Source organism: Armatimonadota bacterium (assembly GCA_031460175.1).
GTDB lineage: Bacteria > Sysuimicrobiota > Sysuimicrobiia > Sysuimicrobiales > Sysuimicrobiaceae > Sysuimicrobium > Sysuimicrobium tengchongense.
Map to the genome: position 1 here is coordinate 1 of JAVKGW010000002.1, position 57375 is coordinate 57375.

The window sequence follows — 57375 nt, forward strand, 5'->3', positions numbered from 1 at the left end:
ACCTTCCTCCGCCCACCGGCGGATCCGGTCGGTCACCTCCGGGCTCACCACGACCACCTCTGCACCGACCTCCAGAAGCTGAACCACCTTCCCCTCAGCAAGGGCACCCCCACCCACCACCACGCACCGCCTCCCCCGCACATCCAGCATCACCGGGTAGTACACCGCCTTCATCCCTCCGCCTCGCGCAGGACCGGTTCGGGAACCGGCGGGGAGACCTCGCCGGGGGTCCGCCCATGCGTGGCATACAGGGCCAGTCCCGTGAAGAGCATCCCGCCCACCACGTTCCCCAAGGTGACCGGGATCTGGTTCCATCCCCACCACTCCCCCACCGAAACCGGCGCTCCGGTGAGGATCCCCGCGGGGATCACGAACATGTTCACCACGGAGTGCTCGAAGCCCTGACCGAAAAAGGTCATTATGGGCAGCCACATAGCCGCGATCTTGCCTCCCGTGCTCTGAGAGGTGAACGAGAGGACCACTCCCAGGGTCACCATCCAGTTGCAGAGGACGGCCTTTGTGAAGGCCATCCGCAGGCCCACAAAACCCAGCCGCGCGTATCCCAGAGTCTTCGCTTCCGCCACCGTCGCGAGCATCCTGGCCATCTCGGATCCCGGCGCCACGGTGGCCACGAACAGCGCCGCGTAGGCCATCCCGCCCAGGAGGTTCCCCAGGAACACCCAGCCCCAATTCCGCAGGAGATCTGGGAACCCCGCGCGCCTCTCCAGGACCGCGAGCGGCACGAGCGCGAAGTTTCCCGTCACGAGCTCCAACCCCAGGAGGACGATCATGACGAACCCCACGGGAAAGACAAGGGCTCCCGCCAAGGGGATCCGTGTCTGGAGCTGCGCGGTGAGGGCGAGGGTGGTGGCGAAGCCCAGAAGCGCCCCGGAGAGGAATCCCCGGATCAGCAGGTCCCAGACCCGCAACCGGGCCTTCGTCGCCCCCGCCTGCACCATATTCTGGACGACGCGATCGGGCATCACGTAGGTCATCTCACCCCTCCTCTCCTTCCACCACGACGGGAACCCTCAGTCGTGCCCGGATCTCCTCGAAGCTCCCATAGCGCATGAGGGCCTCCAGGACCGGCTCCAGGGCATCGCACGGGACGTCCTCCAGGAGCTTCAGGGCGGGCGTGGGCCGAGGGCCGCTGCTTCCCCCCACGTATACGTCCACGGCTTCCACCACCTCCTCCCCGATTCGAACCTTCTTGCCCACGAGCCCGATGTCCGCGACCTCGTGGTTCCCGCAGCCCGCGGGGCACCCGGACCAGTGCACGGTCACCGGCCGGCTCACGCGCTCCTGTAGCGAGCGGGCAAGGGCGAGGGCCCGGCGCTTGGTGTCCACGAGGGCGAGGTTGCAGTAGTCCGTGCCCGTGCAGCTCACGAGACCCCGGAGAACAGGGGGAGGGTCTGGAGGGAGTTCCCGCAGGAGGGGTTCCTCGAGGAGGGCGCCAAGCCGGGATTCTGGCACGTGCGGGAGGATGACGTTCTGGCTTGGCGTGAACCGCACCTCTCCTGCTCCGTACCTCTCACTCAACCGCGCAAGCTCCAGCAGCTGCTCGGCCCGCAACCGCCCCACGGGCACGCAGAGCCCCACCGCGTACAGACCGTCCTGTTTTTGCGGGATGATCCCCAGGTGATCGCGGTGGTCGAGCCGGCGGGCATCCCGCCCTGCACGCGGAAGGCGGTACCCCAGGTACTCCTCCACCGCGGCCCGGAAACGTCCCACGCCCCAGGCGTCCAGCAAAAAACTCAGGCGGGCCTTGCCACGGGATTCCCGTGGCCCGTGGTCCCGGAAGACGGCCACGACGGCCGCACACACCTCGGGGGCCTGCTCCCGTGTGACGAACGCGTCCAGCGGCGAAGCGATCCGGTACCCACCGGACCCCATCTTCCCGCCCACCAGCACGTTGAATCCGAGCTGCACGAGTTCACCCTTCTCCCGGACAGCGGGAACCAGGGCCAGATCCTGGGTCTCCGCGTGGGTACAGTTCTCCACACACCCCGTGATGGTCACATTGAACTTCCTCGGCAGGTTCGTGTAGGCGCGGTTCCCCACCACGCGCTCCGTAAACGCGCGCACCACGGGGGAAGCGTCGAAGAGCTCCGTGCGCACCACGCCGGCGAGAGGACACCCCACCACGTTGCGCACGTTGTCCATGCCCGTCTGCAGGGTCGTAAGCCCCACCCGCCGCAGCCGTTCCAGGATCTCGGGCACATCCTCGATCCGGATCCACCGCAGCTGCACCTGTTGGCGGGTGGTGATGTCCGCGATCCCACGTCCCAACTTCTGGCTGATGGTGCCGAGTTCCTGTACCTGCGCGGCGGTGGCCATCCCGTTGGGGATGCGGATGCGCATCATGAAGTACCCGGGTTCACCTTCACTCTGCCGGCGCAGAAAAATGCCGTACCACTTCAGCCGCTCCACGTCGTCCTTGGGGATCCGTTCCCAGCCGAGCGCGGCGAACCGGGGAATGTCCGGGCCCACCTCCAGGCCGTCCTTTTCCGCCTTCAGGCGCTCGATGGCGTTCGTCGGCCGCGTGCGCAGCTCCATAAGGCCTCCCTCCTCGGCAAAAATAGAAGGCCCCAAGCGGAATTCCGCTTGGGGCCTCACGGCCGGCTTTTCAGGCTACAGGGCCTGCGCCCGCAACCGGGCGGGCAAGCCTTTACCCGTGCTTATAGGGCAAACGCCAGGGGGTTGTCAATCCCCTCTGTCGTTTTCATATCGCCGTCCATCCTCCGTCCACCACGAGAACCGCTCCGTTCACGTAGCTGGCCTCCTCGCTCGCCAGGAACAGGGCGACCCGGGCGACCTCCTCCGGCTGGCCCGGACGTGGCAGGTAGGACATCAACCCCATGACCCGCTGCATGGCTTCCGCGTGTGGCTCACCGCCCAACGGAATCCCTGTCTGGATGGCGCCGGGGCAGATGACGTTGCACCGGATGTTCCGAGCCCCGTAGTGCTGGGCGATGTGACGGGTGAGGCCGATGAGGGCGTGCTTGGAGACCGTGTAGGCCACGCCTGCCCGGCCTCCCAGGAACCCCGCCACGGAGGAGATGTTCACGATCACCCCGCCCCCCTGATCCAGCATGTGTCCGAGGGCCCGCCGGCAAAGGAAGAACGGCCCTTCCAGGTTCACGCCCATCACCCGCCTCCACAGGTCCGTGGGCGTCTCCGCCGCCGGCAGGAACCGGTCCATGATCCCCGCGTTGTTGACCAGAACGTCCAGACGGCCGAATTCCCGGATGGCGCTTTCCACCATCCGATCCGCATCCGCCTCCGAAGAGACGTCCCCCACCACCCCCGCTGCCTTCCGCCCCTGCTCCCGGAGGGCTCCCACCGTGGTCTCCACCCGCTCGGCCACGAGGTCCGAGACCACCACCGCGGCTCCTTCTTCGGCGAACAGGACGGCGATGGCCCTTCCGATCCCTGCCCCCGCCCCCGTGATGAGCGCTACCTTTCCCGCAAGCTTCATGGGGCATCCTCCCCACACCGGTTTCCACCTCCAGTGTACCGAAGCCTCCGACGTAGGACACCTTCTTGCCCCACGCTCCCGTTCCGTCTCACCATCAAGGCGTGGATGCATGTTTGGAACCAGATCCCATCCGGAGGCCGGGGCCGTGTCGGATTTCGATTACCAGACCGATGTGCTGATCGTGGGCAGCGGTGCGGCGGGGCTCGTCGGAGCCCTCGTCGTTAAGGAGCACGGCTTCGAACCCCTCATCGTGGAGAAAACCGCGTTCGTGGGGGGAACCACCGCGTGGTCCGGAGGCGGGCTGTGGATTCCCAACAACCCCGTAAGCCGTGCCGCGGGGGTCCAGGATTCTCTAGAAGCTGCTCTCACCTACCTCGACCACGTGGTAGGTGAGGTGGGCCCGGCCTCCTCGCCGGAGCGTCGCAGGGCCTTTCTCGAGTACGGGCCGCGGATGGTGGAATTCCTGCAGCGGCTGGGGTTCCGATGGCGCGCGGCGCGGGGATACCCCGATTATTACCCGGACCGGCCCGGAGCCTCCATCGCGGGTCGCGCCATTGAGGGGGCCATCTTCGATGGTCGGCTGCTGGGGCCCTGGCTCCCCCGTCTCCACCGTCATCCCAGCCTGCCTGCCCTTCCCCTGCACACCAACGAGGCCGCCGCCTTCGCCTTGATGCGGCGGACGCCCCGCGGGATGCTCGCGGCCCTGCGGGTCCTAGGGCGGTGGGCCGCCCATCGCCTCCGCGGTCGCATCCCACTCACCATGGGGCTGTCGCTCGTGGGACAGCTCCTGTGGCTCGTGCTGCAGCGCGGCGTCCCCATCTGGGTGGAGAGCCCTCTCCTGGAGCTCGTGGTGGAGGACGGGCGCGTAGTGGGGGCCGAGGTGCGGCACCACCACCGGTCCGTACGGATCCGGGCCCGTGGGGGTGTGCTCCTCGCGGCCGGCGGCTTCGCGCACAACCAGGAGATGCGGGAACGGTACCACCCGCACCCCATCTCCACCGCATGGACCTCCGCGGCCCCGGCGGATACGGGGGACGCCATCCGGGCGGCCCAGGCCATCGGCGCTGCGGTGGCCCTCATGGACGATGCCTGGTGGGGACCCACCGCCCTCACCCCGCAGGGCCGGCCTCTCTTTCTGTTGTGGGAGCGCTCGCTTCCCTTCTCCCTCATCGTGGACGCAAGCGGACAGCGGTTCATGAACGAGTCCGCTTCCTATGTGGACTGCGGCCACCGGCAGTACGAGCGCCACCGGGAGGTTCCCGCCATCCCCGCCTGGCTCATCATCGATGCGAAGCACCGTCGCTTCTATCCGTTCGGCCTGCTCCCCCCTGGCTTCACCCCTGCCTCCGCCACCGGCCCAGGGTTCCTCGTGCGAGCCTCCGGTCTACACGAGCTGGCACGCCGGTGTGGGATTGATCCCGAGGGTCTCGTGCGCACCGTGGAACGTTTCAACCGAATGGCCCGGACGGGGCGGGACGAGGATTTCCATCGAGGGGAGAGCGCCTACGACAACTACTACGGGGATCCCCGGGTCCGTCCCAATCCCAACCTGGGCCCTCTGGATCGACCCCCGTTCTACGCCACCGCGGTGTATCCCGGGGATCTCGGGACCAAGGGAGGGCTGCTCACGGACGCCTGGGGCCGCGTGCTGCGGGAGGACGGGACTCCCATCGCGGGGCTCTACGCAGCGGGGAACACCAGCGCCTCCGTGATGGGTCGTACCTATCCAGGGCCAGGAGCCACCCTGGGCCCAGCCTGTGTCTTCGCCTACATCTCCATGCTCCACGCCGTCCAGCGTTTGCGATCGAGCGCAGGTCATCTGGATGCCGTTCCGTCTGAGACGATCCCCGGGATGGAATCCTTACCATGAGCGGGCTTTAGGTGGTGGGCGGAGCAGGACTCGAACCTGCGACCCCGTCCTTGTAAGGGACGTGCTCTCCCACTGAGCTATCCGCCCTGGTGCCGGGGGCGGGAGTCGAACCCACACGGCCGTTGGAGGCCAGCGGAGTTTGAGTCCGCCGCGTCTGCCAGTTCCGCCACCCCGGCTCCGCCCTCCAGTATACCGGAGGGCAGGCTTGGCCCGAAGGTGGTGAAGTATTCTTTCAGGAACCTTCGGCGGAGGGGAGGCCAAGTGAAGGCACGCACCGCGAGCTCCACGGCCCCGGCGGGAAGGTGTAGGACGGCCCAGGTCGCCAGCGTCAGAAAGCCCACCCTCCTTCGCTGGGCGGCCACATAGGCTCGATACCGGTCGCGAGCCCACTCCACGGTGCACCGTCCCTCCAGGATCCGCTGGAAGAGCCGCCCGACCAGCCACCCCGCATGCACCGCGGACCGGATCCCCTCGCCCGTGAGGGGGAGACACTGCCCGGCCGCGTCCCCCACACCGAACACGGATCCCACCACGGGATCGCGCACCCCGAACCCGAGGTAGCCGCCGTGACAGCCCTGGGGCTTGAGGCCGAACCGGTGGACGAACCGCTCCAGGTCCTCCCGCACCCGGGTCCGCCCAAGATAGGAGAGCACGCCCAGGCGGACGCGCTCCCCGCAGGGGAACGCCCAGGCGTACCCGTCCGGGAGGATTTCCGGCAAGAAGAAGTGCAGACCCTCCGGGAAAGTGCCCGGGACCTCCGTCTCCAGCCCGAACCCCAGCCAGCGCCGTCGTTGAAAGCCGCCGCCCACAGCTCGGAGAAGGGCGGCCCGCCACCCCGTGCAATCCGCCAACAGCCGCGCCCGGAAGGAGCCGGCCGAGGTGTGCACGGTCGTTCCCTCCACGCCCTGCACGGAAGCCTGCACGAACTCCGCCTCTGTACGGCGCAGGGCCAGCTGGCAGAAGAGGCGGTAATCGAAGGTACAGAAGGGCTCTCCGTGGAGCGGCCAGACGCAGGTGTTCCGGGGCGTGTGCACCACGATCCGGCGGTGAACCTGCAGGATGGCCTCCTCCGCCCCCAGGGCCCGGAGGAGGGAGACAGGGGCGCCGCACGCGGAGGTTTGATGCGCGCCCACGGGGGATCGATCCACCAACAGCACGCGCCCCCGGACCTGTTGCGCCACCGCGAGCCCCGCGAAGGAAGCGCCCGCCACGAGCACGTCGTAGGTCACTTCCCGGGCCTCGCGTACCGGAACTCGAAGGCGCCTCTGTACGGAGGGAGCTCCAGGTGCTCTCGCCGTTCGATCCGGATCTCCAGGCCCAGCCCCCGCAGCCCTTCCACGAGTCCCCCTCGGATGGTCAGGGCGCCCTCCAGGGTGGCCGGATCTCCGATGGCCGCGATCTCATAGGGCGGGGTCAGACGCTGTAGGTTCACCAGGATGGTCCCTCCCACCTGGGAGAAACCGCTGGTGGCGGTGATCCGCTGGCCGTTCACCGCCATGGCCTCCGCCCCCGCGGCCCACAGCTCATTGGCGATCGCCACCAGGTCCTGATACTGGACGAGAACGGGGCCCTGCGGGGGGAGGTTCTTCGGCGCGGAGACCCGCACCACCACACCGGGCCCCGTCACCCGCACGAGTCCCAGTGCCAGACGGAGCTGCTCCACCTGGGCCCGCAGGGAGGCGGCGATGCTCTGACCTTCCGCCTGTGCCCGCTCGTACTGCTCCAATTGGGTCCGGAGCTGCGCCACTTCCGCCTCCAGCCGCCCCCGGACCTCCCGCTCCCGCCGCAGCATGGTGGCCAGGGCGTAGAGGTTTCGGGTGCGGACCTCCGGCGCTTCGGAGACCTTCCGGCCCGCCCGCAGCTGGGCCACCGCGAGGAACCCCATGAGCAGCAGGCTCAGGAAGGCCATGCCCTGGGCCACCTGCGCACGCCCACGTTCTCCCGCTTCCCCACGCACGCTGGCTCCTCCGGGAGGGGTCGGTCTTGCGTTTCGGACGTCTCCCTCACGTGCTCTTAGTGTACCGGGAACCGGGCGCGGAAAGGGAAAGGGCTACAGCTCATCCTCCGTGGACGCGGTGACCACCGTGTGCCTTCCGGACTCATACTCCCGCACGCCCTGCAGCAGGGCCATCCAGGCCAGGGTGGCGCACTTCACCCGCACGGGAAACCTCCGAACCCCCTGCAACGCCACGAGATCCCCCAGACGGCCTTCCTCCGCGGGCCGGCCCTGCATCATCCCCTTGAACTCCTCGATGAGGGCCTTCACCTCCTGCAGGGACTTGCCCCGGACCTGCTCCGTCATCATGGAGGCGGAGGCCTGGCTGATGGAACACCCCCGGCCCTCAAACCGGATGTCCTGGATCACCCCGTCCTCCACCCGGGCGTAGACGCTGATCTCATCCCCGCAGGAGGGGTTGGCTCCCTCGACGACGATGTCTGCGGGCTCCAGCCGCCCCCGATTCCGGGGATGGGTGTAGTGCTCGAGGATGATCTCCCGGTAAAGCTCGTCCAGCATGGGCTACGTCCGCCGCAGGCCGAAGAAGGCCTTGACTTTCTCCAGCCCCCGCACCAGGGCGTCCACGTCCTCCGGCGTGTTGTACAGGTAGACGCTGGCCCGGGTGGTGCTCTGAACGCCCAGCTTCCGGTGCAGGGGCTGGGCACAGTGATGCCCTGCCCGCACACAGATGGCCTCGCTGTCGAGCACCTGGGCCACGTCGTGGGGGTGTACCCCCTCCAGGGTGAAGGCCACCGCTCCCCCTCGGACCTCCGGATCCCGGGGGCCGTAGACGCGTACGCCCTCCACCTCCCCCAGCTGGGCGAGGGCATACCGCACCAGCTGCTTCTCGTGGGCCCGGATGGCCTCCATGCCGATCCCCCGGAGGTAGTCCACGGCCACCCCCAGGGCGATGGCGTCCGCGATGTTCGGAGTCCCCGCCTCGAAACGGTGCGGGGGAGGCTTGTAGGTGGACCGCTCCAGCTCCACCCGCTCGATCATCTCCCCCCCGCCGTGGAAGGGGGGCATGGCCTCCAGGAGCTCCAGGCGGCCCCACAGCACGCCGATCCCCGTGGGACCGCACATCTTGTGCCCGCTGAAGGCCAGGAAGTCGCAGCCGAGTTCCCGCACGTCGACGGGCATGTGCGGCACACTCTGGGCTCCGTCCACCACCACCACGGCGCCCGCCGCGTGGGCCCGATCCGCGATGGCGCGGATGGGATTGATGGTGCCGAGCACGTTGGACTGGTGGGTGACGGCCACGATCCGAGTGCGCTCCGTGAGCAGGCGATCCAGCTGCTCTAGATCCAGGGTCCCATCCTCCCGGAGGGGGAGGATCCTCAGACGCGCGCCCCGTTCCTGGGCCAGCATCTGCCAGGGGACGAGGTTGCTGTGGTGCTCCATCTCCGTCGTCAGGATCTCGTCTCCCTCCCGCACGTGGGCCCGACCGTAGGCATACGCCACCAGGTTGATCCCCTCCGTGGTCCCCCGTACGAAGATGACCTCTTCAGGACGCGCGCCCACGAAGGCCGCCACCTTGGCGCGGGCTTCCTCGTATGCGCAAGTGGCCTGCTCCGCGATGCGGTACAGGCCCCGGTGCACGTTGGCGTTGTAGGTCCGGTAATACTCCGCCAGGGCCTCCAGGACAACCCTGGGTTTCTGCGAGGTGGCGGCGCTGTCCAGGTAAACTAGGGGCTTCCCATCCAGCTCCCGCTGGAGCAAGGGGAAATCCTTTCGGACGTCTGTGGGCAGGGGCATGCCCCCTCCTATTCGTGGATCCGACCGGCGCGCACCCGTGGGGTGGGGTTCACGTACACCTCTTCCCCCTCCACCCGGACCTCATAGGTGGCCACATTGCGGACCGCGGGCAGGGACTTCACCTGCCCCGTGGGGATGTGGAAGCGGGAGCCGTGGCGGGGACACACCGCCATCTCTCCCATCACGGGTCCCTCCGAGAGCCATGCTTCTTCGTGCGTGCACCGGTCGTCAATGGCATAGAACCGGCCCCCGAGATTATAGACCGCAATCCGCCTTCCCGCCACCTCGAAGGCCCGACCCCGACCCGGGGGGATCTCGCTCGTCTTCGCCACCCGCACGAAGGCCTCCCGCTCCCGGCTCATCGTCGGGTCGCCTCCTCCAGCAACGCCCGCAGGGCCGTCACCCGGCCAAGGGGTGCTTCCGCCCCCATCTTCCGCGCCACAAGCTGCTCCAGATGCAGCCGGAGGTCCTCCAGGGGCAGGCGGTCCAGTACCTCGCTGAAGAACCCTTCCACCATCATGTGCACCGCCTGCTGCCGGGTGAGGCCCCGGGTCTGCAGGTAGAACACGTGCTGCTCGTCCAGACGGCTCACCGCGGAGCCGTGCGTGCACCGGAGGTCGTTGGCCATGATCTCCAGCTCCGGCTTGCTGTCCGCCCGGGCCTCCGGGGAGAGAAGGAGGTTGCGGTTTGACTGAAAGGCGTTGGTACGCTGGGCCCCCGGGTGCACCCGGATGAGCCCCGCGAAGATGGACCGGGCCGCGTCCAGCACCGCGTTCTTGTACAGGAGGTCGCTGGTGGTGTGCGGGGCGAAGTGCTCCTGCAGGGTGTGGTAGTCGTAGTGCTGGCGATCCGCGGCAAAGAAGGCGCCCAACATCTCGCTGGACCCACCCGGTCCCCGGAGGTGCACCTGCACGAAGTCCTTCACCACGTTCCCCCCGAAGGCACCCACAAGACTGGCCAGGCTCGCATCCCGGCCCACCTCCGTCCGGATCACCCCGAACTCCCGGACCTCGGGGCCCCACTCCTGGACGCTGGCGTGCCGCAGTCGGCTCGCGTTGCCCAGCACCACCTCCGCGGCGAGGTTGACGATCCCCCCGGCGTCGGAACGGGATCGCCAGAACTGTACGAGGGTGGCCTGCGCACCCTCTTCCAGGATCACCAGCACGTGGGGGAACAGCGCGATCCCCGCTCCTTCCAGCCACTCCACGCACACGAAAGGCTTGGACACCTCCACGTTCCGCGGCACGTACAACACCATCCCGCCGCTCAAGTAGGCCGCGTGCTGGGCGGTGAACTTGCTCTCCTCCGGGGGGACCACGGAGCCCAGGAACCGCTCGAGGAGCTCCGGGTGCTCCCGGACCGCGGTGCGCAGGTCCGCGAAGATCACGCCCTTCCTCCGCAGGTCAGGATCCAACGCCACGAGGAGGGGGGCACCGTTCCGGTTGACCACGGTCCCGGACCGATCCCCCACCACCGCCAGGGTGTCGGCGACCTCCGGCGGAAGGGGTGCGTGGGTGGCCTCCTCCACCGCGGGCCGGAGCTCCTCCCGGAACAGCCATTCCGGGGGCGTGCGTCGCCACGCCTCCTCCGTGGGACCGGGGAGGGACAAGGTTTCGAATGCGCGCAGGGCCCGGGCGCGAAGCCTCCACAACCACCCGGGATCTGCCCAGACCTCGGAGAGCGCCTGAACCACCGTCTCGCTCATCCCACGGAGCCCTCCATCTCCAGGGCGATGAGCCGGTTCAGCTCCACCGCGTACTCCAGGGGCAGCTCCTTGGCGATGGGCTCGATGAAGCCCCGCACGATCATGTTCATCGCCTCGTCCTCCCGGATCCCGCGGCTCATGAGGTAGAACAGCTGCTCGTCGCTCACCTTGGACACCGTGGCCTCGTGGGTGATCTGGACGTCCTCCTCGTCGATCTCCATGGTGGGGTAGGTGTCCGAGCGGGAGCGGTCGTCCAGGATGAGGGCGTCGCACCGGACCGCGCACTTGCTGCCCTTGGCGCCCTTGTACACTTTCACCAGGCCCCGGTAGCCGGCGCGCCCACCGTCCTTGCTGATGGACTTGCTCACGATGGACGACTGGGTGTAGGGGGCTGCATGGATGACCTTGCCGCCCGGATCCTGGTGCTGGCCCGCACCCGCGAAGGCCACGGACAGGATCTCCCCCTTCGCCCCCGGCTCCACCAGGTACACGGAGGGGTACTTCATGGTGATCTTGCTGTTGTGCACCACGAAGCCGTTGGCCACGAAGTTGTGGGTGCCGTCGATCTCGAGGTCCCAGGTGTCCTCCACGCCCGCGGGTTCGATCTCCGCCACCGGCGAGAAGTGCACGGGGTGGGTGAAGGGCTGGTCGCCGAAGTAAAGGAAGTAGTGCACGTACTCGCGGGCATCCCTGCCCAGAGGCTTGCGCTCCACCCGACTCCACCGGGAGATCTTCCGGGCGTCCAGCCCGCAGGAGATCGCCAGCGCCTTCACGTCTTCCAGGAGGGCACGGCTCACACTGGTGACGGACAGGTTCTTGTGTCCCTTCCGCCGGTAGCCGTCACCTGCGAGGTAGCCCTCCAGGAAGGCCAGCCGCTGGGCCTTGGGGAGGCGGTAGACCCACTGGGGGACCCGCTTCTCCGCGGCGCGTCCCGCCAGCCCGCGGGCCCGGAACCACTCCACCAGGTCCACGGAGTTCACCCGGACCGCGTTGCCGTGGGGCCGCGCCTCGACGCCGAACAGGGACCGCAACAGCTCCACGAGCCGCCCGTACGCCCGATCGCCCTCGGGCACCGCGAAGCACACCCGGGAGCCGTCCAGGTACCCGTCTGCCAGGTACAGGCCCAGAACCCACAGGAGATCCTCGGTGCTCTCGGTCGGCAGCCGGACTTCCTTCATGCCCCGACGTGCCAAGGGCTCAAACACCGCCGGCCGCCCGCTGTCCGGCACGTCACCGGCGATGGCCACCCAGTCCCCGGGCTGGAGCTGGTCCAGCCGGGCCCAGGTCAGGAAGGCGTGGCGGCCCTCTCGACGCAGGGTCAGGAACGGGTGGTTTGCGGTGGCCCGGATCTCCCGGTGGTTCGCCGTGCGCAGCCGGAACACCGGCTGCCGACCGCTGTACCGCTTGGCGAGCACCTTCCGCCGCACCAGGTTCAGCTCCGCGTCCACGGTGTACACCGTGTCTCCTGGCTCCACCTGCGCGATGGGCTTCACGTCGTTGTTCAGGAGCACCCGGGCGTCGGAGGTCAGGCAGCCCAGATTCCCGTCGACCCACTCCATGGTGGCGTCCCGGTAGGCCACGGCGCGCTTGGTGACCAGGTTGTAGACGTTCTTGGACCAGTTCTGGATGGTGGTGTACCGGCAGCGGGCTCCCTCCTTCACGATGATCTCCACCACCGCGCTGTGCAGGGAGTCGGTGGTGTAGATGGGGGCCGTACAGCCCTCCACGTAGTGGACGTAGGCCCCCCGCTCCACGATGATGAGGGTCCGCTCGAACTGTCCCACGTTCTCCGCGTTGATCCGGAAGTAGGCCTGCAGGGGGATGTCCACCTTCACCCCTTCCGGCACGTAGATGAAGGATCCTCCAGACCACACCGCGGAGTTCAGGGCCGCGAACTTGTTGTCCTCCGGAGGTACCACGGTGCCGAAGTACTCCCGCACGAGGTCCGGGTACTTCTTCACCGCGGTGTCCGTGTCCACGAAGATGACCCCGAGCTTCTCCCATTCCTCCTTCAGGCGGTGGTAGACCACCTCGGACTCGTACTGGGCGCCTACCCCCGCCAGGAACTTCCGCTCCGCCTCCGGGATGCCCAACCGCTCGTAGGTGTCCTTGATCTCCGGCGGGAGGTCGTCCCAGCTGCGGGCCTGCCGGTCTGTGGGCTTGATGTAGTAGTAGATGTTGTCGAAGTCGATGCCCGAGAGGTCCGGGCCCCAGGTGGGCATGGGCTTCTTGAGGAAGACCTCCAGGCTGTGCAGCCGGAAGGCCCGCATCCAGTCCGGCTCGCCCTTGAGGTAGGAGATCTCCTCCACCACCTCCCGGCTCAAGCCCTTGCGGGACTTGAACACGTAGTTCTCGGGCATCCGGAAGCCCCACTTGTACTGGTCCAGGTCGATGCCGAGCGGGTTCGCAGCCGCCATGGTCCACCTCCTCTCAGTGCGCCACCCAGAACACCTTACCTGCGCGGCGGACCGGCTGGTCGCCGGGGGTCGCCGCGGCCACCTCCGCGAACTGCGCCTGCAGCCCCTCGTAGCCCGTCTGCTCCAGCTCGTCCGCCAGCTCCGGACCTCCGGAGATGACGATGCGCCCGTCAAGCATCACGTGCACGTGATGGGGGCGGACGTACTGGAGAATCCGGGAGTAGTGGGTGATGAGCACGATCCCCATGTTGCCCTGGGCCTGCTCGAACAGCCGGTTGATGTTCTCCGCCACCACCCGGACCGCGTCGATGTCGAGTCCAGAGTCCGTCTCGTCCAGGATGGCCATCTCCGGTTCCAGCACGGCCATCTGCAGGATCTCCGCCCGCTTCTTCTCGCCCCCGCTGAAGCCCTCGTTCACGTAGCGGGTGATGATGCTGGGATCCAGCTTCAACAGCTCCAGCTTCTCGCGCAGGATCTTCTGAAACTCCGCCACGGGGATGAGCTCGTTCTCGTAGCCCCGGCGGGCCGACAGGGCGGTGCGCAAGAACGAGGCGAAGTTCACGCCGGGGATGGCCACGGGGTACTGGAAGGCGATGAACAGGCCCTCCCGGGCCCGCTCGTCCGGGGTCATCTCCAGGAGGTCCCGGCCCTTGTACAGGACTTCCCCTCCCGTGATTACGTAGAAGGGGTTCCCCATGAGCACGTTGGCCAGGGTGGACTTCCCCGACCCGTTGGGCCCCATGATGGCATGGATCTCGCCCTTGCGGACCTCCAGGTTGACCCCCCGAAGGATCTCCCGGTCCAGGTCCTCCACCTTCGCCCTCAGGTTACGAATCACGAGATCCGGCGCCCGATCCGACATCTCCATCCTCTCCGGGACTCCAAGATTCTTGAGTGTTTTACTCAAGAACACCCCGTTCCATTCTAGGGGTGCCGATCGGAGGGGTCAAGGAAAACCGTCTAGGGCAACAACCGGGCATCCAGGGTGAGGGCCTGGAGTCCAGGCTTGAGCAGGGCGGAAACGGGACAACCCTCCTTCGCCTCCTCCGCCGCCTGCCGGAAGGTGGCCTCGTCCGCGCCCGGGACCCTTGCCTCGGTCTCGAGGTGGATCCTGGTGATCCTGGGGCCTCCTTCCCCGGTCTGGAGGGTGAGGGTGGCTCTCGTACGGATCTCCTGCGGGGGGATGCCCCGCTGGGTGAGCCGGCCGGAGAGGGCCATGCTGAAGCAAGCGGCGTGCGCGGCCGCGATGAGCTCCTCGGGGTTGCTGCCCTCCCCCTGCTCGAACCGGGAGGGGAAGGTAACGAGGACTTCCCGCAGGGCCCCGCTCTGGGTGCTGGCCTTGCCGACGCCGCCGCGCAGGTCCCCCGTCCACGTGGCCGTGGCCGTCCGGATGATTTCCGGCATGTTCGCACCTCCTCGGTGTACTCATGTCCAACATAGCACACCCGTCCTTACCCACCCCCGTCCGTCTCCCGGAAAGCCTCCTGCGCCCACACCCGGAGGGCAGCCCGGCTCACCTTTTCCGGACCGGTACGCGGCAGCTCCGGCAGGAACCCGATGCGCTTGGGAACCTTGTACGGGGCGAGGAGACGCGCGCAGTGGGCCCTCAGCTCCTCCTCCGTGGCGGTGGTACCGGGCACCAGTTCCACCGCCGCCACCACCCGCTGGCCCCACTCCGGATCGGGGATCCCGACCACCCCCGCGTCCCGCACCGCGGGATGCATGCGCAGCACCGCCTCCACCTCCCCGCTCGACACGTTCTCCCCGCCCGTCACGATGAGATCCTCCCGACGGTCCAGGACGTACAGGTAACCCTCCTCGTCCAAACGGCCCAGGTCCCCGGTGTGAAGCCAGCCATCCCGCAGGCCCATCGCGGTCTCCTCCGGACGTTCCCAGTACCCCACCATCACCGTGGGTCCCCGGACCAGGATCTCACCCTCCCCTCCCTCCACCCGCACCTCCACCACTGGCAGGGCCCGGCCGCACGAGCCGGGTTTTCTCCGGACCTCCGAGGGGTGCAGGGTGGTCACCTGACTTGCGGCCTCCGTGAGGCCGTAAGTGGGGGCCACGGGGATTCCCGCCTCCACGCACTGCGTCACCAAGTCCTGGGGGATCGGGCCACCGCCCAGGAGCACGGCCCGTACCCCGGGGAACGGCCGAGGGCCCCACTCCCGCAGCACCCTCCGCAACATGGTGGGGACCAGGGAGAGCAAGGTCACCCGCGCCCGTTCCAGCTCCGCGCACACCGCGCCCGCGTCGAACGCCTCGTGGATCACCACCGTGGCGCCGAAGAGGGCAGCCCTCCAGAGAATGGCAAGCCCCCCGATGTGGCAGAGGGGCATGACCACCAGCCACGTGTCGTGCTCGGCCACGCCCAGCCGCTGCGCCCAGCCCACCGCATTCCAGTAGTGGTTGCCGTAGGTGAGCAGGACACCCTTGGGCCGATGGGAGGTTCCGGAGGTGTACAGGATGCCCTGAACGGCTTCCAGGTGGATCCGGGGGGAGGGCAAAGGCGCATCCGGAGGGACCTCCGGAAGGAGGTCCGGATGTTCGGGATCCAGGAAGGTCACGGGCTCCCAGCCCGCTTCCCCCACCAGACCCGCGAGGGCGGGGTGGGCGAGCAGGAGGCGGGGCCGGAGGTCCTGAAGACGCTCCCGCAGTTCCCGCGCGGTCAGCCGGGGATGGAGGGGGACCAGCACGGCTCTGAGGCGGGCCAAGGCGAAAGCGAGCACGGCGAATGGGATCCCGTTGGGGCTGAGGAGAGCCACCCGGTCCTGTCCACGTACCCCGAGCCCGGAAAGCCGTCGGGCCACCCGGTTCACCCGCTCGTCCAGCTCCCCGAAGGAGAGGACCTCGGAGCCGCAGACGACGGCCATCCGGGTGGGGTGAACCCGGGCCTGTTCGGTAAGCCAGTCCGCGGTGGTCATGCCAGGAGCGCGGCCCCCAACAGCGCCGCGTGCGCGAGATGCAGCCGGGCGGTCCCGCGCAGGGCGTGGTTTAAGGCCACCCCCTCCTGGGTCCACACAAAGTGGACGAGGGACGCGGCCCACGGGAGGGCGAGCCAGGGAAGCCAGTAGAACTCCCCCAGCCAGCCGAAGGCGCGCATCCACGCGGGTGCCGCAAAGGTCCCCAGCAGGCACAGGAGGTACTCCATGCGGGTGCCCGTGCGTCCGAAGCGCACGGCCAGGGTACGCTTCCCCGAGGCCCGGTCCGTCTCCAGATCCCGGAGGTTGTTGACCACGAGGATGGCGGTGCACAGGAGTCCCACGGGCACCGCGGCGGCTGCGGGCCGGGCCCGCAGGATTCCCGTCTGCACGTAGTCCGTCCCCACCACGGCCACGAGCCCGAAGAAGACGAAGACCAGCAGGTCCCCCAGCCCCCGGTATCCGAGAGGGGCGGGGCCCCCGGTGTACAACAGGCCCGCGAGGACGCAGGCAAGACCCACCGGGACCAGGATCCACCCCCGCAGGGTCACGAGGTACAGGCCACCCAGCGCGGCCAGGGTGAACGCCGTGTACGCGCCCAGGAGCACCTGGCGCGGGGTTAAAAGCCCTGCGGCCGTGACCCGGGGAGGCCCCAGGCGGTGAGGTGGGTCGGAGCCGTGGAGGAAGTCGTAGACGTCGTTGGCGAGGTTGGTGCCGATCTGGATCCACAGGGCCACCCACAGGGAGGCCAGGGCCGCGGGAAGGTGAAAGGCACCCAGGTGCGCCGCGGTGGCGCTCCCCACGAGGACCGGGGCGACAGCCGCGGGCAAGGTGGCGGGCCGGGCCGCCAGCACCCAGGGACGGAGGGCGTTCCGCATCTCGAAGGAGGTTTCCAACATGGGCTCACGGGAACCGGGGGAATCTGGAGAAGTCGGGCTTGCGCTTCTGCAAGAAGGCATCCCGACCCTCTTTCGCCTCCTCCGTGAGGTAGTACAGGAGGGTGGCGTCCCCGCCCAGCTGCTGCAACCCCGCAAGCCCGTCCGTGTCCGCGTTGAAGGCAGCTTTCAGCAGTCGGATCGCCAGGGGGCTTTTCTCCAGGATCTCCCGTGCCCACCGTACCCCTTCCTCCTCGAGCAGTTCCAGGGGCACCACCGCGTTCACGAGACCCATCTCCAGAGCCTGCCAGGCGGTGTACTGGCGGCACAGGTACCAGATCTCCCGCGCCTTCTTGTGCCCCACGATCCGGGCCAGGTACGTGGAGCCGTAGCCCGCGTCGAAACTCCCCACCCGGGGCCCCGCCTGGCCCAGGATGGCGTTATCCGCGGCGATGGTGAGGTCGCACACGGTGGCCAGCACGTTGCCGCCGCCGATGGCGTAGCCCGCCACCAGGGCGATCACGGGCTTCGGGATGATGCGGATGAGCCGCTGGAGGTCCAGGACGTTGAGGCGGGGGATGCGGTCCGCGCCCACGTAGCCTCCGTGCCCCCGCACCCGCTGGTCCCCGCCGCTGCAGAAGGCCTCATCCCCTGCTCCCCGCAGCAGGATCACACCGATGGAGCCGTCGTCGCGGGCACGGCTGAAGGCATCGATCATCTCCACCACCGTCTCCGGGCGGAAGGCGTTGCGGACCTCCGGCCGGTTGATGGTGATCTTCGCGATCCCCGTTGCATCCTCTAACCCGTGCTCGTAGAGGACGTCCGTGTACTCCCGGACCATCTTCCATGCGATGCGCATCCCCCTCACCTCACGTGGCGAGAAGTTGGGCGAAACGCGGAACAAGGGCGGAACGCACCTCCGCCCACACCCGCCGATGGAGTTCCGCGTTGCGCGTCCGATCCGTGCGGACTTCCACCACCCGGAGGCCTCCCTGCCGGAGGCCCTCCCGAATCGCGCGGCGGAAGGAGTCCCATCCGTCTGGGCGCACGTACACGCCCCCGTACATCTCCACCACGGGCCGGAAGTCCAGGCCGTGCGGGGTCCCGAAGAGGAGCTCGAACTCGGACCGCTCGAGCGTGGCGTGCGGGAGGAGGGAGAAGATCCCTCCCCCATCGTTGTGCACCAGCACCACGAGGGCGGCAAGCCCGTACCGATACGCGGCGAACAGGCCGTTCAGGTCGTGGTAGAAGGAGAGATCCCCGAGGACAAGCACCACTGGGCCGGGATGGACCGCGGCAGCCCCGAGGGCACTGCTCAAGACCCCGTCGATGCCGCTCGCACCCCGATTCCCGAGGAACCGGATCCGGCGGCGCAGGGCAGGGAAGAACCCGTCGAGGTCCCGCACGGGCATGCTGTTCCCCGTATACAGGAGCGTGCCGTCCGGAAGCAGCTGGGCCAGCTCTTGGAACACCCGGGCCTCGCAGGCCTCCTCCAGGGACCCGAGGGCCCGGTCCAGGGTTTCCCGGCTCAAGCGGTTGATCCCCTGCCAACACCGGAGCCAGCCGTCCGCCCGCCTCCCGGGTGGGAGCACCTGGCGGAGGGCTTCACAGAAGGCCGTGGGGTCGGCCCGCACGAAATCCGACACCACCCGATCCGGATCCAGGGGACCTTCCAGCCCCACGAAGATCTGCCGGGCCTCCGCGTGGTGGGCGAGAAAGCCCAGGAGCGGCTTGGAGGTCGGGGCCGCCCCGAACCGGAGGATCACCTCCGGTCGCAAGGCGTCCCACAGTTCCTCCACCCGGAGGAAGGCGTCATAGGTGTCCACCACGAGCCCCGACGCGTGCTCCCCGCACCGCACCTGAGAGAGGGAATCCGCTAGGAGAGGGAATTGGAGCGCGCACGCCAGCTCCGTCACCGCCTGGGGAAAGCGAGGATGATCCAGGGGGCCGCAAACCACCAGGCCTCGCTCCTGCTCTCCGACCGCGCGCGCCACCTCCGCGACGGCATCCGGGTCGGGGAGAAGACGGGAGGGCAACGGGCGCGTGGAGGGTCCACGGGCCCGTCCGGGAGGAGATCCCTCGCCCCTCCCCTCCGCCGGGGCAGGCACAAGCGGTTCCCGCAGGGGGACGTTCACGTGGACGGGGCCGGGAGGCGGTGCGGTGGCCTGTTCCACGCAGCGGGCCGCCACGGACCGGGCGTACCGGAGGGCGGCAGGCGTCGCCTCCGGGATCGGCAATTCCACGAACCATTTCGCGTGGCGCCCGTACAGGTGCACCTGATCGATGGTCTGATTGGCCCCGCAGTCCCGCAGCTCGTGGGGTCGGTCCGCGGTGAGGACCACGAGGGGCACGTACCCATACCGGGCCTCCACCACCGCGGGGAGGAAGTTGGCAGCCGCGGTCCCGGAGGTGGAGAGCAACGCCACGGGGGAGCGCAGGGCTTTCGCCATGCCCAGGGCGAAGAAGGCGCAGCTGCGCTCGTCCAGGTGAACCCACACCCGCAGCAGGGGATGCCGCGCTGCTTCCAGGGCGAGGGGGGTGGAGCGGGAGCCTGGACACAGGCACAGGTGCCGAACCCCTCCCTGCACCAGCTCGTCGAGGAACGCCCGGACGAAGGCGTAGGTGCCGTCTCCCGCGGCCATCATCCCTGCACCCCTCCCAGGATCGCGCCCGGAGAAACCATCGCCAGGGCTTCCAGCATCGGCCCCATCTTCAGCTCGGACTCCGCGTACTCCGTCGCGGGATCAGAGTCCCCGAGGATCCCGCAGCCCGCGTACACCCATGCCTCAGTCCCGGCCACCAGGGCCGATCGGATGCCCACCACCATCTCCCCCTCCCCTCGCACATCCATCCAGCCAAGAATGCCCGCGTACCACCCGCGATCCACCCCCTCCCGCTCGATCCACCGGAGGGCCCGGTCCAGGGGGAGTCCCGCCACCGCGGGGGTGGGGTGGAGGGCGCCCGCGAGCTCCAGTGCCGGCAGGGGCCCCCGGAGGGTTCCCCGGATGCGGGTGCAGAGGTGCTGGACGGCACCGGTACGCAGCAGGGCCGGGCCCGTTACCCGGAGAGTCTCACAAAACGGCTGGAGCCGCTCCCGGATGTACTCCGCCACGATCCGGTGCTCCTCCCGATCCTTCTGGCTCCCGACGAGCCCCCTCCCCAAGATCCGGTCCTCCTCCTCCGAGCGGCCCCTCGGGGCGGAGCCCGCCAGGGCCATGGCTTCCACGACCCCTTCCTGCACCCGGAGGAGCCGCTCCGGGGTGGCTCCCAGAAACCACCGACCCTCCCTTTTCACGCCGAATACCGTACACTCCGGATAGCGCGTGCAAAGCGTGGACAGGACCCGCAGGACTTGAACCCTCTCTGCCCGGAGACGAAGGGCCCGCGCCAGCACCACCTTTCGCAGCTCCCCCCCGCGAACCGCCTCCGCCGCGGCCCGGACCAGGTCCTTCCACCGTCCGGGCTCCGGAACCGGGCGGGCCTCCACCGCGGGTGGGGAGTCGTCCGAGCTTGAGGGCCCGGCAAGCCACCGCTCCGCATCGCGGAGCAGCCCGTCCGCGTCCTCGGAGCCGTCGAGGGTCAGGAGGAGGGTAGCCTCCGCTCCCGAGCCCACGAGGAGCAGGCGCGGCAGGAAGAGAACCCCGGCAGGGTAAGGGCGCCACGCTTCAGAGCGCGGACCGTCGGGATGGAAGGAGAACCCGCACAGGGCGAGGGGAGAAGAAGGACGTCCCTCACGCCAGACATGGGTGAGCTCGTAGAAGCGGCCTGGCCCCGCACGGAGGGTCTCCCCCACACGTCCCAGGGCCGCGAACACGGGTCCGTCCGGCGACCGCCAGAACCACGCGTCGCACGCCTCCGAGGCGCGCGCCAGAAGATCCAGGGGATCCACGCCCGGAGCCGGGGCGCGGACCGTGAGGCCTCCGCGCGCCCGGACCCCGTGGGCTGCCGCGCGGAGTTGTTCCAAGGCCGCCTCCAACGCCCGATCCAGAGCAGACCCTTGCCCCCTCATGCGTTCGCTTCCGTCCGGAAACCCACGGAGCGCAGCAGGAGTTCGGAGAGGGCCGGTACGAGGTCGACCAACCGCTCGGGGTGGTGGGTGTGGAGCCACCGGACCACGAGGGCGCGGATCGCACCCAGCCAGGCGAAGGCGACGAGGGACGTGTCCTGCGGGGGGATCCTCCCCTCCGCCACCGCCTCATCGAGATGGGCCTGAATCAGGCGGGCGAGGGCTGCCTCCAGGGCGAACCGTTTCTGTTCGAACGCCGGGCTAAGTCCGACCCACTCCACCAGCACAAGACGCGTCAGATCCTCGTTCTCCGCGAAGGCCTCCACGGCCGCGCTCAGGGCCGCGCGCACCTTCGCCTCTCCCCCTCGGGCGACGGCGATGGCGGTGGTGACGCGCTCCGCGAGGTGCGCACTCGCCTCCTCCACGAGACTCAAGAAGAGTTCTTCCTTACCGGGGAAGTGGAAGTACAGGGCTCCTTTGGAGAGCCCGGCCTCCCGGGCCACGTCCTCCATGAGGGTCCCATGATAGCCCTTCCGGGCAAATACCCGCCGCGCGGCCTCGAGGATCCGGGCCCGGGTCCGATCCTTCTGGAGCGCCAACCCAACCCGCCGCAAGGTTAATTTCGACTGACCAGTCGGTCGCTCAACATCCCCAGGATACCATAAATCGGGATGGGAAAGGGCCCGTGCTAGCGGGCCGCGGCCCCGAAGGCTTCGAGGGCTGTCCTCCGGTCGAAGGCCGCCTCCGCGGCGAACCGCATGAGGCGGCGCAGGTCCTCCAGGGTGAACCCCAGCTCCCGGCTCACCTTGCGCAGCTCCAGGGTGAGGGAAGTACCCAGGAGCATGGGATCGTCGGTGTTGATGGTTACCGGTACCCCCGCGTCGTACAGCCGCCGGAGGGGATGGTCCCGGAGGCTTTGCACCACGCCCAGCCGGAGGTTGCTGGTGGGGCACACCTCCAGGGTGATCCGGTGATCCCGGAGGTATGCGACGAGATGGGGGTCCTCCGCGGCCCGGAAGCCATGGCCGATCCGGGTGGCCCCCAGCTGGTAGATGGCGGTCCAGATGGAGGCCGGCCCCGAGAACTCCCCCGCGTGCACCGTGATGCCGAGCCCCGCCTCGCGGGCGATCTCGCAGGTGCGCTTGAAGAGGATAGGCGGGAAGTTCTCCTCATCGCCCGCGATGTCGATCCCCACCACCCCGCAGCTCCGGGCGCACTCCGCCGCCACCTCCGCCACCTCCGCAGCGGCTTCCGGACCCCGCTCCCGCACGATGGTCACCACGGTGCGGGCATGAATGCCGAACTCCCGGTGAGCCCGCCGCTGCCCCTCCGCCACCGCCTCCAGCATCCCTCGCACGCCCAGCAGCACGAATCCGCGGCGGCCGCCGACCCGGATCTCCACGTATCGCACGTTCTGCCGGGCAGACTCCTGCAGGAGCTCGTACGTGATGCTGGCGATGTTCTCCCGGGTGTACAGGTAATCAGGAACCTTCCCCGTCCGGCTCACGTAGCGCAGCCGACGGAGCCGATCGTACCCATGGTGTCGGTTGGGGTCGCTCACCAGGTAGGGCTCGGAGATGGGATCCAGACGGGCGCGCTCCGCAAGGGCTCTGAGACGCAAGGAGGTCTCCAGGTGTACGTGGAGCTCGATCTTCGGGAGATCCGCGATGGCCCGTTCCGGAACGCCCTCCGCCATAGGGCTGCCTCCCACCGGTGCTGGCTGCATTATACTCATGGGGACCCGGACAATCCAGCCGAACCGCACCCAGGGAATGGATGAGGAATCTCCCCGCCGCCTGTCCGTGGGTCCTCCGGGCCACCGCCAGCGTCGCGGTCGCCACCCTGGCCCGCTTCCTCCTCGCCGCGTCCCTCCCCCTCCTGGATGACGAGGCGTACTACTGGGTGTGGTCCAAGCACCTCGCGTGGGGATATCTGGATCACCCGCCCGGCATCGCCGTCGCCATCGCCGCATCCACCGCGCGATTCGGGGATCTCCCGTGGGCCATCCGCCTCCCCGCCCTCCTGTGCGGCCTGGGCACCGCGTTCCTCACGTGGCGGATGACCCTGGAGTCCACCCGGGATCCCCGCAGCGCATACCTCGCCGTCCTGCTCCTCCAGACCGTTCCCCTCTTCTCCCTGGGAGCGGCCCTCGCGGCTCCGGACGGGTTGCTGGCCTTTTTCTGGATGCTCTCCAGCTGGGCGCTCTGGCGGGCCGTTCACGGAGCGCCCGGATACTGGCTGGTGGTGGGGCTCGGAGTCGGGCTGGGAATGCAGAGCAAGTACACCATGGCCCTCTTCCTCCCCGCGGCCCTGGCCGCATTCCTCCGCTCCCCGAACTCCCCGCGCTCCCCTTTCCCCTACGCGGCCGCGGCCCTGGCTCTCCTCCTCATCGGCCCGAACCTCGCATGGAACGTGAAGAACGGGTGGGCCGCGGTCCTGTACGCCTTCGGCCGGGATCCGTGGCTCCCGCCCCGGAACCCCGCGGTGAACCTCACCGTGTACGCGGCGGCCGTGCTCCTCTATCTCTCCCCGGTGCTCGGCGTCCTCCTCCTCTCCGCTCCCCTGCGGCTCCGCGCCGCCGGCGCGGATTTCCTGCGCTGGCTAGCCGTGCCGACGCTCCTCGCCCTCCTCGTGGCCTCCCTCCTGGGAAAGGCAAAGCCGCACTACATCCTCCCCGCGGCCCTGGTGGGTGTCCTTGCCCTGGCGCAGGATCACCGGTTCCACACCGCCCGGACCGCGGGCATCTGGCTCGGCGGGGCCATGGGTGCCGTGGCGGTCGGGATGGCTCTCTTCCGGGCGATCCCGGCTCCCGATCTGTACGGGTGGCCGCAGGTGACGGAGCGGATTCGGGTGCTTGCGCGGGGACGTCCCCTCCTCCTCATCGCCACCACGTACCAGGAAGGCGCGCAGCTCGCGTACGCAACCCATCGCCGGTATCCGGTGGTCGTCCTTCCCGGCAAGCACGCCTTTGCCCAGTGGAGTCCCCTACAGCGGTGGCAAGGGTGGGACGGCCTCTTCGTGCACGACCGCCGCAATCCCCCCGCGGATCCCTACGGGAATTGGTGTCGGGAAACGGAGGTTCTCCCTCCCTCCACCCTCCCGGTGCCGGGCGGCATCCGGGAATTCACCTTCGTGCGGTGCCTGGGGTTTCACCCCCGGACAATGGCCCCCTAGGACGGCGGAGCCGTGGCGTTCGCCCCGGAAGGATTCCCGGTGACGGTGCCCACCTGCTTGGGCACCACCGCGGCCCGGCTGCGCTGGTGCCGGAAGGGCCGCACCGGACAGGCCACCCAGTGTCCCGGTGCCACCTCCTCCAGGCGCGGCTCCTCCACCGAGCACCGCTCCACCGCGTACATGCACCGGGTGTGGAAGCGACACCCGCTCGGCGGGTTCACGGGGCTTGGCACGTCTCCGGGGAGGAGGATGCGCTCCCGCCGGATCTCCGGATCCGGGATGGGGACCGCGGACAGCAGAGCCTCCGTGTACGGGTGCTGGGGGTTCTCAAACAATTCATCCGCGGGGGCCAGCTCCACGATCTTCCCCAGGTACATCACCGCGATGCGATCCGAGATGTGCTTCACCACGGAGAGGTCGTGGGCGATGAAGAGGTAGGTGAGTCGGAACTCCCGCTGCAGCTCCTGCAGGAGGTTGATGATCTGGGCCTGGATGGAGACGTCCAGGGCGGAGACGGGCTCGTCGCAGATGATGAACTTGGGGTTCACCGCGAGCGCCCGGGCAATCCCGATGCGCTGCCGCTGCCCGCCGCTGAACTCGTGGGGGTACCGGTTGATGTGGTAGGGGGACAGCCCCACGATCTCCAGCAGTTCCTGGACCCGGCGGACCTTCTCCCGGCCCCGGGCCAGTCGGTGGATCTCCAGAGGTTCTCCCACGATGTCCCCCACCGTCATCCGGGGGTTCAGGGAGGAGTACGGGTCCTGGAAGATGATCTGCATGTCCCGCCGCAGCCGCCGCAGTTCCTCCCGGTTCAGCTGGAAGACGTTGCGGCCCTGGAAGATGACCTCTCCGCCCGTGGGTTCCAGAAGCCGCAGGATCACCCGACCCAGGGTGGTCTTCCCGCACCCGCTCTCCCCCACGAGCCCCAGGGTCTCTCCCTCCCGGACGGTGAAGGACACCCCGTCCACCGCCCGCACCACCCCCGTCTGCCGTTGGAAGAGGAACCCTTTGGTGACGGGGAAGTGCTTCACGAGGTTTCGGACTTCCAGAATGGTGTTCCCGACCATGGGCCCTCCCTCCTAAACGCCCCGGGTGCTCGCCAACAGCCCCGCCTGGGCCGCCGCCCGGCGGTTCTCCTCCGTGGCATGCTCGCTGTAGAGGTAGCACTTCGCCGTGTGGTCCGGCCCCACCGCGTAATCCGGCGGGTCCACCTGCGTGCAAGTCTCCATCACGAAGGGGCAGCGGGGGGCAAAGGCGCACCCCGGAGGCAGGTCGATGAGGCTCGGGGGCTGTCCCTCGATGGGGACCAGGCGTTCCGTCCGCTCCGAGAGCTTCGGAATGGATTGCAACAGCCCCCACGTGTAGGGGTGCTTGGGCTCCTTGAAGGTCCGGTACACGTCCGTGTGCTCCACCGCCTTGCCCGCGTACATCACCACCACGTCGTCGCACATCTCCGCCACCACCCCCAGGTTGTGGGTGATGAGGATGATGGCCATCCCGAACTCCTTCTGCAGCTCCCGCATGAGGTCCAGGATCTGCGCCTGGATGGTGACGTCCAGGGCGGTGGTGGGCTCGTCCGCGATGAGGATGTCCGGGTTGCACGAGAGGGCCATGGCGATCATCACCCGCTGGCGCATCCCCCCGCTGAACTGGTGAGGATAGTCCCGGACCCGATCCCGGGCGGAGGGGATCTTCACCTTCTCCAGCATCTCGATGGCCCGTTCCCAGGCGGCCCGGCGGTCCAGCTTCTGATGCAGCATCACCGCTTCCGCGATCTGTTCACCCACGGTGAGCACGGGGTTGAGGGAGGTCATGGGCTCCTGGAAGATCATGGCGATGCGGTTGCCGCGGATCTGCCGCATCTGCTCCTCCGGTAGCCGCAGGAGGTCCTGCCCCCGGAAGAGGATCTGGCCGTCCACGATCTTGCCCGGAGGGCTGGGGATCAACCGCATGATGGAGAGGGCGTGCACGCTCTTGCCGCTCCCGCTCTCGCCCACGATCCCCAGGGTCTCCCCCGGGTAGAGGTCGTAGCTGAGGCCGTCCACCGCCTTCACGACCCCCTCATCGGTGTAGAAGTATGTTTTGAGATTTCGCACGGACAGAAGCGGTTCCCCCATCTGCTCACCTCGCCCGGCTCGCTGCACCACGCTCTGCCCCGATTTCGGCACGGGACCCGGAAAGTCCTTCACGGCCGCATCCTCGGGTCCAGGGCATCCCGGAGTCCATCCCCGAAGAAGTTAAAGCACAGGACCGTCACGAAGATCATAAGGCCCGGCCACAGGGCCAGCAGCGGTGTGCGCCAGATGAAGTCCTGGGCGTTCTGCAGCATGTTCCCCCAGGAGGGGGTGGGCGGCTGGATCCCGATCCCCAGGAACGACAGGGCCGCCTCCGTGAGGATGGCCCCCCCCACGCTCAGGGTGGCGGAGACGATTACAGGCCCCAGGGCGTTGGGCACCAGGTGCCGCCACATGATCCGGGCGGAGGAGGCACCCAAGGCCCGGGCGGCCTCCACGAACTCCAGATTCCTGAGTCTCAGGACCTCCCCCCGCACCAGCCGCGCGGTCCCCATCCACCCGAAGGCCACCAGCACCAGGATGATGCCCCAAAGACTCCCCCCGAAGTACCGGGAGAGGACGATGAGGATGGGAAGATCGGGGATGGACAGCAGCACGTCCACCACCCGCATGAGCACCTGATCCACCCATCCCCCGTAGAACCCGCTGACCAGTCCCACCGCCGTCCCCGCCAGGGCGGAGGCGATCGCGGCGCTCAGGCCCACGGTGAGGGAGACCCGGCCCGCGTACAGCAGCCGGGTGAGCACATCGTGCCCCAGCTCGTCCGTCCCCAGAGGATGGCGCCAGCTGGGCGGGCTCAGGCGGTTGGTGAGGTCAATCTCATCGAAGCGGTACGGGGTGAGGTAGGGCGCAAGCGCGGAGGCCACCACGAGCAGGAGGATCACCCCCCCGGACACCTGGGCGAGCCGATGGCGGCGGAGGCGCCGGAAGGCCAGTTGCCCATAGCTCCGGCCGGCCGGAGGGGCCTCCGGTCGGGGCAGGGGCCTTGGAACCGCGGTGACGGGGCGGGACACCCTTCTCCCTCACCCGTAGCGGATGCGGGGATCTAAAAGGGCGTACGCCACATCCGCCAGCAGGTTGGCCAGGAGGACCAGGACGGACAGGAAAAGGAGGGCCGCCTGGGCCACCGCGTAATCCCCCCCGAGCACCGCCTCCACCAGCAACCGCCCCACCCCGGGCCAGCCGAACACCGTCTCCGTAAGCGGAGCACCGGCAAACAGGCCCGGGATCAGGAGGGCGAGCACGGTCACGATGGGGATGAGGGCGTTGCGGAGGGCATGCTTGGTGATGACCACGGGCTCCGCCAGCCCCTTGGCCCGGGCGGTCCGGATGTAGTCCTGCCGGATGACCTCCAGCATGCTGGCCCGGGTGTACCGGGTGAGGGCGGCCATGGAGAGAAAGGAAAGGACCAGGACGGGGAGCACCATGTACCGGAGGCGGTCCACCAGCATCGGCCACCCTTCCGGTACCCCCGGGGTGCTGAAACCGCCGGGAGGCAGCCACCGAAGCTGCACCGCGAAGAGGTAGATGAGCAGGATGCCGAACCAGAAGGCGGGGACGGAGACTCCGAAGAACGCGAAGAAGGTGGCCGCGTAGTCCACCTTGGAGTACTGGTGGAGGGCCGAGTAGATCCCTACGGGCACCGCCACCGCGACGGCCAGCAGGAAGGAGGGGAGGGTGAGCCACAAGGAGTTCACGAGGCGCTCCCCGATCAGGTCCATCACGGGCACCTTGTAGATGCGGGAGTATCCGAAATCCCCCCGCACCGCGGCCCGCAGCCACTTCAGGTACCGGACGTGGAGGGGGTCATCGAGGCCGTAGATCTTACGCAAAAGCCGGATGTCCTCCGCCCGCACCTTGGGGTTGCCCGCGAGCAAGAGATCCGTGGGGTCGCCCGGCGCCATCACGAGCACGAGGAAGAGGATCACGGAGATCCCGAACACCAGGGGGACCATCTGAATCAGCCGCCGTGCGAGATACCGGCTCATGCTCCCACGGCCCCCCCAAGAGCTCCCCGGTGGGGTTCACGGAGCGATCCGTCCCTTCCTCTCCCCGCGGGTCACCGGGCCCATGCCCAGTTCGTCACGTTCCACGTGATGGGCGAATCCGCCCCCGTGGGCCGGAGGTTCCGCAGGAGCGCCTTCCACCCCACGTAGTCCGCCCGGAAGTAGAGGGGGATCACGGGCATCTCCTCCGCGTAGATCTCCTGGAACCGGCGCAGCATCCGGGCCCGCTGCGCCTCATCCAACTCCTCCGGAACCGCATGGCAGAGGCGGGTGGCCTCCTCGTTCTTCCAGCCCGTGTAATTCTGGCCCCGCGGCGGGAGGGTGTCCCCCGTGAAGATCCCCTCGCAGTCCGAGATGGGGTTGAACACCCAGGCGTACATGGCCATGTCGAACTTGCGGCTCGGCAAGGTCTCCCCGAAGTACACCCGGGCGGGCTGGTTCTGGATGCGGATCTCCACTCCGATCTCCCGGAGCTGCTGCTGGACGATCTGCTGCACCGCCTCCCGGGTGCGGTTGCCCGCGGTGGTCATGAAGGTGAGGGAGAGCCGCTGGCCGTCCTTCACCAGGATCCCATCCGGGCCTGGGCGATACCCCGCCTCCGCCAGGAGCTGCCGGGCCCGGGCGGGGTCGTACGGGTACTTCTTGAGGTTCGGGTTGTAGCCGTAGTGCTTGGGTGGGAAGGGACCGTGCGAGACGGGCTGCTTGCCCTCAAAGAGCTGCTGCACCATCAGCTCGCGGTTGATCCCGTACACCAGGGCCTGCCGAACCCGTTTGTCCCGCAGGTGAACGTTGTCCACGTTCAGATCGATGTGCTCCCAGACGAGGCCCGGCTCCGCCCGCAGCGCCCACTCCCGGCCGAGCCGTCCCTCCCGCTGGAGCCGCTTTTCGAGCTCCAGGCCCTGCACGAAGGGGATGGCGGTCTCGTCGAAGACGTCCACGGTGCCCGCGAGCACGTTCGCCACCTGGGTGTTCGTGTCCGGCACGAACCGGAACACGAGGCGCCGGATCTGGGCCCGGGCCCGCCAGGATCCGCCGACCGCCTCGTACGGGAACCGATCCCACCGCTCCAGGGTGATGGAGGAGCCCTTCCGCCACTCCACGATCCGGTAGGGCCCGGTCCCCACCGTCTGCTCGGAGGTCCCCCACACGTTCTGGGGGAGCTTGCTAGGATCCCGCTGGTAGGCGGAGGCGAGGAGGTGGCGCGGGAGGTAGCCTACCCCGTTCACCGTGAGGTTCGCAAACGCGTACTTCTTCTTCCACTGGACCACCAGGGTGTATGGGTCCGGGGCCCGGATGTTCTCCACCCGCTCGGAGACGTCCCGGCCCGCGGAGGGAAAGCGCGGGTGGAGGTTCACCCGCCAGGCGAAGATGAAGTCCTCCGCCGTGAGAGGGCGCCCGTCCTGCCACCGCAGGCCCCGGCGCAGCTTCCAGGTGACCTGCATCTTCCCTCCGGGCAAGAGCTTCCAGTCCCCGTCCTTGAGGCTGGGAAGCTTCTGTACGGCCACGGGTTGCCACTTCCACTCGTCCGTGAGCTCCACCACGGGCACGAAGAGCGGTGTCGCGATCATGGTCCCCACGAACATGGTGCAGCCATCGCAGAAGAGAATCCCGACGTTCGCGGGTTCCTGCTGGGTGCCCACCACCACCGTATCCGGGCCCACCGCGGGCCCCACCGCAGGGGCCGCCAGGGCCAGGCCCGGCAGGACAAGCAGCATGCCCACCGTCAGGATCGCCCTCCGGTTTCGCATGGGGATCCCTCCTCTCAGCTCACGTCCTCCTCGGAGGACTTCACGATGGACCGCAGGAAGGCCGCGTTGTTGGGGGTCCGGCGCATCCGGTCCAGGATGAGCTCCGTCATGGCCACGGTGTCCAGCTGCTCCAGCGACTTCCGCAGCACCCACACCTTCCGCAGCTCCTCCTCCGTGAGCAGGAGCTCCTCCCGCCGGGTGCCGGAGGCCTTGATGTCGATGGCGGGGAAGGTGCGGCGCTCCTGGAGCTTGCGGCTGAGGTGGAGTTCCATGTTGCCGGTTCCCTTGAACTCCTCGTAGATGACGTCGTCCATGCGGCTGCCGGTGTCCACCAGGGCCGTGGCCACGATGGTGAGGCTTCCGCCCTCCTCGATCTTCCGGGCGGCCCCGAAGAACCGCTTGGGTCGGTGCAGGGCCGCGGGATCAAGGCCTCCTGTGAGGGTCCGGCCGGAGGGCGGGATCACCAGGTTGTTGGCCCGGGCGAAACGGGTGAGGCTGTCGAGAAGGATCACCACGTCCCGCTTCCCCTCCACCAGCCGCTTGGCCCGCTCCAGCACCAGGTCCGCCACCTGGATGTGCTCCTCCGGCGGCCGGTCGAAGGTGCTGGCGATCACCTCCGCCTCCACGGACCGCCGCATGTCCGTGACCTCCTCCGGCCGCTCATCCAGGAGGAGGACCATGAGGTAGACCTCGGGGTGGTTCGCGACGATGGCCTGCCCGATCTTCTTGAGGAAGGTGGTCTTCCCGGCCTTGGGCGGGGAGACGATCATGGCCCGCTGCCCCTTCCCGATGGGCGCGAACAGATCCACCACCCGGGTGGTGAGATCGCCCTGGTACTCCAGCTTGAAGCGCTCGTAGGGGAAGACGGGCGTGAGCTGATCGAAGGAGGGCCGGTTGCGGGCCTGCTCGGGATCCATGCCGTTCACGGCCTCGACCCGAAGCAGCGCGTAGTACTTCTCGTTGTCCTTCGGGGGCCGGACCTGCCCCAACACCTCATCCCCTACCCGCAGCCCGAACCGCTTGATCTGGGAGGGGGAGACGTAGATGTCCTCCGGGCTGGGGAGATATCCGTGGGTCCGCAAGAAGCCGTACCCTTCCGCCATCACCTCCAGGATCCCGGACCGGAACATCAGGCCCTGCTGCTCCGTCTGGACTTGGAGGATGCGCATGATGAGCTCCTGCTTCCGGTACCGCCGGTAGTTGGGGATGTTGAGCTCCCGGGCGATCTCCTGAAGCTCGCTCAGATTCTTCTGTCCGAGTTCCGCAAGGGAGAGTGCCAAGTGTGCTCCACCTCCGTTTCGCGGACGCACGTCAGCCACCGCGTCCTGGCCCGACGGGACGTCCTCTACCTTTGGGTTCTCTGGATCCTGAAGGTTCCCCATCGCAGGAACCGCGCTCCCAACCCAAACCGGGTCTGCCTTCGAACTCCCCTCGCCCCGCGAGGCGGTCAGGGCCCTTTCGCTTCGATGTACGTGACGTCGCCCACCTCCCCGAAGAGCAACAGCATCACCTCGTCCCCGGACCTGAGATCCCGCAGCCCGGCGGGACGGTCGTTCCGGTAGACGGCCACGAGGGGGGCGACCCGGAAGCTGCGGATCAGCGAGCCGTCGGCGATCTGCAGGATCATGGGGCTGCCGCCCTGGATCGCGTGCAGCTTCCCCCGGATGAAATTATACCGTCCCAGGAGGTTCATGACAGCGTCCAGGGCCACCGCGGCGTCCAGACGGGTGGCAGGGTCATTGGGCCGCACCCGTCCCTCCACGGGGCGCAGGATCTTCCGCTCCAAGGCCAGGGCCACGTACCCCCGATGCTCCGGCCGGATCTCCCCCGCGTCCTGTGCCTCGATGGGGCTCCCCCGCTTGCTCAATGCCTCCTGGTCCAATCCCGCGGCCCGCGCCACCAGTTCCGCCACTTCCGCCCGGCTGAGGGGGGCCCGGGGCCGGAAGGTGTTGTCCGGGTAGGCGGTGATGAACCCCTTGCTGAAGAAGAGGGTGACGGACATGGGGTTGGTGCGGGTGGTCACGAGCCCGATGAGCTCGTACCGCCCTGGAGGGACCGGCCGGTCGTTCTGGTCCACCTGGTTCCAGCCCGGGGTCTCCCCCAGGGTGATCTGCTGGTTAGGTTCCACCTTCATCCGGAGGCCCTGGGCGGAGAAGGACCGACCGAGGGACCACCGGGCCACCTCCGCCCCGTCCTGGCGGCGCACCACGAAGTCATAGGTCTGAGCGGTGGGAAACTCCAACTCCACCGCGCGGCCGCCCACGTTCCGGACGAGGAGCTTCATGGGAATGGGCTCCCCAGGCCCGTAAGTGCCTTTTGGGGTCTCCAGGATGACCTCCAGGGTCTGGTACCGCCGGACGGCCCGCAACCGATCCACGGTCCCGGAGTTCGCCAGGGCGGCCAGCAGCCCCCGCGCTTCCCGGGGGATCTCTCCGAGATCCCGGTAGTCCGGGAGGAGCCGCTCGTCCACCTCCTTGAGACCCACGGCCCGCGCCAAGGCGAGGGCGAACTCCAGCCGGGTGATGCGGTCCGCGGGCCGGAACTGGCGGTCCTGGGGGACCTCGAAAACCCCCTTCGCTGTCAGCTTCTCGAGCATCCGGAGCTCCGGGCTTCCGGCCATGTCCGTGTACAGCTGGGCCGAAGCCCCGGCGGCGAGCATCCCCACCAGGACAAGGCTCACCCACCAAGACACGCCGCGGTGCACGGGGACCTCCTCATCGTGCGCTCAGGGATCGCTACGGGATCTACCCTTCCCGGGTCTGCGCGGGCTCTCGCTGTGCCCGCAGGGCTTCCAGCTCCTGCTCCAGCCGCCGGATCCGCCCCTCCAGTTCCTCCACCTGCCCGCAGAGGAGTACGAGCTCGGGATCCGCAAGGGTTCCCGCCCGATGCCGCAGGAGGACCTGCCGTCCGATGGCTTTCAATTGATCTCCCAGCTGAGCCCGGAGGGCTCCCAGCTCCAGCTGCATCCGGGCGAGACGAGCCCACCGCTCCGACTCTCGTACCACCGTGGTGGCGCTCTCCCGGGCGGATCGGACCAGGCGCTCGAGGAGATCCCGAGCCATCACCATTTCGGTGGGATTATACCACCCTTCCGGGGGATTTGTCGGGGGTCCCGGGGTTTGCTACCATGGCGGCCGATGGTGGATCTGAAGGCGCAATTGGCCCGGGCCATCCGGGACGCGGTGGTCTCCCTTGGGGTGGAGCCGCCGGAGATCTCCGTACAGCCTGCCCCCCCGGAAGTGCCGGGAGACTACGGGACACCCGTGGCCTTCCAGCTGGCGCGTCTCCTCCGCAAGCCTCCCCCGGCCATCGCCCAAGACCTCGCGGGCCGCATCGTGCCCCCGGAGGGCGTACGTGGGGTGGTGGCCGTGGGCGGATACGTGAACTTCGAGTGTGACCCCGCCTTCCTCGTGCGAGCCGCGGCAGCTCCGCTCTCCCCCTTTCCTCCACGGCCCGGGAAGGTGCTGGTGGAACACACCGCGGTGAACCCCAACAAGGAACTGCACGTGGGGCATCTGCGCAACATCTGCCTGGGGGACGCCCTGAGCCGCATCCTGGCGTACGTGGGCCACGAGGTGGAGGTGGTGAACTACATCGACGACACGGGCCGGCAAGTGGCGGAGACCCTCTTCGCCCTCCAGCACTACGGGCTGCGCTACGACGGATCCCGCAAGTACGACCACTGGGTCGGCGAGGCGTACGTGCGACTCCACCGAGACCTGGAGGACCCCGCGCGCCAGCCGGCGCTGGAGCCTGGAATCCGGGCCCAGATCCACCGGCTGGAGGCCGGGGAACTCCGGGAGGAGGTGGAGCGCATCCTCCGGGCGCAGCTGCGGACCATGTGGCGGCTGGGCGCGGAGTACGACGTGCTGGTGTGGGAGTCGGACCTCGTGCGGGCGGGGCTGCTCCAGCAGGCTTTGGCGCTCCTGAGCCGGAGCCCGCACGTGTTCCGACCCGCGGAGGGGAAATACGCGGGGGCCCTGGTGATGGACACCTCCGCCTTCGTGGAGGGTCTGGAGGATCCTTATCTCGTGCTGGTGCGGTCGGACGGAACCGCCACCTACATCGCCAAGGACATCGCCCTCCAGTTCTGGAAGGTGGGGCTGCTGCGGGGGCTCCGGTTTAAGCCCTTTGACCGTCAGCCCTCCGGCAAAATCCTCTTCACCTCCCATCCGGAGGGGGAGGAGGATTCGTCCTTCGGCGGAGCGCAGGAGACCATCAACGTGATCGACGTGCGGCAGAGCTACCCCCAACTGGTGGTCCGGACCGCCCTGGCGGTGGTCGGGCACCCGGAGCTCGCGGAGCGGTGCCACCACCTCGCCTACGAGACCGTGCTCCTGGAGGGGCGTCCCATCTCGGGCCGCAAGGGGCACACGGTCTCCGTGGACGAGGTCCTGGAGGAGGCGGTGGCCCGGGCCCGGGGGATCATCGCGGAGAAGAACCCCGACCACCCGGACCCGGAGTCCGCGGCGGAGATGGTGGGCGTCGGGGCCGTGCGATTCGCCATGGCGAAGACGGAGCCGCGGAAGCAGATCGACTTCCGGTGGGAACAGGTCCTCTCCTTTGAGGGGGACTCCGGCCCTTACGTGCAGTACGCCCACGCCCGGGCCTGCGCCATCCTCCGCAGGGCCCAGGAAGCTGGCGTCGCCGGGGAAGTGGCGGACTTCGACCAGGTCACAATCCATGAGCGGGGACTGGCGAAGGCCCTGCTGAACTTCCCGGAAGCGGTGCGCACCGCGGCCTCGGACCGCACCCCGCATCCCCTCGCCCAGTACCTGCTGGACCTCGCGGCCGCATGGAACGCCTACTACAACGCCCGCAATCCCGACGGAACCCCCGCCACCCCCGTGCTCCAGGCGCCTCCGGGCCTGCGGGGGGCGCGTCTGGAGCTCGTGCGGCAGGTCCGGGACGTCCTCCGGACGGGCCTCAATCTGCTGGGCGTCCCTGCTCCCGAGGAGATGTAGCCGCCTCAACGGGGGGGACGTTGCCCGAGCCGGGCCCGCAGCTGGAGGCGCTGGCCTCCCCGGACCACGGTGACCGTAATCACGTCGCCGACCTTGTGCCGGAGGATCTCCGCCTGCAGGTCCGCTCCATTCTCGATGCGCCGGCCGTTGATCTCCACGATGATGTCCAGGGGACGGATCCCCGCCGCCTCCGCACCGCTGCTGGGCACCACCTCCACCACCAGGGCTCCGTAGTTCACGGGGAGCCCGTACTGGGAGGCGATCTCCGGGGTGATGTCCTGGGTGGCCACGCCCAGGAACGGCCGCTGGACGGAGCCCGTGCGGATGAGCTGCTCCATAACGGTGCGGGCCACGGAGGAGGGGATGGCAAAGCCGATGCCCTGGGCCTGGGGGATGATGGCGGTGTTGATCCCGATCACCTGGCCCGCGCTGTTCACCAGCGCCCCGCCGCTGTTCCCTGGGTTGATGGCCGCGTCCGTCTGGATCATGTTGTCCAGGCGCACGCCGCTGGTGGGGTCGCTGATCTGGCGGTTGAGGGCACTGATAACCCCCACGGTCACCGTGCTCCCCAACCCGAAGGGGTTCCCGATGGCGATGGCGAGCTGCCCCACCCGGAGCCGGCTCGAATCCCCCAGCTCCGCCGCGGGCAGCCGCCGGTTTCGGGGGTCTACCTTAATCACCGCCAGATCCGAGAGGGGGTCGGTTCCCACCACCCGTCCCTCCAGCTCCGTGCCGTCCAGGAGCTTCACCCGGATCTGGGTCGCGTTCTCGATCACGTGGTTGTTGGTGAGGATGTAGCCGTCCGGGCTCACGATGACTCCCGACCCTGCTCCCCGCTGGGGGAACAGCTGCCCGAAAAATCCCTGGGCGAAGCCCAGGGTGTTGATGTTCACCACGCTGGGCTGGACCTTCTCCACCACCTGGATGATGACGGACTCCTCCCGCACCACCCGGAGGGTGGTGCTCACGGGAGGCGTGGGCAGGGCAGGGGCGGGGGATGCGGCTCGGCCCTCCACCACCCGCGGGACCACGTATCCGCCCGCGGCTCCGCTCAAAAAGGCCAGCAGAACGACCAGGATGACCGTCCCGGCACCCGGTCCCCGCCGGGGGGGGAGGGAGGGCTCCACCGGTGGGGTTCCGTAGATCCGATCGGTGGGTGTAGACATGGCACACCATCCGGCCTGCGGCATGCTGATCGCGCTCTTTCATAATGTCACGCGGGCCTCGCCCTGTCATGTTCCCCGGTCGACCCGACCCCCCGAAGGGATAGTCGTGCTGTCGTGCTATATAATGAACGGACCCACTTGCTCCTGGGCCTCGCCGAGGAGATCCTGGCGGACGTGGCCCGGGGCATATACGGGGGCACCCGGTACGGAGAGCCAGGGAGGGGTGAGCGGGGTTGAGCCGGTCCGTGGAGCTGCACGTACGGGGGATGGATTGCGCGGAGTGCGCGCACACCGTGGAGCAAGTCCTCGTGCGGCTCCCCGGAGTCCAGAAAGTAGAGGTCCTGCTCGCCACGGAGAGGGTGGTGGTCCGCTTCGACCCCACCCGGTTGAACGAAGCCGCCATCCGCAGGGCCTTGGAGGGCGCCGGATACGGGTGTGCGGTACCGGAGGGAGAGGTGCGGGGCGGTGGATCTCCCCCGATCCTCGCGGTGTTTGGAGTCCTGGTGGGCCTCGTGATCGCCATCGTGGTGGGCGAGCTCACGGGGGTCTTCCACGCGGTCGAACGGAGAATCCCCTGGCCCCTCTGGACCCTGGGTACCCTTGCCGCGGGCTTTCCCGCGTTCCGGGCGGTCGTCCGGGCCGCCCTGCGGCGCCGGATCACCGCCCACACCCTCATGACCGCGGGGGTCCTGGCGGCGGCCGCGGTGGGGGAGTGGGCCGCGAGTTTCGTCCTCGCCCTCTTCATGCGCATCGGGGAGGCCGTGGAGCGGCTCACCGTGGAGCACTCCCGCACCGCCCTCCGGGCCCTCGTCCAACTCCGGCCCCAGATGGGCCGCGTGCTCCGCGCGGGGCAGGAGGCAGAGGTCCCCGTAGAGGAGGTCTTGCCCGGAGACCTCGTGGTGGTGCGGCCGGGGGAGCGGATCCCCGTGGACGGGGTTGTGGTGGAGGGGCACGCCACCGTGGACCAAAGCCCCCTCACGGGGGAGTCCGTGCCCGTGGAAGTGGGACCCGGGGACCGGGTGCTCGCGGCCACCATCGCCTTGCTGGGGAGCCTCCGGATCCAGGCCATCCGGGTAGGCTCGGACACCACGTTTGGACGCATCCTCCACCTGGTGGAGGAAGCCGAGACCCACCGGCCGGAGATCCAGCGGATCGCGGACCGCTTCAGCGCCTACTACCTGCCCGTGGTGGCCGTGGTGGGCCTGGGAGCGCTCCTCGTGCGGCGGGATCCCCTCGCCATGGCCGCGGTGTTCGCCGTGGCCTGCTCCTGTGCCTTCGCCCTCGCCACCCCCGTGGCCATCCTGGCCAGCATCGGGGCCGCCGCCCGTCGGGGTGTCCTCGTGAAGGGCGGACGGGTTCTGGAAGCTCTGGCCCGGGCGGACGTCCTCCTCATGGACAAGACGGGAACCCTTACCCGGGGACGCCCACGGGTCACAGAGGTGGTGGCCCTGGACGGCTGCTCCGAGGAGGAGGTCCTCGCCCTCGCGGCCAGCGCGGAGCGGAACTCCGAGCACCCCCTGGCCCACGCCATCCGGCGGCTCGCCCGGGAGCGGGGCTTAGCGGTTCGGGAGGCGCATGCCTTCCAGGCGCTCCCGGGGATCGGGGTGCGGGCCCGGGTTGATGGGCACGAGGTCTCCGTGTGCAATCCCCGGTTCGTCCGCGACCCGGAGATCCACGACCGGGTCCAGCGCCTCGCGGAAGAGGGCAAGACCGTCCTCTGCGTACTGCGCGACGGGGAACCCGTGGGGCTTCTGGCCACCACGGATGAACTCCGGCCGGAGGTTCCCGAAGCCCTGGCGGCCCTCCGGGCTCTGGGGTTTTCCACCATCGAGCTGCTGACCGGTGATCGGCCCGAGGCCGCCCGCGCGGTGGCCCGGAGCCTGGGCGTTCCTTATCGGGCCGGCCTTCTTCCGGAGGACAAGATCGAGGTGGTCCGCGGCTACCAGGCGGAGGGGCATGGGGTGGTGATGGTGGGGGACGGGGTGAACGACGCTCCGGCCCTCGCCCAGGCGGATGCGGGGATCGCCATGGGCGGGGGTACGGACGTGGCCCTGGAGGCCGGGCACGTAGCCCTGCTGCGGGACGACTGGCGGCTCGTGCCGGAGGCCGTGCGGATCGCCCGCCGCACCGTCCGGGTGATCCGGGCGAACATCGCCTTCACCGTCGTCTACAACCTCCTGGGCGTCTCCCTGGCCGCCCTGGGCCACCTTCCGCCCATCCTGGCCGCCGCGGCCCAGGTCCTGCCGGACGTGGGCATCCTCCTCAACAGCGCCCGCCTGCTGCGGTCCCGCTAGTCCCTGCTCCCGGATCCCGCGGATGTCAGGCTGGCCGCGGCAGACCGCCAGCCTAGGGGAGCGGGCCCTGTTTGAGGTATAAAGGGGAAGGCAGCATGTGGGAGTGGATCCGACGTCCGAAGTACGAGGCGAGCCCCCGCCGGGACATCCCCGCGGGGCTGTGGGTGAAATGCCCCGGGTGCAACCGGCCCATCTACCGCAAGGAACTGGAGCGCAACCTGAAGGTCTGTCCGCGCTGCGGCCACCACCACCGCATGAGCGCGCCGGAACGCCTCCGGCTGCTGGTGGACGAAGGATCCTTCGTGGAGTGGGACGAGAACCTGGGGTCCACGGATCCCCTGGGATTCCCCGGGTACGCGGACCGCTACGGGGAGGCGGTACGCCGCACGGGTCGGAGGGAGGCGGTGATCTGCGGGGAGGGGACCATCCAGGGGGTACGGTCCGCCCTGGCGTTGATGGACTTCGAGTTTCTGGGCGGCAGCATGGGGTCCGCGGTGGGGGAGAAGATCTCTCGCACCTTCGAGCGGGCCACAGAGCGGAAACTCCCCGTGGTCACCTGCAGCGCGAGCGGCGGAGCCCGCATGCAGGAGGGAACCCTTTCCCTGGTGCAGATGGCGAAGACGTGCGCCGCGGTCGCCCGCCTGCACGAGGCGGGCCTTCCCTTCATCTCCATCCTCTGCGATCCCACCACGGGCGGGGTGGCGGCCTCCTTCGCCCTGCTGGGGGATGTCCACGTGGCCGAGCCCGGGGCCCTCATCGGGTTTGCCGGCCAGCGGGTCATCGAGCAGACCATACGCCAGAAGCTCCCGGAGGGGTTCCAGACCGCGGAGTTCCTGCTACAGCACGGGATGGTGGACCTCATCGTGCCCCGGCACCAGCTGAAGGAGACCGTGGCCCGGATCCTGCGGCTGCTGGGGTGCGGGGTGGAGGCACCGGTGGATGAGCACGCCCCCATCGGCTGAGCCCCGCCCCTCTCCCTGGGAGATCGTGCAGCTGGCCCGGCACCCCCAGCGGCCCAAGCTGGACGACTACCTGGAGGCCCTCTTCACGGAGGTCACGGAGCTCCACGGGGATCGGCTCTTCGGGGATGACCCAGCCCTGTTCTGCGGCCTGGCCCGATTCGAGGGGGACCCCGTGGCCGTGATCGGCCACCGGAAGGGTCGGCAGACCAAGGAGAACCTGGAACGGCGCTGGGGGATGCCGAACCCCGAGGGCTTCCGCAAGGCGGTGCGGGTCATGCGCCTGGCAGAGAAGCGGAGCCTCCCGGTGGTCTCCTTCGTGGACACCCCCGCCGCCTACCCCGGCATCGAGGCCGAAGAGCGGGGTCAGGCGGAGGCCATCGCCCGCGCCATCCTCACCATGACCCGGCTGCGCACGCCCATCGCGGTGGTGATCACGGGCGAGGGCGGGAGCGGAGGGGCCCTGGGCATCGGGGTGGGGGATCGGATCCTGATGATGGCCTATGCCATCTACTCCGTGATCCCACCGGAAGGATGCGCGGCCATCCTCTGGCGGGATGCGGCGCGGAAGGAGGAGGCCGCGGATGCCTTGAAGATCACCGCGTGGGATCTGCAGCAGCTCGGCGTGGTGGACGAGGTGATTCCGGAACCTCCCGGCGGCGCACACGAGGATCCCCCCCAGGCCTTCGCCGCGGTCCGGGAGGCCCTGCGCCGCACCCTGCGGACCCTGCGGGCCGTCCCCATTGACGAGCTGCTGGCGAGAAGGTACGCGAAGTACCGGAGCCTGGGCCGATTCGCGGAGGGAACGGATGAACCGTGAGGGTGCGCTGAACGTGGAGGAGATCCGGGAGCTGGTGCGCATCGTGAGCGAAGCGGACATCGCGGAGCTGGAGGTCGAGACCGGGACTCTCCGGGTGGCCATCCGCAAGGGCCGCGGGAACTCCGGGTTCCCTGCCCCCTCCGTCCCGGCCCAGCCCCCCGCGGAGACCGCCCCCGAACCCTCCCCCCCGAAGTGGATCCCCATCACGGCCCCCATGGTGGGCACCTTCTACCGGGCTCCTGCCCCGGACGCCCCCCCATTCGTGAACGAGGGCGATCGGGTGACCGCGGGCCAGACGGTGTGCCTCATCGAGGCCATGAAGATGTTCAACGAGATTCCCGCGGAGATGTCGGGCCGGGTGGTCCGCATCCTCGTGGAGAACGGCACCCCGGTGGAGTACGGGCAGCCCCTCATGCTCATCGAGCCCGACACCGAGACCTGACCGACGCCGCGGACGGAGGCGTTTCCGTGTTCCGAAAGGTCCTCGTGGCGAACCGGGGAGAGATCGCGGTGCGCGTCATCCGCGCGTGTCGGGAGCTGGGGATCCGGACCGTGGCCGTGTACTCCGAGGCGGATCGGGACTGCCTTCACGTGCGGCTCGCAGACGAGGCCTTCTGCATCGGGCCCCCGCCCGCGGGGGAGAGCTACCTCAACATCCCCAACATCCTCAGCACCGCGGAGGTGACGGGCGCGGAGGCCATCCACCCGGGGTACGGGTTCCTGGCGGAGAACCCGCACTTCGCGGAGATCTGCCGGGACGCGGGAATCGCCTTCATCGGGCCCACGCCGGAGGCCATGGAGGCCATGGGGAACAAGGCCCGGGCCCGGGAGATCGCCCAAAAGGCAGGAATCCCCGTGGTTCCCGGGAGTCCGGGCCCCGTACGGACTCTGGAGGAGGCCCTGGGGGTGGCGGATCGCATCGGATACCCCCTCCTCATCAAGGCCTCCGCGGGCGGGGGAGGACGGGGCATGCGGGTGGTGCACTCCCGGGAGGAGCTGGGACGGGCCATGGCCATGGCCCAGAGCGAGGCGGAGGCCGCCTTCGGCTCCGGCGAGGTGTACCTCGAGAAGTACCTGGAGGAGCCCCGGCACATCGAGGTGCAGATCCTCGCGGACACCCGGGGCAACGTGGTGCACCTGGGAGAACGGGAGTGCAGCATCCAGCGCCGACACCAGAAACTGCTGGAGGAGGCGCCGGCGCCCGGTCTCTCCCCGCGTCTGCGGGCGAATCTCCACCGGGCCGCCATCCGGCTGGCACAGGCCATCCGGTACACCAGCGCGGGGACCGTGGAGTTCCTGGTGGACCGCGAAGAGAACTTCTACTTCATGGAGATGAACACCCGGATCCAGGTGGAGCATCCCGTCACGGAGATGATCACGGGTCTGGATCTCGTCCGGGAACAGATCCGGATCGCCGCGGGGGAGCGGCTGGGTTTCTCGCAGCGGGACGTGGAGTTCCGCGGACACGCCATGGAGTGCCGCGTCAACGCGGAGGACCCCGCGCACGACTTCCGGCCCTCTCCCGGCACCATACGCGGGCTCGTTCTCCCCGGAGGCCCCGGCATCCGGGTGGACACCCACGTCTATGCGGGGTACACCATCCCGCCGTATTATGATTCCCTGGTGGCAAAGGTGATCGCATGGGGACGCGACCGGGCGGAGGCCATGGCCCGGATGGACCGGGCCCTGCGGGAGTTCGAGATCGCGGGCATCCGGACCACCATCCCCTTCCACCGGCTGCTCCTGGAGAACGCCTTCTTCCGCCGGGGCGAGGTGTACACGAACTTCGTCCAGCGCCGGATGGATCTCAGCGTTCTCTCCCGGTAGGCCGGTGGGCCGCGGAGGAGGCGGGGGACATGGAGCGGGTCGAGGAACGGGTGGCGGTTGAGCGGATGCTGGACTGGTACCGCCGCATGGTGCTCGTGCGGCGGTTCGAGGAGCAGACGGAGCGCAGCTTCCGGCGTGGGAAGATCGGCGGCTACCTTCATGTGTACATCGGTCAGGAGGCGGTGGCCACGGGGTTCCTGGACGCCATCCGGGAGGACGACATCTTCTTCGCCAGCTACCGCGACCACGCGCATGCCCTGCTCCGGGGAACGGATCCCAGGGCCGTGATGGCGGAGCTGTACGGCAAGGCCACGGGGGTGGCCAAGGGGAAGGGCGGCAGCATGCACCTCGTGGACGTGGCGCGGGGATTTTACGGGGGGTACGGGATCGTGGGAGGGCATCTGCCCCTCGCCGTGGGCGCCGCCTACGCCCTGCGCTACCAGGGAACGGACCGCATCTGCCTGTGTTTCTTCGGGGACGGGGCCGTGAACTCCGGCGCGTTCCACGAGGCCGCGAACCTGGCAGGCCTGTGGGGCAAGGAGGGGATGTGCCCCGTGGTGTTCGTGATCGAGAACAACCAGTACGGCATGGGCACCTCCGTGGAGCGGGCCAGCGCGGTCCCGAACCTTGCCCGGCGCTTCGATGCCTACGCCATCCCCAACGAGCGGTGTGACGGAATGGACGTGCTGGCGGTGTACGAGGTGGCCCGCCGGGTGGTGGAGGAGGTACGGCGCACGGGACGCCCGTACGGGGTGGAGGCCGTGACCTACCGGTTCAGCGGCCACGGCGCCGCGGACCTCTTCCAGAGCTACCGCACCAAGGAGGAGGTGGAGCGGTGGCGGCAGCGGGATCCCATCCTCCTGCTGGAGCGGCGGCTGCGGGAACGGGGTGCCCTGGACGACGCCCGGAAGGCGGAGATCCACGCATGGGCGGAGGGGCTGGTGGAAGAGGCGGTGGCCTTCGCGGAGCAGAGCCCGGACCCTCCGCCCGAGGAGCTCTACACCGACGTGTACGGAGCGGACCCGTGACGGAGATGACCTACCGGGAGGCCATCCGATCCACCCTGGTGGAGGAGATGGACCGGGATCCCACGGTGCTCCTGCTGGGGGAGGATATCGGGGTCTACGGCGGGACCTTCCGGATCACGGAGGGCCTCCTGAGCCGCTACGGCCCCCGGCGGGTGGTGGATACGCCCATCAGCGAACTGGGGTTCATCGGCGCCGCCATCGGGATGGCCATGCTGGGCCTGCGCCCCGTGGTGGAGGTGATGACGTGGAACTTCAGCCTACCGGCCGCGGACCAGATCCTGCAGAATGCGGCAAAGGTCCGGTACTTCACCGGCGGGCAGGTACGGGCGCCCCTGGTGATCCGGGGGCCCAACGGAGCCGGGGTACAGCTTTCCGCCCAGCATTCCCAGTCCTTCGAGTCCTTCTACGGCCACTTCCCCGGCCTGAAGGTGGTGGCGCCCGCCACCCCCGCGGACGCCAAGGGGCTCTTGCGGGCCGCCATCCGGGGGGAGGACCCCGTGATCTTCCTCGAGCACGCGGCCCTCTACGGCATCAAGGGGGAAGTCCCCGACGGGGATTACACGGTGCCCTTCGGGAAGGCCGCGGTGGTGCGGTCCGGGCACCACGTGACCGTGGTGAGCTACAGCCGCATGCTGCACCTGGCACTCTCCGCCGCCCATCGGTTGAGCGGGGAGGGGATCGAGTGCGAGGTGATTGACCTCCGTTCCCTCCGGCCCCTGGACATGGAGACGGTAGCGGCCTCCGTGCGCAGGACGCACCGTGCGGTGGTGGTACAGGAGCAGTGGCGGCTCTACGGAGCCGCGGCGGAGATCTCCGCGCAGATCTACGAACGGTGCTTTGACGACCTCGATGCTCCCGTGGAGCGGGTTACGGGAGAAGACGTCCCCGCCCCGTACGCCCGGAACCTGGAGCTCCTGGCCTTTCCCGGCGAGGAGAAGATCATCGAGGCGGTGCGGCGGGTCATCGCCTGAGGAGCGGAGATGGCGGAAGTCATCATGCCGAAGATGGGCGACGCCATGGTCACGGGCAAGATCCTGGCCTGGCGCAAGAAGCACGGCGAGCGGGTGACGAAGGGAGAACCTCTGCTGGAGATCGAGACGGACAAGGTGAACGTGGAGGTGGAGGCGGAACACAGCGGAGTGCTCCACATCCTGGCCCAGGAAGGGGAAGTGGTCCCCGTGGGTCAGGTGATCGCCTACATCGACGGCCCCGAAACCGCAGCGCCTCCGCGGCCCACGGAAACAAAGCCCGTGGAGGCACCGCCCGCCCCTCCTCCTGGAGAGCCCGCGGCCCTCCCGGAGGAGGGGGAGCGGATCAAGGCTTCCCCGCTGGCCCGGAGGCTCGCGGCCCAGCACGGCATTGACCTCACGAAGATCCGCGGGACGGGCCCCGGGGGCCGGATCGTGGAGCGGGATATCGAGGCCTACCTGGCCCAGCTCCAGCCCGCCCCCCCGCCTGGGGCGGAGTACGAGGATCTGGCACTGCCGCGGATGCGGCAGGCCATCGCCCGCACCGTGGTCCAGAGCAAGCAGACCATCCCCCACTTTTACGTGACCGCGGAGGCAGACCTCTCCCGAGCCCTGGAGCTGCGCAAGCAGCTGGAGGAGGCGCTGGGGGAGGAGGGCCGGATCACGATCAACGACCTCGTCCTCAAGGCCACGGCCCTCGCCCTCCGCCAGCATCCCGATCTCCGCAGTTCGATCCTGGACGACCGCACCCTCCGGCGGTTCAACCGCATCCACCTGGGCATCATGGTGGCCACCCCGGACGGGCTCGTCGCCCCCGTGTTGCGGGACGCGGATCGGTTGCCGCTCCTGCAGTTGGCCCGGGAGGCCCGGCGGCTCATCGAGGGTGCCCGCGACAAGCACCTCCGGCAGGAGGAGTACACGGGCGCGGTGTTCTCCGTCAGCAACCTCGGCATGTACGACGTCGCGAGCTTCGTGGCCATCATCCCGCCCCAGCAGGCCGGGATCCTCGCGGTGGGAAGGGCCCAGGAGCGGCCCGTGGTCCGCGAGGGGCGGGTGGAGGTGCGGCCCCTGGTCTCCCTCACGGTCTCCGCGGACCACCGGATCACGGACGGCGCGGGGGCCGCGGAGTTCCTGATGGAAGTCAAGCGCCTGCTGGAGAACCCGATCCTGCTCCTGACGACGTAGGCCAGATCTCCCGGAGGGCCTCCTCGTACACCCGCAGGTCCCGCTCGCTCCACAGGACCATGCGCACGAGCTCAAACGCCCCTGGGGTTTGCTCCAAAAACCCCAGGATGGCCCGCAGGGCCACCCGGGCTGCCCGCTCCACCGGAAACCCGTACGCGCCCGTGCTGATGGAGGGGAAGGCGACGGTGCGCAACCCCCGTTCCTTGGCCAGCTGCAGGCTGTTGCGATACGCCCGGGCAAGGATTTCGTCCTCCCCGGCTCCTCCCCCCTGCCAGACCGGGCCCACCGTGTGGATCACGAACCGGGCGGGGAGGTTTCCGCCCGTGGTGATCACCGCCTCTCCGGGCGGGAGCCTGCGGCCGGGCAGGGTTTCCGCGATGCGCCTGCACTCCTCCAGGATGACAGGACCTCCCGCCCGGTGGATGGCGCCGTCCACCCCACCCCCGCCCATGAGGGTGGGGTTCGCGGCATTCACGATGGCATCCACCGCCTGCTGGGTGATGTCCCCCCGCACGAGTTCCAGTCTCGTTCCGCCCACCACCACCTCCATACCGACCTCCCTCCGTTCACCTCCGGGCCTGAAGCGCGACGTACGCGGCTCCCACCAAGCCCGCATCGTCCCCCAGGGCTCCGGGCAGGATGCGGGCGGCCTGGAAGGGTGCGGCAAACGCACTCCGCCGGGCGGCCTCCACGAGCGGTCCTTCTACGAGATCCCAGGACCGCGCCACCCCGCCGCCGATGACCACCACCTCCGGGTTGAGCAGGTTCAGGATACTCCCCACCGCAAGTCCCATCATCCGAGCCGCCCGCCCCAGCACCCGCCTCGCCAGGGCATCCCCATCTCGAGCCGCCTCCGCCACCGACCTGGCCGTGATCTCGGGCTGGCCCGCGAGCACGCTGGGCTCTCCCCGACCCAGGGCCTCCCGGGCCGCCCGGGCGATGGCCCGTCCTGCCGCGATCCCCTCCAGGTGCCCGCGCTGGCCGCAGGGGCAGAGGGGGCCGAGGGGATCCACGGTGATGTGCCCGATCTCGCCCGCGGTGTCCGAAGCCCCCCGGTAGAGACGGCCGTCCACGATCAGCCCCCCACCGATCCCCGTGCTCCAGGTAATGTACAGCACGTGCCGGGCTCCTCGGGCCGCTCCCCGCCACCACTCGCCCACCGCCGCGGCGTTCGCGTCGTTCTCGAGGATCACCGCGATCCCCAGACGCTCCTCCAAAAGCGCCCGGAGGGGGACCTCCCGCCAGCCCGGGAGGTTCGGCGGGGTGTGCACGATTCCCTCCGCCACGCTCAAAGGGCCCGGCACGCCCACCCCTACCCGCTCCGGCACCCGGCGCGCCCGCGGGCGGACTTCCTCCACGAGCTCCGCGATGGCCTCCACCACCGCCTCCGGGCCCTCCTGGGGGGTGCGGGCCCGGGCGGTCGCCACCACCTCTCCCTGGGCGTCCACGAGGCCCACCCGGAGGTTGGTGGCCCCCAGATCTACGGCCAGGACCCACTCCTCCATCGAGGTCCTCCAGGCCAAGCCTACCGCAATCCGGCTCCGGGGTGCGGCAGGAGTTTTCGAGCCCCGCATGCAATCCTCTTCCGCAAGACCCCATGCGGGGAGGGAGGCATGGCGACCGTGGGCGTGTACGGGATCGCGATCCTCATCGTCGCCATCTGGCTGCTGTGGAGCTCCGTGAAGATCGTGCGGGAGTACCAGCGGCTGGTGGTGTTCCGGTTGGGCCGCAGCATCGGCCGCCGGGGCCCGGGCGTGGTGTTCCTCATCCCCTTCGTGGACCGGGCGGTGTGGGTGGACCTCCGGGAGGCGTTCCTGGAGATCCCCTCCCAGACCTGCATCACCAAGGACAACGCACCCATCAACATCGACTTCCTGATCTACTGGAAGGTGGTGGATCCCGAGTCCTCCGTGATCCAGGTGCAGGACTTCGCGGGCGCGGCCCGGGGGATCGCCACCACCACCCTGCGGGCCGTGATCGGCGACATCCTCCTGGACGACGTGTTGGCCCGGCGGGAGCAGATCAACCAGGTGCTGCGGGCCAAGCTGGACGAGGTGACGGAGCGGTGGGGGGTGAAGGTCACCGCGGTGGAGATCCGGGAGATCCTCCCGCCCCGGGAGGTCCAGGAGGCCATGACCCGGCAGATGAGTGCGGAGCGCAACCGGCGGGCCGTGGTCACGGAGGCGGACGGGAAGCGGGAGGCCGCCGTTCTGGTGGCGGAAGGCGAGAAACAGGCCGCGATCCTGCGGGCGGAGGGAGACCGCCAGGCCGCCATCCTGCGGGCGGAGGGGTTCGCGCTGGCCCTGGACAAGATCTTCAGCGTGGCCCGAAACGTGGACGCCAACACCATGGCCCTCCAGTACCTGGAGGCCTTAAAGGCGTTGGGCGCGAGCCCCGCCACCAAGTTCGTCTTCCCCATGGAGTTCACGCGCCTGGTGGCGCCGTTCGCGGATCTGGCGCGGGGACCGGATACGGGCCGGTCGGAACAGTCCTGACCCTACACGATGGCCTGGTGGGTCCTGGGATCGAAGAGGTGCAGCCGGCTGAGATCCAGGGCCACGGTCACCTCGTCCCCCATCTTCGCGGAGCTGTTCGCATCCACCCGGGCCACGAGAGGGTGCCCGCCCGCCTCCAGGTAGAGGATCACGTCCGATCCCAGGGGCTCGTGTACCTCCACCTTCGCCCGCAACGTCGCGAAGTGTGGGGGCAGGGCCCCGTTGCGCAGCGCGGCGTCCTCCACGTGCTCCGGCCGGATCCCCAAGATGACCTCCCTGCCCTCCCACGGCTCCACGTAGGCGGTGAGGTCCTGAGGGATCGTCACCCGCCAGCTGCCCGCGTCGAAGAGGAGCGCGGAATCCTGGCGCACCAGCCGGCCCGGGATGAAGTTCATGGAGGGGCTGCCGATGAATCCCGCCACGAACATGTTCGCGGGCTTGTGGTACAGGTTCAGCGGGGTATCCACCTGCTGCACCACCCCCTCCCGGAGCACCACGATCCGGTCCCCCATGGTCATGGCCTCTACCTGATCATGGGTCACGTAGACGGTGGTGATCTGCAGCCGGGCGTGCAGCTTCTTCAGCTCCGCCCGGGTCTGGACCCGCAGGGCCGCGTCCAGGTTACTGAGGGGCTCGTCCATGAGGAACACCTGGGGCTCCCGCACGATGGCCCGCCCCAGGGCCACCCGTTGCCGCTGCCCGCCGGAGAGCTGCTTGGGCTTGCGGTCCAGGAGGTGCTCGATCCCCAGCATGTGGGCCGCCTCCCGCACCCGCCGGTCGATCTCGTGCCTGGGATACCGGCGCAGCCGCAGGCCGAAGGCCATGTTCTCGTACACGGTCATGTGGGGGTAGAGGGCGTAGTTCTGGAAGACCATGGCGATGTCCCGGTCCTTGGGCGGGACGTCGTTCACCCGGCGGTCGCCGATGTAGATGTCCCCCTCCGTGGGATCCTCCAGCCCCGCGATGAGCCGCAGGGCCGTGGTCTTCCCGCACCCGCTGGGCCCCACCAGGACCGTGAACTGCCGGTCCGGGATCTCCAGGGTGACGTTGTTGAGGGCCACCACGTTTCCGAATCGTTTCGTCACCCGGTCCAGGAACACCCGCGCCATGTTGCCCTTCTCCCTCCCGCTACCGCGGCCGCGCTTCAAGCCGCCGCTTCAGCTCGTCAATGACCACCACGGGATAGGGATCCACGCCGTTCAGGTACGCGAGGTACACGCTCACGAGGTCGGCGAAGAACACCAGGGAAATCAGGCGGCTTAGGGCCCCGTCGCCCCGACTCCACACCTCGTGGTAACCCGCGGCCTTGTGGAAGGCAATCTCCCGGGTGATCTCCAGGCGTTGCACCACACGGGACGGATCCTCCCGGTCCCGCAACACCACTACGGTCAGCATCCCGTCCGGCTGACCCGCGAGTGCCCACCCCACCGTCTCGTTGTGGTTGAGCTCCGGGAAAACGTTGTGGACCGCGAACACCTTGCCGTTCTCGTTGAGCTGGGTCTTCCACCGTAAAGCGGCGGGCTCGGTGAGATGGCTGAGGGCATAGACCACGGGGATGCGTCCGGCCAGGGCACGGGCCAGCCGTTTGGCGGGGTTTTCCGCCTCCGGCCGATCCGGCCCCCACTCCCGGATTCGGGCCGCGAGTCCAAAGGCCGTCTCCCGCACCGCTTCCTCCTGTGGCGGGAGGATCCCCCACCGCTCCAGGACCGCCAGCATGGGGGCGAAAAGGTACCCGATGGCCGCCCTGGGCGGAAACCCGGCCGGTAGCGGGACGGTGGGGACGCCCTCGGATCGGGCCCGCTCTCCCAGAATTCCCCCGGAGGTGATGGCCACCCGCACCGCCCCCGCCTGAGCCGCGGCCTCGTAGGCGGCGAGGGTCTCTTCCGTGTTGCCGGAGTAGGAGCAGGCGAAAACCAGGGTCTTCGGGCCCACCCACCGGGGAACGGCGTAGTTTTTGACGACAACCACCGGAATGTCCGCTTGGTCGTGCAGGAGGCCCCGAAGCAGGTCCCCCCCGATGCCGGAGCCACCCATCCCCAGCACCAGGACCTGCTCAACCTCCGGGGAAGGCGGGAGCGGGATCTCCCTCCCCAGCCGGTAGCCTTCCAGGAGGGTCTCGCCCAGCCGCAGCACGAGGCCCAGCATCCCCCTGGGATCGAGGGCCCGGCACCGATCCGGATCGTCGAGCAACCCCTGCGCCATTCCGGGTAAGGATTTCGCGTTCCGTGACGTCTTTCCCTCCGGCGGATACACTACTAGGGAAGTGGTGCGCCACCCGGTAGTGATGCCCGTTTCGGAGGGCACGGGAGAGGCCCTGCCCCTTGCCGCGACCCTGGCCCGGGCCTGGAACGCTCCCCTCCTGCTTTTGGGGACCGTTCTGGTCCCCCCCTCCGAGCCCCTGAGCCGGGGGACCACCGAGGCCCAGATCGTGCGGGAGCGGCTGGAAGAGCTGGCCACGGGCTTCCGGCGGGCGCTGGAGGTGCGCTGCGTCGTGCGGGTGGGGTACGAGGCCTGGGGGGAGATCGCGGCCACGTGCCTGGAAGAGCAGGCGTCGCTATTGGTCCTGGTGCGGGAGCCGGGACGCGAGCACCTCTTCGGTCGCAGCCTGGACTTCCTCCTCCAACACCCCCCCTGTGACCTCGTGGTCCTGCCTCGGGCCCCCCTTGAGGTCTTCCGCACCCCCCTGGTGGGCGTGCGGGGAGGACCCAATGCGGAGCTCGCGCTTCGGGTGGCCCAGGCCTTAGCCCTCCCGCAGGGAGGGGAGGTCACGGCCCTCCACGTCTTCCGAGAGGACATCCCGGAGTCCCAGCGGTGGCGGGAGGAGCGCCCTTACCTCACGGTGATGCAGCAGGAGGTGGCCGCGGGGGTGCGGCGGAAGTTCGCCACGGGCCGGGCCGCGGAGGCGATCGTGCGGGAAGCCCCCAACCACTCCGTGGTGGTGGTGGGGGCCACCGCGGACCCACACCGGCCCGCCATCCAGCCTCCCCTCCGAACCCTGCCCATGCTGGTGGTGGTGCGCAGCTCCCTTCCCGTGGCGGACTGGGTCGCCCTCCGCACCACCCGGGCTTCCTGGTCACGGGCGGAGGTGGAGAAGTGGTTCGCGGAGAACACCTTCCACGCCCGGGAGTTCGCAGACCTGGAGCGGCTCGTGGCCCTCAAGGAGGAGAAGGATCTCACCATCAGCTTGGGCCTACCTGCCCTCAACGAGGAGGAAACCATCGGGGAGGTCATCCGGGTCCTCAAGGACGCCCTCATGGACCGATACCCCCTTCTGGACGAGATGGTGCTCGTGGACAGCGACTCCACGGACCGGACTCGGGAGATCGCGGCCTCCCTGGGGATCCCCGTGGTGCGCCACCCGGAGGTTCTGCCCCAGTACGGCAGCTACCGCGGAAAGGGCGAGGCCCTGTGGAAGAGCCTGTACGTGCTGCGGGGGGACATCGTGGTGTGGGTGGACACGGACATCAAGAACATGCACCCGAAATTCGTGTACGGGCTTGTCGGGCCGCTTTTGCGGGAGGACCGGATCGCCTTCGTGAAAGGCTACTACCGCCGCCCCCTCCAGGTGGGGGACCGACTGTACGAGACCGGAGGCGGACGGGTGACGGAGCTGGTGGCCCGGCCTCTCCTCAACCTCTTCTTCCCGGAGCTCTCGGGTCTCATCCAGCCTCTCGCGGGGGAGTACGCGGGCCGGCGGGAGGTCCTGGAGCAGATCCCCTTCTTCACGGGGTACGGGGTGGAGATGGGGATGCTCATCGACCTCCTGAACCGGTTCGGGCTGCGCACCATCGGACAGGTGGACCTGGAGCAGCGCATCCACCGCAATCAGTCCCTCGTCTCCCTCTCCCTCATGGCCTACCAGATCGTGCAGGTGGTGCTGCGGCGGATGGAGGACCGCATCCAGGTGCCTCTCCTCCCCGAGGCTTCCCGCACCATGAAGCTCATCCGATGGGAGGAAGGGACCCTTGGGCTGGAAGAGCGGGAGATCACGGAGTTCGAACGGCCGCCCATCATCACCATCCCTGAGTACCGGGCCCGCCGGGCGGAACTGTCCCGCGCCAAGCGGGCCCTCCTCACCTAGCGCCGTCCGCGATGCGCACCGCGGTACCGGATCCCCTGGAGCGGTTACGCAACCGCCTGGACATCACCGCGGTGCCCTTTACGGATCGCGGAAGCCGCCTCCTCGTCCTCCGGGAACCCCACGCGTACCGTTTACAGATCCGGGTGTGCGAGCGGTGGCCGAAGTTGGTGCAGGTGGAGGGCCACTACCGGGTACGGCCGCCGCTGGTGGAGGGACTGGCGTTCCTGGATGGGGAGGGGAATCCCCTTCGGTGGGAGCTCGTCACCTATCCGCATGTGCTGCTCTTCCACACCCCCCTGGGTCTGTTCGAGATGGCCTTCGATGGACCGGAGCTGCTGGTGCTGCGCCCCCCGGCTCAGCGGTGCGGGTTACGGTTCTCGGTGCGGGCGGAGTGGGCCGCTCCGGACCGACGGGGCGGCCGCACCCGGGGGGTGCGTCACCTCGCCTACACCACCAATGCCCGCATCCTCCGCAACGAGGTCCAGCAGGAGGGTCCGAACCTGTGGCGCGTGGAACTCGGGGTAGAGGCCACCCCGCAGACCCAGATCACCCTCAACATCACCCCGCGGCTGGGGTTTGACCGGCGCATCCGACCCTACGATCCCGTGGCGGAGGCGGAGCGACGGTGGCGGGCATGGTTTGAGGCGGTACCGGAAGTGGATTCGCGCCTGCGGCCCACTTACGACTACGCGTGGTACCTCCTGCGGGCAGGCCTCCTCAGCACCCGCTACTACCTGACGCGGGAGGCCCTGGTCCCCTCGAAGATGCACTACGTGGGGCTCTGGCAGTGGGACGCCTTCTTCCATGCCCTCGCCTACCGGTACGTGGACCCCATGCTGGCCACGGACCAGTTCCGGGTCCTCTTCGACCACCAGCGGCCCGACGGCCGGCTGCCGGATTGCGTCTTCGATGAAGGGATCGTGGAGTACCTGGAAGAGCCCGTCCCGGGACTCGTCACCAAGCCCCCCGTGGCGGGGTGGGCCCTCTGGAAGGTGTACGAGGAGATCCAGGATGCGGACTTCGTCGCCGAGCTGTACGAGCCCCTCTCCCGCTGGCAGCGGTGGTGGCTGGAGCACTGCGACACGGACGGGGATGGACTCCCCGAGTACCACCATCCCTTCTCCTCCGGCTTGGACGATAGCCCCCTGTGGGATTTCGGGATGCCCGTGGTCTCGCCCGACCTCCCCACCTACCTGTGCCTGCAGGCGGAAGCCTTGAGCCGCATGGCCCGGGTCCTGGGAGAGGAGGAGGAGGCGGAGCGGTGGGAGGCGGAGGCGGAGGGACTCGTACGCCGGATGGTGGAAAGGCTCTACGACCCGGAAACCGGGATCTTCTGGGCCCATCGGGTTGCCGACCGGAGAGTGGAGCGCATCCCTGTCCTTACGCCCCTGAGCCTCCTCCCCCTGTGGACGGGGCGCCTCCCGCGGTCGATGGTCGAGCGACTCGTGGCGTATCTCGTGGACCCGCAGCACTTCTGGACCCGTTATCCCGTCCCCAGCGTCGCCCGATCCGATCCTCACCATCGGCCGGATCGCATGTGGCGCGGACCCACCTGGGTGAATCTGAACTACATGCTCATCGAGGGCCTGCTCCGGTGCGGGGTGCGGGACGTGGCCCGAGCCCTGTGCGACCGGACGCTGGAGATGGTGGCGTTGCACCCGGACATCAAGGAGTACTACCACCCCGAGACCGGCGCGATCCCGCCCGGGGCAGCCTCCGGATTCGGGTGGTCCGCGGCGCTGTATGTGGACCTCGCCATTCGCCGGTCCCGGGGGGAGATCTAGGAGGGGAAAAATCGAGACCGTCCGCCAGGTGCTCCAGGAGCTCATCCATCCCGCGGCCGTGGCCTCTGCGGTGCGCGCGGTGACCGCCATCGTCTTCCTCCTCCTGGGGGCGTACGCGGTGAACGGGATCGGTCAGCGGGTGGTGGAACGGGTCCTCCGTCCCCCGGAGGGCGCCCCCAACTACGTGGCCAGACTGCAGCGGGCCCGCACCCTCCTTCCCCTCGCCTACGGCGCCATCCGCTACACGGTGTACTTCGTGGCGGGGCTCATGGTCCTGCGGCAGCTGGGCGTGGATCCGGCGCCGCTGTTGGCGAGCGCGGGTGTTGCGGGCCTCGCCATCGGGTTCGGGGCTCAGGCCCTGATCCGGGACAGCATCAGCGGGTTCTTCCTCCTGCTGGACGGGCTCATCCAGGTAGGGGATGTCGTCACCGTGGGACCGGATACGGGGGTGGTGGAGCAGATTGGGCTGCGCACCACCCAGATCCGGCGGTTCACGGGCGAGGTGGTCACCATCCCCAACGGCGAGCTCACCCGGTTCCGGAACTACACCCGGGGTCCCCTCCGGGCGGTGCTCACCATCGGGGTGGGCCGTAAGGAAGATCTGCGACGGGTGGGGGAACTCCTGCACGAGGCGGTGGCGGCCTGGCGGCAGGACCACCCGGAGGCCGAGGCCGGAGAACCGGAGGTCCAGGCCCTGCTGGAACTCGGTCCCCAGGTCCAGGTCCTGCGCCTGGTGATCCCCGTGCAGCCCATGAGCCTGTGGCGGGCGGAGCGGGAGCTGCGCCTGCGGATCAAGGAGAGGTTGGAGGCGGCAGGCGTCGAACTGGTCTCCATCGGCCCTTCGGAGACGGCGGCATGAAGGGATCCCATCCGGGCGGAAGGCCACGGACGCTAGGCATCATCCTCGCGGGGGGACGCGGGGAGCGGCTGCATCCCCTCACCCGGGATCGCAGCAAACCCGCGGTTCCCTTCGGCGGCCGGTACCGGATCGTGGACTTCGTGCTCACGAACTTCATCCACTCCGGCATCTTCTCCCTCTACATCCTCGTGCAGTACAAGTCCCAGTCCCTCATCGACCACCTCCGGCACGGCTGGCGGGCCACGGGGCTCCACGAGGATCACTTCCTCCTGGTGGTCCCTCCCCAGATGCGGTGGGGGGAGACGTGGTATCGGGGGACCGCGGACGCGGTCTACCAGAACCTCAACCTGGTTCGGGACTACGAGCCGGAGCTGGTGGCCATCTTCGGCGCGGATCACGTGTACCGCATGGACATCTCCCAGATGATCGCCTTTCACCAGGAGGTGGGGGCCGACGCCACCGTGGCCGCCCTCCCGGTGCCCCTCGATCGAGCGAGGGCCTTTGGCGTCCTGGAGGTGGATCCGGATGGGCGGCTTTTGGGATTCGAGGAAAAGCCCGTGGAACCGCGGCCCATCCCCGGCCGCCCCGAGGATGCCCTGTGCTCCATGGGGAACTACGTGTTCTCCGCGGACGTGCTGGTGGAAGTCCTCGTGGAGGACGCCGGACGGGAAACCGACCACGACTTCGGCCGCACCATCCTCCCCGCCATGCTCGGCCGCTACCGGGTCTACGCGTACGACTTCCACACCAACCACATCCCGGGCCTCAAGCCCTACGAGGAACCCGCGTACTGGCGGGACATCGGCACGCTTTCCGCCTACTGGGAGGCGCACATGGACCTTTTGGGTCCACAGCCCCGGTTCGACTTGCAGAACCCGCAGTGGCCCATCCTGGGCGCGGCCTATCCCGGGCCGCCCGCCCGCATCCTGCAGGGGGAGGTGTACGACACCCTCCTCGCGGAGGGCACCGTGGTGGAGGGCGGCCGCGTTCGAAGATCCGTGCTCGGGCGGGGTGTGCACATCGAGCCGGACGTGGAGATCGAGGAGTCGGTCATCATGGACTTCACCGTGGTGCGCCGGGGTTGCAGACTGCGACGGGTCATCGTGGATCGGTACAACGTCCTCGAGCGCAACACCGTCATCGGGGAGGATCCGGAGGAGGACGCGCGCCGCTACCACCGGGACCGCTCCGGCCTCGTGGTCCTCCCCCGGGGCCCCACCCGTGCCCGGTTTTAGGGAGTGTAGGAGGGGGCGGCCTTGAGGGATCTCACTCCCCGGGAACGGGGGCCAGCCCCTCCGGGGCGGTGGGCCGACCTGAAGGGAGCCAGTGCACGGAGATCAGGGCCAGCAGGGCGAACCCGAGGGAGACGGCGAACACGAAGCTCAAGGAACCCGCCAGGGCATCTCGGGCCTCCGCCAGAACCCTCCCGGAGAAGACCTGCACCCCTACGGGGGTCAAGATCTCCTGAATCCGCTGGGGGGAGACCCCCTGCGTGGCAAGGCGCAAAAGCAATAGGTTCCCCAGCAGGCTCACCCCTACGGATCCCCCGATGTTCCGGGAGAACAGCACCAGGGAAGTGGCAAGTCCCCGCTGTTCATAGCGCACGGAGGTCTGCACCGCGAGGATGAAGGTCAATGCCGCGCAGCCGATCCCGATCCCCAACAGCGCGGTGGCCCCCTGCACCCACGTCCCGGGCACGGAGGGATGAAGGCGGGTGAGGAAGGCAAGTCCGCCGCTGAAGAGGGCGAGACCCAGGGTGACCACGGGCCGGAACCCGAACCGCAGGATGAGCCGGCTACCTACCAAGCTCGCGGTGGTCCATCCCAGCATCAGGGGGGTGAGGGCGAGCCCCGCGTCCGTGGCGCTCCTCCCCTGGACGCCCTGCACGAACAAGGGGATGTAGTAAATGCCTCCGCTGAACGCCGCTCCCACCAGCACATTGCTGACGGTACTCACCGCCACCACCCGGTTCCGGAACAGTTCCAGGGGGAGCACGGGATCCTCCGCACGGCGCTCCCACAGGAGGAGGGCGGTTCCCAGGATCACCCCCGTAAACACAAACCCGGGGCGAATCCTCCCGCCCTCGACCCCCAGCAGGAGGGTGACCACGGCGGCCACCATCAGGAGGGCACCGGCCACGTCCAGGGAACCCGGTTGATGTCTTGGACGCTCCGGGTACGCGCGGGCCACGATCCACAGGGCCAGGAGCCCGACCGGCAGGTTCGCGTAGAAGATCCACCGCCACGACCAGACGCTCACGATGAAGCCTCCCAGCAGCGGTCCCAGGATGCTGGCGAGCCCCCACATCCCGCTGAAGAGCCCCTGGATCCGGGCACGTTCCTCCAGGGTGTACAGATCCCCCACGATGGTGATGGCGATGGGGAGGAGCGCCCCCGCGCCGATCCCCTGGACCGCCCGAAACGCCACGAGTTGGTGCATGGAGCCGGCCGCGCCGCACAGCACGGAACCCGCAAGGAAGGCCGCGATCCCGAACAGGTACACGCGGCGGCGACCGTACCGGTCCGCGAGCCGACCGAACACCGGAGTCCCCGCGGTCATGGTGAGGGCGTAGCTGGCCGCCACCCACGGGTAGAGCTCGAAGCCATGCAGGAGGCGCGTGATGGTGGGTAGGGCGGTCGCGACGATGGTGGTGTCCAGGGCCGCCAGGAACATTCCCAGCATCACCGCCAGGGTCACCACCCGCCGTTGCCGTGGATCCACCGTCTTCGATCCGCCTCCGGGCGTTTGGGGGCCGTCTACCCCCCTACGCCATTGTCCCAGAGGAGAGCAAGCCCGAAAGAGGTTCGCCCGTGTATGCCCGATCCAGGAGCTCGAAGGTGTGCAGGACCGGGAGAGGTCTGCGCAGAGCCCGGAGGTGTGCCCGAAGCTGGACCATGCACCCGATGTTCCCCGTGA

The 57375-nt window shown here is 68.9% G+C and carries 49 protein-coding genes, 2 tRNA genes and 3 pseudogenes (1 of these 54 only partly in view); 16 read left to right on the top strand and 38 right to left on the bottom strand.

Going from position 1 to position 57375, the window contains the following annotated elements; genetic code table 11:
• From QN206_02755 to QN206_02770, 4 genes are all read right to left on the bottom strand, one after another.
• Positions 1 to 174, bottom strand: a 174-nt coding sequence (locus QN206_02755) for an NAD(P)-dependent oxidoreductase (protein MDR7613727.1), incomplete at its 3' end; no start/stop codon positions are given.
• The gene (locus QN206_02760; GenBank protein ID MDR7613728.1) at positions 171 to 995 is read right to left on the bottom strand and encodes a formate/nitrite transporter family protein; all 825 of its coding nucleotides are present in this window, start codon (positions 993 to 995) and stop codon (positions 171 to 173) included. The genes QN206_02760 and QN206_02755, both read right to left, overlap by 4 nt.
• Before the next feature lies 1 nt (position 996).
• Positions 997 to 2556 carry a ferredoxin--nitrite reductase gene (locus QN206_02765; protein MDR7613729.1) on the bottom strand — a complete coding sequence of 520 codons (1560 nt, stop codon included), beginning with the start codon at positions 2554 to 2556 and terminating at the stop codon, positions 997 to 999.
• A 166-nt stretch (positions 2557 to 2722) separates the two neighbouring features.
• Positions 2723 to 3478, bottom strand: coding sequence for a glucose 1-dehydrogenase (locus QN206_02770; protein ID MDR7613730.1), 756 nt, complete (start codon positions 3476 to 3478; stop codon positions 2723 to 2725).
• A gap of 145 nt (positions 3479 to 3623) precedes the next feature.
• Here QN206_02770 and QN206_02775 point away from each other — a divergent pair, with 145 nt between their 5' ends.
• The gene (locus QN206_02775) at positions 3624 to 5348 is read left to right on the top strand and encodes an FAD-binding protein (protein ID MDR7613731.1); all 1725 of its coding nucleotides are present in this window, start codon (positions 3624 to 3626) and stop codon (positions 5346 to 5348) included.
• Positions 5349 to 5360: 12 nt separating this feature from the next.
• Here the strand turns inward: QN206_02775 and QN206_02780 are convergent.
• The 19 genes and pseudogenes from QN206_02780 to add all read right to left on the bottom strand — a co-directional run bounded on the left by QN206_02780 (position 5361) and on the right by add (position 22722).
• Positions 5361 to 5435: transfer RNA gene (locus tag QN206_02780), tRNA-Val, on the bottom strand.
• A tRNA-Leu gene (locus QN206_02785) sits at positions 5436 to 5524 on the bottom strand.
• A gap of 1049 nt (positions 5525 to 6573) precedes the next feature.
• Positions 6574 to 7305 carry a DUF881 domain-containing protein gene (locus tag QN206_02790; GenBank protein ID MDR7613732.1) on the bottom strand — a complete coding sequence of 244 codons (732 nt, stop codon included), beginning with the start codon at positions 7303 to 7305 and terminating at the stop codon, positions 6574 to 6576.
• Between the two features lie 93 nt (positions 7306 to 7398).
• Positions 7399 to 7863, bottom strand: a complete 465-nt coding sequence (locus QN206_02795; GenBank protein MDR7613733.1) for an SUF system NifU family Fe-S cluster assembly protein — start codon at positions 7861 to 7863, stop codon at positions 7399 to 7401.
• 3 nt (positions 7864 to 7866) lie between these two features.
• Complete coding sequence (locus QN206_02800) at positions 7867 to 9099, bottom strand: cysteine desulfurase (protein ID MDR7613734.1); 1233 nt, start codon at positions 9097 to 9099, stop codon at positions 7867 to 7869.
• A gap of 8 nt (positions 9100 to 9107) precedes the next feature.
• Positions 9108 to 9461: a non-heme iron oxygenase ferredoxin subunit gene (locus QN206_02805; GenBank protein ID MDR7613735.1), complete on the bottom strand. Its 354-nt coding sequence runs from the start codon at positions 9459 to 9461 to the stop codon at positions 9108 to 9110.
• A complete protein-coding gene (gene sufD, locus QN206_02810; protein MDR7613736.1) occupies positions 9458 to 10804 on the bottom strand; it encodes a Fe-S cluster assembly protein SufD in 1347 nt (448 codons plus the stop codon). The genes QN206_02805 and sufD overlap by 4 nt, the downstream gene beginning before the upstream one ends.
• A pseudogene (locus QN206_02815) lies at positions 10801 to 11322 on the bottom strand (SufD family Fe-S cluster assembly protein). The gene sufD and the pseudogene QN206_02815 overlap by 4 nt, the downstream one beginning before the upstream one ends.
• Positions 11323 to 12363, bottom strand: a pseudogene (locus QN206_02820) (LAGLIDADG family homing endonuclease). It abuts the pseudogene before it with no gap.
• Positions 12337 to 13221: pseudogene (gene sufB / locus QN206_02825) on the bottom strand (Fe-S cluster assembly protein SufB). The pseudogenes QN206_02820 and sufB overlap by 27 nt, the downstream one beginning before the upstream one ends.
• A gap of 13 nt (positions 13222 to 13234) precedes the next feature.
• Positions 13235 to 14083, bottom strand: a complete 849-nt coding sequence (sufC, locus tag QN206_02830; GenBank protein ID MDR7613737.1) for a Fe-S cluster assembly ATPase SufC — start codon at positions 14081 to 14083, stop codon at positions 13235 to 13237.
• Positions 14084 to 14181: 98 nt separating this feature from the next.
• Positions 14182 to 14625: an OsmC family protein gene (locus QN206_02835; protein ID MDR7613738.1), complete on the bottom strand. Its 444-nt coding sequence runs from the start codon at positions 14623 to 14625 to the stop codon at positions 14182 to 14184.
• A 47-nt stretch (positions 14626 to 14672) separates the two neighbouring features.
• Positions 14673 to 16148 (bottom strand): o-succinylbenzoate--CoA ligase, encoded by a 1476-nt coding sequence (menE, locus tag QN206_02840; GenBank protein MDR7613739.1) that lies wholly within the window; start codon positions 16146 to 16148, stop codon positions 14673 to 14675.
• The gene (locus tag QN206_02845; protein ID MDR7613740.1) at positions 16145 to 17044 is read right to left on the bottom strand and encodes a 1,4-dihydroxy-2-naphthoate polyprenyltransferase; all 900 of its coding nucleotides are present in this window, start codon (positions 17042 to 17044) and stop codon (positions 16145 to 16147) included. The genes menE and QN206_02845 overlap by 4 nt, the downstream gene beginning before the upstream one ends.
• Positions 17045 to 17048: 4 nt before the next feature.
• Positions 17049 to 17879 (bottom strand): 1,4-dihydroxy-2-naphthoyl-CoA synthase, encoded by an 831-nt coding sequence (gene menB / locus QN206_02850; protein ID MDR7613741.1) that lies wholly within the window; start codon positions 17877 to 17879, stop codon positions 17049 to 17051.
• 10 nt (positions 17880 to 17889) lie between these two features.
• On the bottom strand, positions 17890 to 19665 hold the full coding sequence (gene menD / locus QN206_02855) for a 2-succinyl-5-enolpyruvyl-6-hydroxy-3-cyclohexene-1-carboxylic-acid synthase (GenBank protein ID MDR7613742.1): 1776 nt from the start codon (positions 19663 to 19665) through the stop codon (positions 17890 to 17892).
• The gene (locus QN206_02860) at positions 19662 to 21029 is read right to left on the bottom strand and encodes an isochorismate synthase (protein ID MDR7613743.1); all 1368 of its coding nucleotides are present in this window, start codon (positions 21027 to 21029) and stop codon (positions 19662 to 19664) included. Before QN206_02860 ends, menD begins: the two co-directional genes overlap by 4 nt.
• Positions 21026 to 21625, bottom strand: a complete 600-nt coding sequence (locus QN206_02865; protein ID MDR7613744.1) for a TetR/AcrR family transcriptional regulator — start codon at positions 21623 to 21625, stop codon at positions 21026 to 21028. The genes QN206_02860 and QN206_02865 overlap by 4 nt, the downstream gene beginning before the upstream one ends.
• Before the next feature lie 89 nt (positions 21626 to 21714).
• Entirely contained in the window at positions 21715 to 22722 is a 1008-nt protein-coding gene (gene add / locus QN206_02870) for an adenosine deaminase (GenBank protein ID MDR7613745.1), read from the bottom strand.
• Positions 22723 to 22802: 80 nt separating this feature from the next.
• On the opposite strand from add, the gene QN206_02875 reads away from it, so the two are divergent.
• Entirely contained in the window at positions 22803 to 24200 is a 1398-nt protein-coding gene (locus QN206_02875) for a glycosyltransferase family 39 protein (protein MDR7613746.1), read from the top strand.
• Here the strand turns inward: QN206_02875 and QN206_02880 are convergent.
• The 8 genes from QN206_02880 to QN206_02915 all read right to left on the bottom strand — a co-directional run bounded on the left by QN206_02880 (position 24197) and on the right by QN206_02915 (position 33091).
• Positions 24197 to 25267 (bottom strand): ABC transporter ATP-binding protein, encoded by a 1071-nt coding sequence (locus QN206_02880; GenBank protein MDR7613747.1) that lies wholly within the window; start codon positions 25265 to 25267, stop codon positions 24197 to 24199. The genes QN206_02875 and QN206_02880 overlap by 4 nt on opposite strands.
• Positions 25268 to 25279: 12 nt before the next feature.
• On the bottom strand, positions 25280 to 26317 hold the full coding sequence (locus tag QN206_02885; protein ID MDR7613748.1) for an ABC transporter ATP-binding protein: 1038 nt from the start codon (positions 26315 to 26317) through the stop codon (positions 25280 to 25282).
• Positions 26318 to 26385: 68 nt separating this feature from the next.
• Positions 26386 to 27288 (bottom strand): ABC transporter permease, encoded by a 903-nt coding sequence (locus QN206_02890; protein MDR7613749.1) that lies wholly within the window; start codon positions 27286 to 27288, stop codon positions 26386 to 26388.
• A 9-nt stretch (positions 27289 to 27297) separates the two neighbouring features.
• Positions 27298 to 28263 (bottom strand): ABC transporter permease, encoded by a 966-nt coding sequence (locus tag QN206_02895; protein ID MDR7613750.1) that lies wholly within the window; start codon positions 28261 to 28263, stop codon positions 27298 to 27300.
• Between the two features lie 71 nt (positions 28264 to 28334).
• Positions 28335 to 30029: a peptide ABC transporter substrate-binding protein gene (locus tag QN206_02900; GenBank protein ID MDR7613751.1), complete on the bottom strand. Its 1695-nt coding sequence runs from the start codon at positions 30027 to 30029 to the stop codon at positions 28335 to 28337.
• Positions 30030 to 30043: 14 nt separating this feature from the next.
• Positions 30044 to 31309, bottom strand: a complete 1266-nt coding sequence (gene rho / locus QN206_02905) for a transcription termination factor Rho (GenBank protein ID MDR7613752.1) — start codon at positions 31307 to 31309, stop codon at positions 30044 to 30046.
• Positions 31310 to 31476: 167 nt separating this feature from the next.
• The gene (locus QN206_02910) at positions 31477 to 32733 is read right to left on the bottom strand and encodes an S-layer homology domain-containing protein (GenBank protein MDR7613753.1); all 1257 of its coding nucleotides are present in this window, start codon (positions 32731 to 32733) and stop codon (positions 31477 to 31479) included.
• A gap of 40 nt (positions 32734 to 32773) precedes the next feature.
• On the bottom strand, positions 32774 to 33091 hold the full coding sequence (locus QN206_02915) for a hypothetical protein (GenBank protein MDR7613754.1): 318 nt from the start codon (positions 33089 to 33091) through the stop codon (positions 32774 to 32776).
• 75 nt (positions 33092 to 33166) lie between these two features.
• On the opposite strand from QN206_02915, the gene QN206_02920 reads away from it, so the two are divergent.
• Positions 33167 to 34993, top strand: a complete 1827-nt coding sequence (locus QN206_02920; GenBank protein MDR7613755.1) for an arginine--tRNA ligase — start codon at positions 33167 to 33169, stop codon at positions 34991 to 34993.
• A 5-nt stretch (positions 34994 to 34998) separates the two neighbouring features.
• On the opposite strand, the gene QN206_02925 is transcribed toward QN206_02920, so the two are convergent.
• Positions 34999 to 36159 (bottom strand): trypsin-like peptidase domain-containing protein, encoded by a 1161-nt coding sequence (locus tag QN206_02925; protein MDR7613756.1) that lies wholly within the window; start codon positions 36157 to 36159, stop codon positions 34999 to 35001.
• A gap of 233 nt (positions 36160 to 36392) precedes the next feature.
• Between QN206_02925 and QN206_02930 the strand changes: the two genes are divergently transcribed.
• The 8 genes from QN206_02930 to QN206_02965 all read left to right on the top strand — a co-directional run bounded on the left by QN206_02930 (position 36393) and on the right by QN206_02965 (position 45240).
• Positions 36393 to 38453: a cation-translocating P-type ATPase gene (locus QN206_02930; protein ID MDR7613757.1), complete on the top strand. Its 2061-nt coding sequence runs from the start codon at positions 36393 to 36395 to the stop codon at positions 38451 to 38453.
• 95 nt (positions 38454 to 38548) lie between these two features.
• The gene (gene accD / locus QN206_02935; GenBank protein MDR7613758.1) at positions 38549 to 39415 is read left to right on the top strand and encodes an acetyl-CoA carboxylase, carboxyltransferase subunit beta; all 867 of its coding nucleotides are present in this window, start codon (positions 38549 to 38551) and stop codon (positions 39413 to 39415) included.
• The gene (locus tag QN206_02940; protein MDR7613759.1) at positions 39393 to 40232 is read left to right on the top strand and encodes an acetyl-CoA carboxylase carboxyltransferase subunit alpha; all 840 of its coding nucleotides are present in this window, start codon (positions 39393 to 39395) and stop codon (positions 40230 to 40232) included. The genes accD and QN206_02940 overlap by 23 nt, the downstream gene beginning before the upstream one ends.
• Positions 40222 to 40674, top strand: a complete 453-nt coding sequence (gene accB, locus QN206_02945; protein MDR7613760.1) for an acetyl-CoA carboxylase biotin carboxyl carrier protein — start codon at positions 40222 to 40224, stop codon at positions 40672 to 40674. The genes QN206_02940 and accB overlap by 11 nt, the downstream gene beginning before the upstream one ends.
• A gap of 26 nt (positions 40675 to 40700) precedes the next feature.
• Positions 40701 to 42059, top strand: coding sequence for an acetyl-CoA carboxylase biotin carboxylase subunit (accC, locus tag QN206_02950; GenBank protein MDR7613761.1), 1359 nt, complete (start codon positions 40701 to 40703; stop codon positions 42057 to 42059).
• A 29-nt stretch (positions 42060 to 42088) separates the two neighbouring features.
• Positions 42089 to 43087, top strand: a complete 999-nt coding sequence (gene pdhA / locus QN206_02955) for a pyruvate dehydrogenase (acetyl-transferring) E1 component subunit alpha (GenBank protein MDR7613762.1) — start codon at positions 42089 to 42091, stop codon at positions 43085 to 43087.
• Positions 43084 to 44058, top strand: a complete 975-nt coding sequence (locus tag QN206_02960; protein MDR7613763.1) for an alpha-ketoacid dehydrogenase subunit beta — start codon at positions 43084 to 43086, stop codon at positions 44056 to 44058. Before pdhA ends, QN206_02960 begins: the two co-directional genes overlap by 4 nt.
• Positions 44059 to 44067: 9 nt before the next feature.
• Positions 44068 to 45240, top strand: a complete 1173-nt coding sequence (locus QN206_02965; GenBank protein ID MDR7613764.1) for a dihydrolipoamide acetyltransferase family protein — start codon at positions 44068 to 44070, stop codon at positions 45238 to 45240.
• Here QN206_02965 and QN206_02970 read toward each other — a convergent pair.
• Both QN206_02970 and QN206_02975 read right to left on the bottom strand, forming a co-directional pair.
• Complete coding sequence (locus tag QN206_02970; GenBank protein ID MDR7613765.1) at positions 45197 to 45790, bottom strand: O-acetyl-ADP-ribose deacetylase; 594 nt, start codon at positions 45788 to 45790, stop codon at positions 45197 to 45199. The genes QN206_02965 and QN206_02970 overlap by 44 nt on opposite strands.
• 16 nt (positions 45791 to 45806) lie before the next feature.
• The gene (locus QN206_02975) at positions 45807 to 46745 is read right to left on the bottom strand and encodes an ROK family protein (protein MDR7613766.1); all 939 of its coding nucleotides are present in this window, start codon (positions 46743 to 46745) and stop codon (positions 45807 to 45809) included.
• A gap of 108 nt (positions 46746 to 46853) precedes the next feature.
• On the opposite strand from QN206_02975, the gene QN206_02980 reads away from it, so the two are divergent.
• Positions 46854 to 47735 carry an SPFH domain-containing protein gene (locus tag QN206_02980; protein ID MDR7613767.1) on the top strand — a complete coding sequence of 294 codons (882 nt, stop codon included), beginning with the start codon at positions 46854 to 46856 and terminating at the stop codon, positions 47733 to 47735.
• Positions 47736 to 47737: 2 nt separating this feature from the next.
• Here QN206_02980 and QN206_02985 read toward each other — a convergent pair whose 3' ends face one another.
• Both QN206_02985 and QN206_02990 read right to left on the bottom strand, forming a co-directional pair.
• Positions 47738 to 48844, bottom strand: a complete 1107-nt coding sequence (locus tag QN206_02985) for an ABC transporter ATP-binding protein (GenBank protein MDR7613768.1) — start codon at positions 48842 to 48844, stop codon at positions 47738 to 47740.
• Between the two features lie 19 nt (positions 48845 to 48863).
• Positions 48864 to 49937: a bifunctional phosphoglucose/phosphomannose isomerase gene (locus QN206_02990; protein MDR7613769.1), complete on the bottom strand. Its 1074-nt coding sequence runs from the start codon at positions 49935 to 49937 to the stop codon at positions 48864 to 48866.
• 64 nt (positions 49938 to 50001) lie between these two features.
• Between QN206_02990 and QN206_02995 the strand changes: the two genes are divergently transcribed.
• The 4 genes from QN206_02995 to QN206_03010 are packed head-to-tail and all read left to right on the top strand — an operon-like array spanning position 50002 to position 55694.
• Positions 50002 to 51816 (top strand): glucosyl-3-phosphoglycerate synthase, encoded by a 1815-nt coding sequence (locus QN206_02995; GenBank protein ID MDR7613770.1) that lies wholly within the window; start codon positions 50002 to 50004, stop codon positions 51814 to 51816.
• A gap of 11 nt (positions 51817 to 51827) precedes the next feature.
• Positions 51828 to 53600, top strand: coding sequence for a trehalase family glycosidase (locus tag QN206_03000; GenBank protein MDR7613771.1), 1773 nt, complete (start codon positions 51828 to 51830; stop codon positions 53598 to 53600).
• Between the two features lie 28 nt (positions 53601 to 53628).
• A complete protein-coding gene (locus QN206_03005; GenBank protein ID MDR7613772.1) occupies positions 53629 to 54459 on the top strand; it encodes a mechanosensitive ion channel family protein in 831 nt (276 codons plus the stop codon).
• Positions 54456 to 55694, top strand: a complete 1239-nt coding sequence (locus QN206_03010; GenBank protein MDR7613773.1) for a glucose-1-phosphate adenylyltransferase — start codon at positions 54456 to 54458, stop codon at positions 55692 to 55694. The genes QN206_03005 and QN206_03010 overlap by 4 nt, the downstream gene beginning before the upstream one ends.
• 31 nt (positions 55695 to 55725) lie before the next feature.
• Here QN206_03010 and QN206_03015 read toward each other — a convergent pair whose 3' ends face one another.
• Positions 55726 to 57180, bottom strand: coding sequence for an MDR family MFS transporter (locus tag QN206_03015; GenBank protein MDR7613774.1), 1455 nt, complete (start codon positions 57178 to 57180; stop codon positions 55726 to 55728).
• 43 nt (positions 57181 to 57223) lie between these two features.
• Positions 57224 to 57375 carry the end of a heterodisulfide reductase-related iron-sulfur binding cluster gene (locus QN206_03020; GenBank protein ID MDR7613775.1) on the bottom strand. The gene runs 1144 nt beyond the window's last position, so the window shows 152 of its 1296 coding nt (coding positions 1145–1296); the start codon falls outside the window, past its right edge; its stop codon occupies positions 57224 to 57226.

Excerpts from the sequence above, each read along its gene's own strand:
- QN206_02765 (MDR7613729.1), bottom strand. The coding sequence starts at position 2,556 with ATGGAGCTGCGCACGCGGCCGACGAACGCCATCGAGCGCCTGAAGGCG.
- QN206_03000 (MDR7613771.1), top strand. The coding sequence starts at position 51,828 with ATGCGCACCGCGGTACCGGATCCCCTGGAGCGGTTACGCAACCGCCTG.
- QN206_02915 (MDR7613754.1), bottom strand. The coding sequence starts at position 33,091 with ATGGCTCGGGATCTCCTCGAGCGCCTGGTCCGATCCGCCCGGGAGAGC.
- QN206_02970 (MDR7613765.1), bottom strand. The coding sequence starts at position 45,790 with ATGGAGGTGGTGGTGGGCGGAACGAGACTGGAACTCGTGCGGGGGGAC.
- QN206_02795 (MDR7613733.1), bottom strand. The coding sequence starts at position 7,863 with ATGCTGGACGAGCTTTACCGGGAGATCATCCTCGAGCACTACACCCAT.
- QN206_02805 (MDR7613735.1), bottom strand. The coding sequence starts at position 9,461 with ATGAGCCGGGAGCGGGAGGCCTTCGTGCGGGTGGCGAAGACGAGCGAG.
- QN206_02975 (MDR7613766.1), bottom strand. The coding sequence starts at position 46,745 with ATGGAGGAGTGGGTCCTGGCCGTAGATCTGGGGGCCACCAACCTCCGG.
- QN206_02920 (MDR7613755.1), top strand. The coding sequence starts at position 33,167 with ATGGTGGATCTGAAGGCGCAATTGGCCCGGGCCATCCGGGACGCGGTG.
- QN206_02835 (MDR7613738.1), bottom strand. The coding sequence starts at position 14,625 with ATGCCGGAAATCATCCGGACGGCCACGGCCACGTGGACGGGGGACCTG.
- QN206_02760 (MDR7613728.1), bottom strand. The coding sequence starts at position 995 with ATGACCTACGTGATGCCCGATCGCGTCGTCCAGAATATGGTGCAGGCG.
- QN206_02985 (MDR7613768.1), bottom strand. The coding sequence starts at position 48,844 with ATGGCGCGGGTGTTCCTGGACCGGGTGACGAAACGATTCGGAAACGTG.
- accB (MDR7613760.1), top strand. The coding sequence starts at position 40,222 with ATGAACCGTGAGGGTGCGCTGAACGTGGAGGAGATCCGGGAGCTGGTG.
- QN206_02845 (MDR7613740.1), bottom strand. The coding sequence starts at position 17,044 with ATGTTGGAAACCTCCTTCGAGATGCGGAACGCCCTCCGTCCCTGGGTG.
- QN206_03010 (MDR7613773.1), top strand. The coding sequence starts at position 54,456 with ATGAAGGGATCCCATCCGGGCGGAAGGCCACGGACGCTAGGCATCATC.
- QN206_02900 (MDR7613751.1), bottom strand. The coding sequence starts at position 30,029 with ATGCGAAACCGGAGGGCGATCCTGACGGTGGGCATGCTGCTTGTCCTG.
- sufD (MDR7613736.1), bottom strand. The coding sequence starts at position 10,804 with ATGAGCGAGACGGTGGTTCAGGCGCTCTCCGAGGTCTGGGCAGATCCC.
- QN206_02880 (MDR7613747.1), bottom strand. The coding sequence starts at position 25,267 with ATGGTCGGGAACACCATTCTGGAAGTCCGAAACCTCGTGAAGCACTTC.
- QN206_02800 (MDR7613734.1), bottom strand. The coding sequence starts at position 9,099 with ATGCCCCTGCCCACAGACGTCCGAAAGGATTTCCCCTTGCTCCAGCGG.
- menE (MDR7613739.1), bottom strand. The coding sequence starts at position 16,148 with ATGACCACCGCGGACTGGCTTACCGAACAGGCCCGGGTTCACCCCACC.
- accD (MDR7613758.1), top strand. The coding sequence starts at position 38,549 with ATGTGGGAGTGGATCCGACGTCCGAAGTACGAGGCGAGCCCCCGCCGG.
- menB (MDR7613741.1), bottom strand. The coding sequence starts at position 17,879 with ATGCGCATCGCATGGAAGATGGTCCGGGAGTACACGGACGTCCTCTAC.
- QN206_02895 (MDR7613750.1), bottom strand. The coding sequence starts at position 28,263 with ATGAGCCGGTATCTCGCACGGCGGCTGATTCAGATGGTCCCCCTGGTG.
- add (MDR7613745.1), bottom strand. The coding sequence starts at position 22,722 with ATGGCGGAGGGCGTTCCGGAACGGGCCATCGCGGATCTCCCGAAGATC.
- menD (MDR7613742.1), bottom strand. The coding sequence starts at position 19,665 with ATGATGGCCGCGGGAGACGGCACCTACGCCTTCGTCCGGGCGTTCCTC.
- QN206_02925 (MDR7613756.1), bottom strand. The coding sequence starts at position 36,159 with ATGTCTACACCCACCGATCGGATCTACGGAACCCCACCGGTGGAGCCC.
- QN206_02885 (MDR7613748.1), bottom strand. The coding sequence starts at position 26,317 with ATGGGGGAACCGCTTCTGTCCGTGCGAAATCTCAAAACATACTTCTAC.
- QN206_02965 (MDR7613764.1), top strand. The coding sequence starts at position 44,068 with ATGGCGGAAGTCATCATGCCGAAGATGGGCGACGCCATGGTCACGGGC.
- pdhA (MDR7613762.1), top strand. The coding sequence starts at position 42,089 with ATGGAGCGGGTCGAGGAACGGGTGGCGGTTGAGCGGATGCTGGACTGG.
- QN206_02940 (MDR7613759.1), top strand. The coding sequence starts at position 39,393 with ATGAGCACGCCCCCATCGGCTGAGCCCCGCCCCTCTCCCTGGGAGATC.
- sufC (MDR7613737.1), bottom strand. The coding sequence starts at position 14,083 with ATGTCGGATCGGGCGCCGGATCTCGTGATTCGTAACCTGAGGGCGAAG.
- QN206_02990 (MDR7613769.1), bottom strand. The coding sequence starts at position 49,937 with ATGGCGCAGGGGTTGCTCGACGATCCGGATCGGTGCCGGGCCCTCGAT.
- QN206_02875 (MDR7613746.1), top strand. The coding sequence starts at position 22,803 with ATGAGGAATCTCCCCGCCGCCTGTCCGTGGGTCCTCCGGGCCACCGCC.
- QN206_02980 (MDR7613767.1), top strand. The coding sequence starts at position 46,854 with ATGGCGACCGTGGGCGTGTACGGGATCGCGATCCTCATCGTCGCCATC.
- QN206_02770 (MDR7613730.1), bottom strand. The coding sequence starts at position 3,478 with ATGAAGCTTGCGGGAAAGGTAGCGCTCATCACGGGGGCGGGGGCAGGG.
- QN206_02860 (MDR7613743.1), bottom strand. The coding sequence starts at position 21,029 with ATGAGGGGGCAAGGGTCTGCTCTGGATCGGGCGTTGGAGGCGGCCTTG.